51 protein-coding genes, 1 tRNA gene and 1 pseudogene are annotated in these 54550 nt (G+C 71.1%); 32 read left to right on the top strand and 21 right to left on the bottom strand.

Annotated elements, in window-relative coordinates; translation table 11 throughout:
* The 12 genes and pseudogenes from C6N31_RS36650 to C6N31_RS36595 form a co-directional block, all read left to right on the top strand.
* A pseudogene (locus tag C6N31_RS36650) lies at positions 1 to 101 on the top strand (ABC transporter ATP-binding protein); the annotation flags it as partial.
* Between the two features lie 395 nt (positions 102 to 496).
* Positions 497 to 1384 carry a squalene synthase HpnC gene (gene hpnC / locus C6N31_RS36645; RefSeq protein WP_138358808.1) on the top strand — a complete coding sequence of 296 codons (888 nt, stop codon included), beginning with the start codon at positions 497 to 499 and terminating at the stop codon, positions 1382 to 1384.
* Positions 1381 to 2331 (top strand): presqualene diphosphate synthase HpnD, encoded by a 951-nt coding sequence (gene hpnD, locus C6N31_RS36640; protein WP_187145072.1) that lies wholly within the window; start codon positions 1381 to 1383, stop codon positions 2329 to 2331. The genes hpnC and hpnD overlap by 4 nt, the downstream gene beginning before the upstream one ends.
* A 91-nt stretch (positions 2332 to 2422) precedes the next feature.
* The gene (hpnE, locus tag C6N31_RS36635; RefSeq protein WP_138358812.1) at positions 2423 to 3829 is read left to right on the top strand and encodes a hydroxysqualene dehydroxylase HpnE; all 1407 of its coding nucleotides are present in this window, start codon (positions 2423 to 2425) and stop codon (positions 3827 to 3829) included.
* Entirely contained in the window at positions 3826 to 4896 is a 1071-nt protein-coding gene (locus C6N31_RS36630; protein WP_138358814.1) for a polyprenyl synthetase family protein, read from the top strand. Before hpnE ends, C6N31_RS36630 begins: the two co-directional genes overlap by 4 nt.
* A 97-nt stretch (positions 4897 to 4993) precedes the next feature.
* Positions 4994 to 7006, top strand: a complete 2013-nt coding sequence (shc, locus tag C6N31_RS36625) for a squalene--hopene cyclase (protein WP_138358816.1) — start codon at positions 4994 to 4996, stop codon at positions 7004 to 7006.
* Positions 7003 to 7596 carry a phosphorylase family protein gene (locus C6N31_RS36620; RefSeq protein ID WP_138358818.1) on the top strand — a complete coding sequence of 198 codons (594 nt, stop codon included), beginning with the start codon at positions 7003 to 7005 and terminating at the stop codon, positions 7594 to 7596. The genes shc and C6N31_RS36620 overlap by 4 nt, the downstream gene beginning before the upstream one ends.
* A 5-nt stretch (positions 7597 to 7601) precedes the next feature.
* Positions 7602 to 8627, top strand: a complete 1026-nt coding sequence (hpnH, locus tag C6N31_RS36615; protein WP_138358820.1) for an adenosyl-hopene transferase HpnH — start codon at positions 7602 to 7604, stop codon at positions 8625 to 8627.
* A gap of 17 nt (positions 8628 to 8644) precedes the next feature.
* On the top strand, positions 8645 to 9802 hold the full coding sequence (gene ispG, locus C6N31_RS36610) for a flavodoxin-dependent (E)-4-hydroxy-3-methylbut-2-enyl-diphosphate synthase (RefSeq protein WP_198359138.1): 1158 nt from the start codon (positions 8645 to 8647) through the stop codon (positions 9800 to 9802).
* A gap of 36 nt (positions 9803 to 9838) precedes the next feature.
* Positions 9839 to 11764, top strand: a complete 1926-nt coding sequence (dxs, locus tag C6N31_RS36605; protein WP_138358822.1) for a 1-deoxy-D-xylulose-5-phosphate synthase — start codon at positions 9839 to 9841, stop codon at positions 11762 to 11764.
* Positions 11751 to 13175, top strand: a complete 1425-nt coding sequence (locus C6N31_RS36600; protein ID WP_138358824.1) for an aspartate aminotransferase family protein — start codon at positions 11751 to 11753, stop codon at positions 13173 to 13175. Before dxs ends, C6N31_RS36600 begins: the two co-directional genes overlap by 14 nt.
* Before the next feature lie 17 nt (positions 13176 to 13192).
* Entirely contained in the window at positions 13193 to 14386 is a 1194-nt protein-coding gene (locus tag C6N31_RS36595) for a serpin family protein (protein ID WP_138358826.1), read from the top strand.
* Between the two features lie 15 nt (positions 14387 to 14401).
* Here C6N31_RS36595 and C6N31_RS36590 read toward each other — a convergent pair whose 3' ends face one another.
* Positions 14402 to 15256, bottom strand: a complete 855-nt coding sequence (locus C6N31_RS36590) for a tyrosine-protein phosphatase (RefSeq protein ID WP_381588975.1) — start codon at positions 15254 to 15256, stop codon at positions 14402 to 14404.
* A 163-nt stretch (positions 15257 to 15419) separates the two neighbouring features.
* Between C6N31_RS36590 and C6N31_RS36585 the strand changes: the two genes are divergently transcribed.
* Positions 15420 to 17519, top strand: a complete 2100-nt coding sequence (locus tag C6N31_RS36585) for an alpha-galactosidase (RefSeq protein ID WP_138358828.1) — start codon at positions 15420 to 15422, stop codon at positions 17517 to 17519.
* 79 nt (positions 17520 to 17598) lie between these two features.
* Positions 17599 to 18390: an SGNH/GDSL hydrolase family protein gene (locus tag C6N31_RS36580; RefSeq protein WP_138358830.1), complete on the top strand. Its 792-nt coding sequence runs from the start codon at positions 17599 to 17601 to the stop codon at positions 18388 to 18390.
* An 84-nt stretch (positions 18391 to 18474) separates the two neighbouring features.
* Here the strand turns inward: C6N31_RS36580 and C6N31_RS36575 are convergent, their stop codons facing one another.
* Positions 18475 to 18939 carry an ATP-binding protein gene (locus tag C6N31_RS36575; RefSeq protein WP_138358234.1) on the bottom strand — a complete coding sequence of 155 codons (465 nt, stop codon included), beginning with the start codon at positions 18937 to 18939 and terminating at the stop codon, positions 18475 to 18477.
* Between the two features lie 136 nt (positions 18940 to 19075).
* On the opposite strand from C6N31_RS36575, the gene C6N31_RS36570 reads away from it, so the two are divergent.
* The 3 genes from C6N31_RS36570 (at position 19076) to C6N31_RS36560 (ending at position 21056) form a co-directional block, all read left to right on the top strand.
* Complete coding sequence (locus C6N31_RS36570; RefSeq protein WP_138358236.1) at positions 19076 to 19942, top strand: Sco1979 family transcriptional regulator; 867 nt, start codon at positions 19076 to 19078, stop codon at positions 19940 to 19942.
* 3 nt (positions 19943 to 19945) lie between these two features.
* Positions 19946 to 20179: a DUF397 domain-containing protein gene (locus tag C6N31_RS36565; protein WP_138358238.1), complete on the top strand. Its 234-nt coding sequence runs from the start codon at positions 19946 to 19948 to the stop codon at positions 20177 to 20179.
* Positions 20180 to 20249: 70 nt separating this feature from the next.
* Positions 20250 to 21056, top strand: coding sequence for an SAM-dependent methyltransferase (locus C6N31_RS36560; protein WP_138358240.1), 807 nt, complete (start codon positions 20250 to 20252; stop codon positions 21054 to 21056).
* Here C6N31_RS36560 and C6N31_RS36555 read toward each other — a convergent pair.
* From C6N31_RS36555 to C6N31_RS36530, 6 genes are read right to left on the bottom strand one after another with little or no spacing between them, the layout of a single operon-like run.
* Positions 21029 to 21937, bottom strand: a complete 909-nt coding sequence (locus C6N31_RS36555; RefSeq protein WP_138358242.1) for an STM4011 family radical SAM protein — start codon at positions 21935 to 21937, stop codon at positions 21029 to 21031. The two genes, C6N31_RS36560 and C6N31_RS36555, sit on opposite strands and share 28 nt — an antisense overlap.
* 38 nt (positions 21938 to 21975) lie before the next feature.
* Positions 21976 to 23391, bottom strand: coding sequence for an STM4012 family radical SAM protein (locus tag C6N31_RS36550; RefSeq protein ID WP_138358244.1), 1416 nt, complete (start codon positions 23389 to 23391; stop codon positions 21976 to 21978).
* The gene (locus tag C6N31_RS36545) at positions 23388 to 24200 is read right to left on the bottom strand and encodes an STM4013/SEN3800 family hydrolase (RefSeq protein WP_198359137.1); all 813 of its coding nucleotides are present in this window, start codon (positions 24198 to 24200) and stop codon (positions 23388 to 23390) included. Before C6N31_RS36545 ends, C6N31_RS36550 begins: the two co-directional genes overlap by 4 nt.
* 1 nt (position 24201) lies before the next feature.
* Positions 24202 to 25341, bottom strand: coding sequence for an STM4014 family protein (locus C6N31_RS36540; protein WP_138358246.1), 1140 nt, complete (start codon positions 25339 to 25341; stop codon positions 24202 to 24204).
* On the bottom strand, positions 25322 to 26272 hold the full coding sequence (locus C6N31_RS36535; protein ID WP_138358248.1) for an STM4015 family protein: 951 nt from the start codon (positions 26270 to 26272) through the stop codon (positions 25322 to 25324). The genes C6N31_RS36540 and C6N31_RS36535 overlap by 20 nt, the downstream gene beginning before the upstream one ends.
* The gene (locus tag C6N31_RS36530; RefSeq protein WP_138358250.1) at positions 26269 to 27225 is read right to left on the bottom strand and encodes an STM4015 family protein; all 957 of its coding nucleotides are present in this window, start codon (positions 27223 to 27225) and stop codon (positions 26269 to 26271) included. Before C6N31_RS36530 ends, C6N31_RS36535 begins: the two co-directional genes overlap by 4 nt.
* A gap of 161 nt (positions 27226 to 27386) precedes the next feature.
* Here C6N31_RS36530 and C6N31_RS36525 point away from each other — a divergent pair, with 161 nt between their 5' ends.
* The 4 genes from C6N31_RS36525 to C6N31_RS36510 all read left to right on the top strand — a co-directional run bounded on the left by C6N31_RS36525 (position 27387) and on the right by C6N31_RS36510 (position 29773).
* On the top strand, positions 27387 to 27713 hold the full coding sequence (locus tag C6N31_RS36525) for a DUF8820 family protein (RefSeq protein WP_198359133.1): 327 nt from the start codon (positions 27387 to 27389) through the stop codon (positions 27711 to 27713).
* A gap of 84 nt (positions 27714 to 27797) precedes the next feature.
* Positions 27798 to 28808: a DUF6745 domain-containing protein gene (locus C6N31_RS36520; RefSeq protein WP_381588983.1), complete on the top strand. Its 1011-nt coding sequence runs from the start codon at positions 27798 to 27800 to the stop codon at positions 28806 to 28808.
* An 81-nt stretch (positions 28809 to 28889) separates the two neighbouring features.
* Positions 28890 to 29516, top strand: a complete 627-nt coding sequence (locus C6N31_RS36515) for a helix-turn-helix domain-containing protein (RefSeq protein ID WP_138358256.1) — start codon at positions 28890 to 28892, stop codon at positions 29514 to 29516.
* On the top strand, positions 29513 to 29773 hold the full coding sequence (locus C6N31_RS36510) for a DUF6126 family protein (protein WP_138358258.1): 261 nt from the start codon (positions 29513 to 29515) through the stop codon (positions 29771 to 29773). Before C6N31_RS36515 ends, C6N31_RS36510 begins: the two co-directional genes overlap by 4 nt.
* Before the next feature lie 9 nt (positions 29774 to 29782).
* Here C6N31_RS36510 and C6N31_RS36505 read toward each other — a convergent pair whose 3' ends face one another.
* Entirely contained in the window at positions 29783 to 30820 is a 1038-nt protein-coding gene (locus C6N31_RS36505) for a saccharopine dehydrogenase family protein (RefSeq protein ID WP_138358260.1), read from the bottom strand.
* A gap of 114 nt (positions 30821 to 30934) precedes the next feature.
* On the opposite strand from C6N31_RS36505, the gene C6N31_RS36500 reads away from it, so the two are divergent.
* On the top strand, positions 30935 to 31183 hold the full coding sequence (locus tag C6N31_RS36500; RefSeq protein ID WP_138358262.1) for a DUF5302 domain-containing protein: 249 nt from the start codon (positions 30935 to 30937) through the stop codon (positions 31181 to 31183).
* 155 nt (positions 31184 to 31338) lie between these two features.
* Positions 31339 to 33360 carry a M3 family metallopeptidase gene (locus tag C6N31_RS36495; RefSeq protein WP_198359132.1) on the top strand — a complete coding sequence of 674 codons (2022 nt, stop codon included), beginning with the start codon at positions 31339 to 31341 and terminating at the stop codon, positions 33358 to 33360.
* A gap of 15 nt (positions 33361 to 33375) precedes the next feature.
* Here the strand turns inward: C6N31_RS36495 and C6N31_RS45320 are convergent, their stop codons facing one another.
* Positions 33376 to 33975, bottom strand: coding sequence for a HEAT repeat domain-containing protein (locus C6N31_RS45320; protein WP_269287685.1), 600 nt, complete (start codon positions 33973 to 33975; stop codon positions 33376 to 33378).
* A gap of 283 nt (positions 33976 to 34258) precedes the next feature.
* On the opposite strand from C6N31_RS45320, the gene C6N31_RS36485 reads away from it, so the two are divergent.
* The 4 genes from C6N31_RS36485 (at position 34259) to C6N31_RS36470 (ending at position 37791) form a co-directional block, all read left to right on the top strand.
* A complete protein-coding gene (locus tag C6N31_RS36485) occupies positions 34259 to 35116 on the top strand; it encodes a GNAT family N-acetyltransferase (protein WP_138358268.1) in 858 nt (285 codons plus the stop codon).
* 25 nt (positions 35117 to 35141) lie between these two features.
* Positions 35142 to 35927 (top strand): helix-turn-helix transcriptional regulator, encoded by a 786-nt coding sequence (locus C6N31_RS36480; RefSeq protein WP_138358270.1) that lies wholly within the window; start codon positions 35142 to 35144, stop codon positions 35925 to 35927.
* Positions 35928 to 35994: 67 nt separating this feature from the next.
* Positions 35995 to 36489 (top strand): nuclear transport factor 2 family protein, encoded by a 495-nt coding sequence (locus C6N31_RS36475; RefSeq protein WP_138358272.1) that lies wholly within the window; start codon positions 35995 to 35997, stop codon positions 36487 to 36489.
* Between the two features lie 54 nt (positions 36490 to 36543).
* Complete coding sequence (locus C6N31_RS36470) at positions 36544 to 37791, top strand: MBL fold metallo-hydrolase (protein WP_138358274.1); 1248 nt, start codon at positions 36544 to 36546, stop codon at positions 37789 to 37791.
* Here the strand turns inward: C6N31_RS36470 and C6N31_RS36465 are convergent.
* From C6N31_RS36465 to C6N31_RS36455, 3 genes are all read right to left on the bottom strand, one after another.
* Positions 37767 to 38372, bottom strand: coding sequence for a GNAT family N-acetyltransferase (locus C6N31_RS36465; RefSeq protein WP_138358276.1), 606 nt, complete (start codon positions 38370 to 38372; stop codon positions 37767 to 37769). The genes C6N31_RS36470 and C6N31_RS36465 overlap by 25 nt on opposite strands.
* The gene (locus tag C6N31_RS36460) at positions 38369 to 41377 is read right to left on the bottom strand and encodes a glycoside hydrolase family 2 TIM barrel-domain containing protein (protein ID WP_138358278.1); all 3009 of its coding nucleotides are present in this window, start codon (positions 41375 to 41377) and stop codon (positions 38369 to 38371) included. Before C6N31_RS36460 ends, C6N31_RS36465 begins: the two co-directional genes overlap by 4 nt.
* Positions 41378 to 41643: 266 nt before the next feature.
* A complete protein-coding gene (locus C6N31_RS36455; RefSeq protein ID WP_138358280.1) occupies positions 41644 to 43635 on the bottom strand; it encodes a DUF2264 domain-containing protein in 1992 nt (663 codons plus the stop codon).
* Positions 43636 to 43821: 186 nt separating this feature from the next.
* Here C6N31_RS36455 and C6N31_RS36450 point away from each other — a divergent pair, with 186 nt between their 5' ends.
* Positions 43822 to 45207, top strand: a complete 1386-nt coding sequence (locus tag C6N31_RS36450; protein ID WP_232486098.1) for a Gfo/Idh/MocA family protein — start codon at positions 43822 to 43824, stop codon at positions 45205 to 45207.
* A 100-nt stretch (positions 45208 to 45307) separates the two neighbouring features.
* Positions 45308 to 45919, top strand: coding sequence for a hypothetical protein (locus C6N31_RS36445; RefSeq protein ID WP_138358282.1), 612 nt, complete (start codon positions 45308 to 45310; stop codon positions 45917 to 45919).
* A 272-nt stretch (positions 45920 to 46191) separates the two neighbouring features.
* Here the strand turns inward: C6N31_RS36445 and C6N31_RS36440 are convergent, their stop codons facing one another.
* The 3 genes from C6N31_RS36440 to C6N31_RS36430 all read right to left on the bottom strand — a co-directional run bounded on the left by C6N31_RS36440 (position 46192) and on the right by C6N31_RS36430 (position 48164).
* Positions 46192 to 46653 (bottom strand): hypothetical protein, encoded by a 462-nt coding sequence (locus C6N31_RS36440; protein WP_138358284.1) that lies wholly within the window; start codon positions 46651 to 46653, stop codon positions 46192 to 46194.
* 296 nt (positions 46654 to 46949) lie between these two features.
* Complete coding sequence (locus tag C6N31_RS36435) at positions 46950 to 47795, bottom strand: DUF1206 domain-containing protein (protein ID WP_187145073.1); 846 nt, start codon at positions 47793 to 47795, stop codon at positions 46950 to 46952.
* 78 nt (positions 47796 to 47873) lie between these two features.
* Positions 47874 to 48164 carry a YiaA/YiaB family inner membrane protein gene (locus C6N31_RS36430; RefSeq protein ID WP_138358286.1) on the bottom strand — a complete coding sequence of 97 codons (291 nt, stop codon included), beginning with the start codon at positions 48162 to 48164 and terminating at the stop codon, positions 47874 to 47876.
* A 181-nt stretch (positions 48165 to 48345) separates the two neighbouring features.
* Between C6N31_RS36430 and C6N31_RS36425 the strand changes: the two genes are divergently transcribed.
* Positions 48346 to 48419: transfer RNA gene (locus C6N31_RS36425), tRNA-Pro, on the top strand.
* Positions 48420 to 48537: 118 nt separating this feature from the next.
* Here C6N31_RS36425 and C6N31_RS36420 read toward each other — a convergent pair.
* Entirely contained in the window at positions 48538 to 49737 is a 1200-nt protein-coding gene (locus C6N31_RS36420; protein WP_198359131.1) for a tyrosine-type recombinase/integrase, read from the bottom strand.
* Positions 49738 to 49919: 182 nt separating this feature from the next.
* Positions 49920 to 50564 carry a helix-turn-helix domain-containing protein gene (locus C6N31_RS36415; protein ID WP_198359130.1) on the bottom strand — a complete coding sequence of 215 codons (645 nt, stop codon included), beginning with the start codon at positions 50562 to 50564 and terminating at the stop codon, positions 49920 to 49922.
* Between the two features lie 90 nt (positions 50565 to 50654).
* On the opposite strand from C6N31_RS36415, the gene C6N31_RS36410 reads away from it, so the two are divergent.
* Complete coding sequence (locus C6N31_RS36410) at positions 50655 to 50912, top strand: integrase (RefSeq protein ID WP_198359129.1); 258 nt, start codon at positions 50655 to 50657, stop codon at positions 50910 to 50912.
* 707 nt (positions 50913 to 51619) lie between these two features.
* Here C6N31_RS36410 and C6N31_RS36405 read toward each other — a convergent pair.
* Positions 51620 to 51868 (bottom strand): hypothetical protein, encoded by a 249-nt coding sequence (locus C6N31_RS36405; RefSeq protein WP_198359128.1) that lies wholly within the window; start codon positions 51866 to 51868, stop codon positions 51620 to 51622.
* 489 nt (positions 51869 to 52357) lie between these two features.
* On the opposite strand from C6N31_RS36405, the gene C6N31_RS36400 reads away from it, so the two are divergent.
* Complete coding sequence (locus C6N31_RS36400; RefSeq protein ID WP_198359127.1) at positions 52358 to 53281, top strand: hypothetical protein; 924 nt, start codon at positions 52358 to 52360, stop codon at positions 53279 to 53281.
* A gap of 339 nt (positions 53282 to 53620) precedes the next feature.
* On the opposite strand, the gene C6N31_RS36395 is transcribed toward C6N31_RS36400, so the two are convergent.
* Positions 53621 to 53980: a hypothetical protein gene (locus C6N31_RS36395; RefSeq protein WP_198359126.1), complete on the bottom strand. Its 360-nt coding sequence runs from the start codon at positions 53978 to 53980 to the stop codon at positions 53621 to 53623.
* A gap of 135 nt (positions 53981 to 54115) precedes the next feature.
* Positions 54116 to 54310 carry a hypothetical protein gene (locus tag C6N31_RS36390; protein ID WP_232486097.1) on the bottom strand — a complete coding sequence of 65 codons (195 nt, stop codon included), beginning with the start codon at positions 54308 to 54310 and terminating at the stop codon, positions 54116 to 54118.
* Positions 54311 to 54550: the final 240 nt, after the last annotated feature.

Genomic DNA, 54550 nt, shown 5'->3' with positions numbered 1-54550 from the left:
ACACCTGTGACCGGGTGCTGTGGCTGGAGAAGGGCGAGCTCCTCATGGACGGCCCGACGGACGACGTGCTGAAGGCCTACGAAGAGGCCAGCAACAAGTAGCCGGCGGACCGGAACAGCGGTCCACGCCGCCGCACCGACGATCGGGCCCCCGCCGGGCAGAACCGGCGGGGGCCCGTCCGGTTCCCGCGTGATCCGCCGCCAGGGCCCGGGCACATCCCGTGCGCCCCTCTCCGGGGACGCCAACCGGCGCTGCCGGGAGCCCGATTGCCGGCGGACGGGGGGAATCCGAACGGAATCCCGCCTGTCGCTCGCGCCCCCGGCGTACGCCGGTGACCTGCCCGACGTAAGCTGTAGCGGTGCTCCGGGGTGGGTGCGGCGTGTCCGAAATGGGAAGATTCTTCCCAGCGGTGTAGAACGGGGAGTGTGGCGGCCATGAAGATCGGGACCATCCAGCTCCACAGCGCGCCGGTCGCGCGTGGGACGGGAAGCCCGCGGTGACCGCCGACGCGCAGTCGCGCGCCGTCCTCGACAAGGCCGCCCGCGAGAACTTCCCCGTCGCACCGTTCTTCGTGCCGAAGGCGTGGCGTGGCGATCTGATGGCCGTCTACGGCTTCGCCCGGCTCGTCGACGACATCGGCGACGGCGATCTGGCCAACGGCGGCCGGGACGACGCCGCCCGGCTCGGCCTTCCGCAGGACGCGGCCGAGGACCGGATCGTCATGCTCGACGCGTTCGAGGCCGATCTGCGGAAGGTGTTCGACGGAACCCCCCGCCATCCGCTGCTCCTGGCACTGCAGCCCACCGTCCGCCGGCACGGGCTGACCCCCGGCCCCTTCGAGGGTCTGATCGAGGCCAACCGCCAGGACCAGCGGGTCCGGCGCTACGACACGTACGAGGATCTGCTCGCCTACTGCGAGCTGTCCGCCAACCCGGTGGGCCGGCTCGTTCTGGGGATCACAGGCACCTCGACACCCGAGCGGAACCGGCTCTCCGACGCCGTCTGCACCGCGCTGCAGATCGTCGAGCACTTGCAGGACGTGGCCGAGGACCTCGGTCGCGACCGTATCTACCTGCCGGCACAGGACATGAAACGCTTCGGAGTCACCGAAGCGGACCTCGCCGCCCCCACCGCTGGCGCACAGGTGCGCGCACTGGTGGCATTCGAAGCGGAACGCGCCCGGGACCTTTTGAATGAAGGCACCCCATTGGTGGGTAGCGTCCGTGGCAGGCTCAGGCTTCTGCTCGCCGGCTTCGTCGGCGGCGGGCGTGCCGCGCTGAAGGCGGTCGAGAGCGCGGGCTACGACGTGCTCCCGGGACCGCCGAAAGCCACCAGACCAAGCCTGCTGCGCGAAGTGGGGTCGACATTGCGAAGAAAGGGGTGAGGCGGACCGTGAACGGTTCTGCCCACACGTCCGGGCCGGTTCTCGCCGCCTACCGTTACTGCGAGAGCGTGACCGGGCACGAGGCCCGCAACTTCGCCTACGGCATCCGCCTGCTGCCCCTCCCCAAGCGGCAGGCCATGTCGGCCCTCTATGCCTTCTCCCGCCGCGTCGACGACATCGGCGACGGCGACCTCGACCCCGCGGTCAAGCAGATCCGGCTCGACGAGACCCGGGCCCTGCTGGCCCGGATCCGCGCGGGTGAGATCCGCGAGGACGACACCGATCCGGTCGCGGTGGCGCTCACCGACGCGTCACGCCGGTTTCCGCTGCCGCTCGGCGGACTCGACGAGCTGATCGACGGCGTGCTGATGGACGTGCACGGCGAGACGTACGAGACCTGGGACGACCTCGCGGCGTACTGCCGCTGCGTCGCGGGCGCCATCGGACGGCTCTCGCTGGGCGTCTTCGGCACGGTCGGCCCCGGCGGACGGGGCACCGGCGACATGGAGCGCGCCGCCGGATACGCCGACACCCTCGGCCTCGCCCTGCAACTCACCAACATCCTGCGGGACGTCCGGGAGGACGCCAGCAACGGCCGGACCTATCTGCCCGCCCAGGACCTCGCCAAGTTCGGCTGCTCGGAGGGGTTCCACACCGACACCCCGCCGCCCGGCTCGGACTTCGCCGGCCTGATCGAGTACGAAGTACGCCGGGCCCGCGCCCTGTTCGCGACCGGCTACCAATTGCTACCTATGCTCGACCGCCGCAGCGGCGCCTGTGTGGCCGCGATGGCGGGTATCTACCGCAGACTGCTGGACCGGATCGCCGCGGATCCCGAGGCGGTGCTGCGCGGCCGGGTATCGCTTCCGGGTCACCAGAAGGCGTACGTCGCCGTACGCGGTCTGGCCGGTCTCGACGCCCGCCGCTCGGCACGGGGGCGCGGGTGACGTTCCTAGCAACCAGTCAGGTCCCCAGCGCGTCAGTGCCGGTGACGGAGCGTCGCGTCGCGTCGGGCGCCAGCGGAAGGGGGGAGTGCCGATGACCGGGTCCGAGGTTTCCGGACGTCCTCCGGAGGCGGCCGCGGTGGTCGTGGGCGGCGGGCTGGCCGGCACCACGGCGGCACTGGCGCTCGCCGACGCCGGGCTCCGGGTGACCCTGATCGAATCACGTCCCCGGCTGGGCGGACTGGCGTTCTCGTTCCAGCGCGGTGAGCTGACCGTCGACAACGGACAGCATGTCTTCCTGCGCTGCTGCACCGCCTACCAGTGGTTCGTCGACCGGATCGCGGCCCGCGACCTGGTCACTCTCCAGGACCGGCTCGACGTGCCCGTCCTGGACGCGGCGAACATGCGGCTGGGCCGGCTGCGCCGTGCCGCGCTGCCCGTACCGCTGCACCTGGCGGCGAGCCTCGCGACGTATCCGCACCTGTCGCTCAGGGAGCGGGCCACGGTCGGCCGCGCCGCGCTGGCGCTGCGCGCCCTGGACCTGGCGGACCCGGCGCTCGACGACACCGACTTCGCCAGCTGGCTGCGGGACCGGGGCCAGTCCCCGCGCACCATCGAGGCGCTGTGGGACCTGGTGGGCGTCGCCACGCTCAACGCCACCGCGGCGAACGCCTCGCTGGGGCTGGCCGCCATGGTCTTCAAGACCGGGCTGCTGTCCGAGGCCGGCGCCGCCGACATCGGCTGGGCGGCCGCGCCGCTCGGCGAGCTGCACGACGACCGGGCCCGCAAGGCCCTGGACGCGGCGGGCGTACGGATCATGCTGCGGTCCCGGGTGACCGGCATCAAGCCGGCCGCCGGGGGCGGCTGGCTGGTCGACGCCGAGACCGGGCCGGGTCGCGGCGAGCAGCTCGACGCCGGCACCGTCGTCATGGCCCTGCCGCAGCGCGAGACCCACGGGCTGCTGCCCGAGGGCGCGCTGGACGACCCGGACGCACTGCTGGGGATCGGCACGGCGCCGATCCTGAACGTGCACGTCGTCTACGACCGCCAGGTGCTGCGACAGCCGTTCTTCGCCGCGCTCGGCAGTCCCGTCCAGTGGGTCTTCGACCGGACCGCGAGCTCGGGAATGACCGGTCCCGGCCAGTACCTGGCCGTCTCGCAGTCCGCCGTCGAGGACGAGATCGATCTGCCGGTCGCGGAACTGCGGGAGCGCTATCTGCCGGAGCTGGAACGCCTGCTGCCCGCGGCCAGGGGCGCCGGTGTGACGGACTTCTTCGTCACCCGGGAGCGCACGGCGACCTTCGCCCCGGCTCCCGGCGTCGGCCGGCTGCGGCCGGGAGCGGCCACCCGCGCCCCCGGTCTGTACCTGGCCGGCGCGTGGACCGACACCGGCTGGCCCGCGACCATGGAGAGCGCCGTGCGCAGCGGACTGCACGCCTCCCGAGAAGCTTTGACCGCACTAGGCCTTCCGTTCGAGAACGATGTTGTGAGGGCCGTATGAGCACAGCCAGTGCAACCAGAGGAGTAAACGTGACCGCTGCCGGCGTCCTTGAGCTGCTGGAGCGCGGCCGCACCCTGTCCACACCGGTGCTCCGCTCGGCCGTGGAACGGCTCGCGCCACCGATGGACACCGTCGCCGCCTACCACTTCGGGTGGATCGACGCGGCCGGCCGGCCGGCCGACGGCGACGGCGGCAAGGCCGTGCGCCCCGCGCTGGCCCTGCTGTCCGCCGAGGCGGCGGGAGTGCCGCCCGAGGTCGGCATCCCCGGCGCGGTCGCCGTCGAGCTGGTGCACAACTTCTCACTGCTGCACGACGACCTGATGGACGGCGACGAGCAGCGCCGGCACCGCGACACCGTATGGAAGGTGCACGGTCCCGCCCAGGCGATCCTGGTCGGTGACGCGCTGTTCGCGCTTGCCAACGAGGTGCTGCTGGAACAGTGCACCGTGGACGCGGGCCGCGCCACCCGGCGGCTCACCGTCGCGACCCGCAAGCTGATCGACGGCCAGGCCCAGGACATCTCCTTCGAGCACCGCGAGCGGGTCACCGTCGAGGAGTGCCTGGAGATGGAGGGCAACAAGACCGGCGCCCTGCTGGCCTGCGCCTCCTCCATCGGCGCGGTGCTCGGCGGCGCGTCGGACTCCGACGCCGACGCGCTGGAGGAGTACGGCTATCACCTCGGGCTGGCCTTCCAGGCGATCGACGATCTGCTCGGGATCTGGGGCGACCCGGCCGCGACCGGCAAGCAGACCTGGAGCGATCTGCGGCAGCGCAAGAAGTCACTGCCCGTGGTCGCCGCGCTGGCGGCGGGCGGCAGCGCCTCGGAACAACTCGGGGAACTGCTCGCGGCAGATGCCAAGAATCCTGAAACAGGTGCGTTCAGTGAGGAAGAGTTCGCCCTGCGGGCGGCGTTGATCGAAGAGGCGGGAGGCCGGGAGTGGACATCCCAGGAAGCCCGCCGGCAATACGCCACTGCAATCGCCGCGCTGGATAAAATGGACATGCCGGACGAAATTCAACGTAAGCTCGTAGGCCTGGCGGATTTTGTGGTGGTTCGCGAGAAATAACGATCTAACGTGGAGCGCAGCACGTCGCCGACCAAGCACGTGTAACGGTCGACGGCAGCCCCAACACCGCAGAAGTCTCAACTGCAAAGGGGAAGCCATGACAGCGACGACCGACGGCAGTCCGGGGGCCCCAGCCCCCCAGGCACCTTCGGCCAGCACCACCTCGGCACCGCACCCCGTACACGTCGGTGGTGCCGAGGCGGCGGCGGAGCGCGCCGCGCGGCGCGCCGCCGCCAACCTCCTGGCAGCCCAGCATCCCGACGGGTGGTGGAAGGGCGACCTCGAGACCAACGTGACGATGGACTCCGAGGATCTGCTGCTCCGTCAGTTCCTGGGTATCCAGGACGAGCGGACCACGCAGGCCGCCGCCCGCTGGATCCGCTCGCTGCAGCGTGACGACGGTTCCTGGCCCACCTTCCACAGCGGGCCGGGGGACCTGTCCGCGACGGTCGAGGCGTATGTCGCGCTGCGGCTGGCGGGCGACACGCCGGAGGCGCCGCACATGGCGAACGCCTCGGCGTGGGTGCGCGAGGCCGGTGGTGTCGTCGGGGCCCGGGTCTTCACCAGGATCTGGCTGGCCCTGTTCGGCTGGTGGCGGTGGGAGGACCTCCCCGAGCTGCCGCCGGAGATCATCTACCTTCCCAAGTGGTTCCCGCTCAACATCTACGCCTTCGGCTGCTGGGCCCGGCAGACCATCGTCCCGCTCACCGTCGTCGCCGCCCACCGGCCGGTCCGGCCGGCGCCCTTCGGGATCAGCGAACTGCACAAGGACCCCGCGCAGCCCAATCCGCCGCGCCCGCCCGCACCGCTCGCCAGCTGGGACGGCCTGTTCCAGCGGCTGGACCGGGCCCTGCACCTGTACCGCAAGGTCGGCGTCCGGCCGCTGCGCCGTACCGCGCTCAAGGCCTGCGCGCGCTGGATCATCGAGCGCCAGGAGGACGACGGCTGCTGGGGCGGGATCCAGCCGCCCGCCGTGTACTCGGTGATCGCCCTGCATCTGCTCGGCTATGAACTCGACCATCCGGTCGTGCGGGCCGGGCTCGACTCGCTGGATCGTTTCGCCGTGTGGCCGGACGAGGACACCCGCATGATCGAGGCCTGTCAGTCCCCGGTCTGGGACACCTGTCTCGCCACCATCGCGCTGGCCGACGCGGGGGTGGCGACCGACCACCCGGCGCTGGTCAAGGCGGTCGACTGGATGCTCGACGAGCAGATCACCAAGCCGGGCGACTGGGCGGTCCAGCGGCCGGGGCTGCAGCCGGGCGGCTGGGCGTTCGAGTTCCACAACGACAACTACCCGGACATCGACGACACCGCCGAGGTCGTGCTGGCCCTGCTGCGGGTCCAGCACCCCGATCCGGGACGGGTCGACGCCGCCGTGGAGAAGGCCGTCCGCTGGAACATCGGCATGCAGTCGAAGAACGGCGCGTGGGGTGCGTTCGACGCCGACAACACCAGCGCGTTCCCCAACCGGCTGCCGTTCTGCGACTTCGGTGAGGTCATCGACCCGCCGTCCGCCGATGTCACCGCGCACGTGGTGGAGATGCTCGCCTCACTCGGCCTGGAGGACGACACCCACACCCGGCGCGGCATCGACTGGCTGCTGGCCGAACAGGAGGACAGCGGGGCCTGGTTCGGCCGCTGGGGCGTCAACTACATCTACGGCACCGGCTCGGCGGTGCCCGCGCTGGTGGCCGCCGGTCTCCCGGTGAGCCACCCCGCCGTCCGGCGGGCCGTCGGCTGGCTGGAGAGCGTCCAGAACCAGGACGGCGGCTGGGGCGAGGACCTGCGCTCCTACTCCGACCAGGAGTGGATCGGCCGCGGTGTCTCGACCGCCTCGCAGACCGCCTGGGCGCTGCTCGCCCTGCTGTCGGCGGGCGAGCGCGACAGCGACGCGGTGGAGCGCGGGGTGCGCTGGCTCGTCGACACCCAGAAGGCCGACGGATCCTGGGACGAGCCGTACTTCACCGGGACCGGGTTCCCCCGGGACTTCTCGATCAACTACCACCTGTACCGGATGGTCTTCCCGCTCACGGCGCTCGGGCGCTATGCGCGGAGTGAACCGCTCGGAGTCATCGGCAACGTGACGAAGGGGAAGGCGGCCGGATGACGGCTCTGCTGGTCGTCTGCGCTCTCGGCGTCGAACGGTTCGCCCTGCGGGGCGGGGACCGGACCGGCGCCGCGGGGCCCGTCGCCCTGCTGCGTACCGGCATGGGACCGCAGGCCGCCGACCGGGCCGTCACCGAAGCACTGCGCGCCCCGGAGCTGCGGGACGCGGCGGTGCTCGCCACCGGATTCTGCGCCGGGCTCAGCCCCGGCATGCGCCCCGGCGACCTGGTGGTCTCGGACGAGACCCACGGGGCCGGACAACTGGCCGCCGCGCTCGAAGCGGCGGGGCACACCGTTCACACCGGACGCCTGGCCGGGTCCGACCATGTCGTACGGGGCGCGGAACGCTCCGTTCTGCGGTCGACAGGAGCGATCGCGGTCGATATGGAATCCACCGCAATACTCCACGCCGCCCTGGCGCGCGGACCGCGGCCTGTCGCCGCCGTCCGCGTTGTTGTCGACACTCCCGAGCATGAATTGCTCCGTGTCGGCACGCTGCGCACCGGAATTACCGCATTCCGCGTGCTAAGGGCTATTCTTCCTGCCTTTTTCGAATGGCACCGTACTACCGCTGTGCTCTCCTGGAGGTGAGCTAGATGGCTATGCCGCTCCGCCAGTCCATCCGGGTCGGAACGTACCTCATGGAACAGAAGCTCCGACGCCGTGACAAGTTCCCCTTGATCGTGGAACTGGAGCCGCTGTTCGCCTGCAACCTGGCCTGCGAGGGCTGTGGAAAGATCCAGCACCCGGCGGGAGTTCTCAAGCAGCGCATGCCGGTCGCCCAGGCGGTCGGCGCGGTGCTCGAATCCGGTGCCCCGATGGTGTCCATCGCCGGTGGTGAGCCCTTGATGCACCCTCAGATCCACGAGATCGTGCGTCAGTTGGTGGCCAAGCGGAAGTACGTCTTCCTCTGCACCAACGCGCTGCTGATGCGCAAGAAGATGGACAAGTTCACGCCGTCCCCGTACTTCGCCTTCACGGTCCACATCGACGGGCTGAAGGAGCGGCACGACGAGTCGGTCGCCAAGGAGGGTGTCTTCGAGGAAGCGGTCGAGGCGATCAAGGAGGCCAAGAAGCGCGGCTTCCGGGTCACCACCAACTCGACCTTCTTCAACACCGACACCCCGCAGAGCATCATCGAGGTCCTCGACTACCTCAATGACGATCTGAAGGTCGACGAGATGATGATCTCGCCCGCCTACGCCTACGAGAAGGCGCCCGACCAGGAGCACTTCCTCGGCGTCGAGCAGACCAGGGAGCTGTTCAAGAAGTCCTTCGCGAACGGCAACCGCAGGAAGTGGCGGCTCAACCACAGCCCGCTTTTCCTGGACTTCCTGGAAGGCAAGGTGGACTTCCCGTGCACCGCCTGGGGCATCCCCAACTACTCGCTCTTCGGCTGGCAGCGCCCCTGCTACCTGATGAGCGACGGGTATGTGCCGACGTACCGGGAGCTCGTCGAGGAGACCGACTGGGACAAGTACGGCCGCGGCAAGGACCCGCGCTGCTCCAACTGCATGGCGCACTGCGGCTACGAGCCGACCGCCGTACTCGCCACGATGGGCTCCCTCAAGGAGTCGCTCCGCGCCGCCCGTGAGACGGTGGCCGGAAACCGCGGGAAGTGACGAGCGCGATGTCGGGAATCGAGCCGGTAGCGCTCGGCCTGCCCGCCGTACCGTCCCGCCCGCTCTCGGTGCGCCGCCCCTCGCGGCGCATCGAGGTCGGGTCGGTCCCGGTGGGCGGGGACGCCCCGGTGTCGGTCCAGTCGATGACGACGACGGTGACCGCGGACGTGAACGCGACGCTGCAGCAGATCGCGGAGCTGACGGCCGCCGGCTGCCAGATCGTCCGGGTGGCCTGCCCTTCGCAGGACGACGCGGACGCGCTGGCGGCGATCGCGAGGAAGTCGCAGATCCCGGTGATCGCGGACATTCACTTCCAGCCGAAGTACGTCTTCGCGGCGCTCGACGCCGGCTGTGCGGCGGTGCGGGTGAATCCCGGGAACATCCGGCAGTTCGACGACAAGGTCAAGGAGATCGCGAAGGCGGCGGCTTCGGTCGGCACCCCGATCCGGATCGGTGTCAACGCGGGTTCGCTGGACCGCCGGCTGATGGAGAAGTACGGCAAGGCGACTCCTGAGGCGCTGGTGGAGTCGGCGCTGTGGGAGTGCTCGCTGTTCGAGGAGCACGGTTTCCGTGACATCAAGATCTCGGTGAAGCACAACGACCCGGTCGTGATGGTCAACGCCTACCGGCTGCTCGCCGGCAAGTGCGACTACCCCCTCCACCTCGGTGTCACCGAGGCCGGTCCCGCGTTCCAGGGCACCATCAAGTCCGCCGTCGCGTTCGGCGCGCTGCTGTCCGAGGGCATCGGCGACACCATCCGCGTCTCGCTCTCCGCCCCGCCGGTCGAGGAGGTGAAGGTCGGCATCCAGATCCTGGAGTCGCTGAATCTGCGGCAGCGGCGGCTGGAGATCGTGTCCTGTCCGTCGTGCGGGCGGGCGCAGGTCGACGTCTACACGCTCGCGAACCAGGTCTCGGCCGGTCTGGAGGGGATGGAGGTGCCGTTGCGCGTCGCCGTCATGGGGTGCGTCGTCAACGGTCCGGGGGAGGCCCGGGAAGCGGATCTCGGTGTCGCGTCCGGCAACGGCAAGGGCCAGATCTTCGTCAAGGGCGAGGTCATCAAGACCGTGCCGGAGTCGAAGATCGTGGAGACCCTGATCGAAGAGGCGATGAAGATCGCCGAGCAGATGGAATCCGACGGCGCGTTCTCCGGGGTACCGGAAGTCACTGTCGGCTGACCGCAGCAATCCCGGTAGGGGGGAACGAGGTCCATCGTGTCGATACTGGAGAACATCCGGGGCCCGCGCGACCTGAAGGCACTGCCCGAATCCCGACTCGACGAACTCGCCGCCGATATCCGCCACTTCCTCGTGCAGGCGGTGGCGAGAACCGGCGGCCATCTCGGACCCAACCTGGGCGTGGTCGAGCTGACCATCGCCCTGCACCGGGTCTTCGACTCGCCCGCCGACCGTGTCCTGTGGGACACCGGTCACCAGTCCTACGTCCACAAGCTGCTCACCGGGCGGCAGGACTTCTCGAAGCTGCGCGGCAAGGGCGGCCTGTCCGGCTATCCGTCGCGCGCCGAGTCCGAGCACGACGTCATCGAGAACAGCCATGCCTCGACGGTGCTGGGGTGGGCCGACGGCCTCGCCAAGGCCAACCAGGTGCTCGGCAAACAGGACCACGTGGTCGCGGTCATCGGTGACGGCGCGCTGACCGGCGGTATGGCCTGGGAGGCGCTGAACAACATCGCCGCGGCCAAGGACCGGCCGCTGATCATCGTCGTCAACGACAACGAGCGCTCCTACGGGCCGACGATCGGCGGCCTCGCCAACCACCTGGCGACGCTGCGCACCACCGACGGCTACGAGCGCTTCCTCGCCTGGGGCAAGGACCTCCTGCAGCGGACCCCGGTCGTGGGCCAGCCGCTGTACGAGTCCCTGCACGGCGCGAAGAAGGGCTTCAAGGACGCCTTCGCCCCGCAGGGCATGTTCGAGGACCTGGGGCTGAAGTACGTCGGACCGATCGACGGCCACAACATCGCGGCCGTCGAGTCCGCGCTGCGCCGCGCCGCGCGCTTCCACGGACCGGTGCTCGTGCACTGCCTGACCCAGAAGGGCCGCGGTTACGCGGCGGCGGAGCAGGACGAGGCCGACCGCTTCCACACCGTCGGCGCCATGGACCCGCTCACCTGCGAGCCGCTCGCGCCGTCCAACGGCCCCTCGTGGACGTCGGTCTTCGGCGCCGAGATGCTGCGGATCGGCGCGGAGCGCCCGGACGTCGTCGCCATCACCGCCGCCATGCTGCAACCCGTCGGGCTAGGCGCCTTCGCCGCCGCGTTCCCGGACCGGATCTACGACGTCGGTATCGCCGAGCAGCATGCCGCCGTCTCGGCGGCGGGCCTGGCCACCGGCGGGCTGCACCCGGTGGTCGCGGTGTACGCGACGTTCCTGAACCGCGCGTTCGACCAGGTGCTGATGGATGTGGCGCTGCACAAGTGCGGTGTGACGTTCGTGCTGGACCGGGCGGGCGTCACCGGTGTGGACGGCGCTTCGCACAACGGCATGTGGGACATGTCGATCCTCCAGGTCGTGCCCGGGCTGCGGATCGCCGCCCCGCGCGACGCCGACCAGCTGTGCGCCCAGCTGCGCGAGGCCGTCGAGGTCGACGACGCGCCCACCGTCGTCCGGTTCCCCAAGGAGACGGTCGGTGCGGCGGTGCCGTCCCTGGAGCGGATCGGCGGGCTCGACGTCCTGCGCCGCGACCTTCGCCAGGACGTGCTGCTGGTATCGGTCGGCGCCCTCGCCGGCACCTGCCTGGCGGTCGCGGACCTGCTGGACGAACGCGGCCTCGGCGTCACGGTCGTCGACCCCCGCTGGGTCAAACCGGTCGACGCCGCGCTGCCACCGCTCGCCGCCGGGTTCCGCATGGTGGCGGTCGTCGAGGACAACAGCCGTACCGGCGGCGTCGGTTCGGCCGTCGCGCAGGCACTGCGGGACGCGGACGTCGACGTACCGCTGCGCGACTTCGGCATCCCGCAGGACTTCCTGGCCCATGCCAAACGCGGCGAAGTGCTCGCCGACATCGGACTCACCCCGGCCGAGATCGCCGGCCGGATCAGTGCCACACTCGCCCGCCGCAACGGGGCCGGCGACGTGGGCGACGCAATCAAGGAGCTGGCACCCGATGACACCGTCTGAGTCGCAGCCCGTCGGACCACCATCCGTGGCCAAGGGCTTCGACCTCGCGACCCTCCTCGCCGAACGCGGCGGCGAGCGCTACGACCTGCACACCCGGCACCTCAACCACCAACTGCCGCGCATGCTGCACACCATCGGCTTCGACAAGGTCTACGAGCGGGCCGAGGGCGCGCACTTCTGGGACGCCGAGGGCCAGGACTATCTCGACATGCTCGCCGGCTTCGGGGTGATGGGCCTGGGCCGGCACCACCCCGTCGTCCGCAAGGCGCTGCACGACGTCCTGGACGCGGGTCTCGCCGACCTGACCCGCTTCGACTGCCAGCCGCTGCCCGGACTGCTCGCCGAGAAGCTGCTCACCTACAGCCCGCACCTGGACCGGGTGTTCTTCGGCAACAGCGGCACCGAGGCCGTCGAGACCGCGCTGAAGTTCGCCCGCTACGCCACCGGCAGGCCGCGGATCCTGTACTGCTCGCACGCCTTCCACGGGCTGACGACGGGGTCGCTGTCCGTCAACGGCGAGGACGGCTTCCGCGACGGCTTCGCCCCGCTGCTGCCCGACACCGCGATCCCGCTCGGCGATCTGGAGGCGCTGGAACGGGAGTTGAAGCGCGGTGACGTGGCCGCACTGATCGTGGAGCCCATCCAGGGCAAGGGCGTCCATGAGACCCCGCCCGGCTACCTCCGCGCCGCGCAGGAACTGCTGCACAAGCACAAGGCGCTGCTGATCGCCGACGAGGTGCAGACCGGCCTCGGACGGACCGGCGACTTCTACGCCTACCAGCACGAGGCCGGGGTCGAGCCCGATCTGTTGTGCGTTTCCAAGGCGCTGTCGGGCGGCTATGTGCCGGTCAGCGCCACGCTCGGCAAGGACTGGATCTTCAAGAAGGTCTACTCCTCGATGGACCGGGTCCTGGTGCACTCCGCCAGCTTCGGTTCCAACGCCCAGGCGATGGCGGCGGGGTTGGCCACCCTGTCCGTCATGGACGACGAGGGCGTCGTCGCCAACGCCCGGCACACCGGCGACCTGTTGCGCACCCGGCTGGCCGCCCTCGTCGACCGCTACGAGCTGCTGCGCGAGGTGCGCGGGCGCGGGCTGATGATCGGTATCGAGTTCGGCAAGCCGACCTCCCTGGGCCTGCGCAGCCGCTGGGCGATGCTCCAGGCCGCCCGCAAGGGCCTGTTCGCGCAGATGGTGGTGGTGCCGCTGCTGCAGCGGCACCGGATCCTCACTCAGGTCTCGGGCGATCACCTCGAAGTCATTAAGCTGATCCCTCCGCTGATCATCGACGAGTCGGACGTGGACCGCTTCGTCGAGGCGTTCACCGCCGTGATGGACGACGCGCACGGTGGCGGCGGGCTGATGTGGGACTTCGGGCGGACGCTGGTCAAGCAGGCGGTCGCCAATCGGTGAGAACGGGGTGGCGAGTGATGGACACGGCGACGGTGCGGGCGGTCAACGCGTTGACGGCGCGGTGGGCGGGGGTGGCGGTCACGCCGGGAAAGGGCACCGCGTTCAGCGCGGTCGGCGTCTGGCCGTTGCTGGCCTTCCTCGGCGGTGCGGCGGACGGCCCGGCCCGCGCTGAGCTCGAGCAGGCGCTCGGTGTGCCCGCGCACCGCGCCATCGAGCACGGCCGCGCGCTGCTGGAGGCGCTGGGCGCGGCCGACGGCATCGACACGGCACTGGGCGTCTGGACGAAGCGGGAGGTGCCGCTGCGCGAGGACTGGGTGGAGCGCCTTCCGCCCACCGTCGCCGGCCGGCTGACCGGCGACGCGGCCATGGACCGCAAGGAACTCGACGCCTGGGCCGCACGCAACACCGGCGGTTTGATCGAGGAGATGCCCGTCGAACTGGAAGCCTCCACGCTGATGGTGCTCGCGAGCGCGCTGTGCGTGCAGACCAGGTGGCAGCAGCCGTTCACGCCGACCACTCTGCAGCCAAAGCGCGGCCCCTGGGCGGAGCGCAAGGTCGCGGGGCTGTCCAGGTCCGGCTCCGACCTGGCTTTGCTGGGCCTCGCGGCGACCCCGGCCGGAGCGCTCACCGTCCTGGACGTCCAGGGTGCGAACGGCATCGACGTCCGGCTGCTGCTCGGCGAGGAGACTGCCGGGGCCGGTGACGTGCTCCGGGCGGGTACTGAGGTGCTGGCCGGGGCGCACGAGGTGGTACCCGGCGGGCGGCTGGCCGAGGGCATCCCGGGTCCCGGGATCGCGATCCAGAAGATCACCAGCTTCAGCTCCGACCCGCAGCTGTACACGACGACCGCGGCCTTCACCGTCAGCGACGACCACGACCTGCTGCAGCGAGCGGAGTTGTTCGGCCTCGACGCGGCCCGCGACACGAGCCGCGGTCACTTCCCGGGGGTCAGCGAGGTGCCGCTGGCGGTGGCCGGCGCCCGGCAGTCGATCACGGCCTCGTTCAGCGCGGAGGGATTCCAGGCCGCGGCCGTGACCGCCTTCGCCATGACCGCGGGCGCGGCACCGCAGAAGAAGGCGAAGTTCGTGGCCGTGACCTTCGACCGCCCCTTCGGCTTCCTCGCCGTGCACCGCGCCACCGGGCTGGTGCTGGCCGCGGGCTGGGTCACCGACCCGCACGACGCGGTCGTCGACGAGCGGTGGAGCTGGTGACCCGGCGGGCGTGTCTCAGGCGTCCGTGAGGAGCAGCTCGCGCAGTCGCGCGCGCCGCTCCTCCGTACAGCCCAGGCCCTCGGAGAGATAGCGGTCGACGGAGCCCCAGTGCTCGTCGATGGTGTCGAAGGCGGCGGTCAGGTATTCCAGCCGGGCCTCGAAGAGCGGGCTGAGGAGCTTCATGATCTCCGGGTCGATGGCGGAGCCGGTGGCGCCGTCACCGCGCTGGACCTTGTAGCGGCGGTGGGCCGCGTTGCTCTCCAGGTAGTCGGCCTCGATATCGGCGCGGTCCACGCCGAGGGCGAGCAGGATGATCGCCATCGACGTACCGGCCCGGTCCTTGCCCGCGGCGCAGTGCAGCAGGGCCGGGACGGCGGGCTCCTCGGCGAGCAGTTCCAGCATGCGGCTGTGCTGGGCGGTGCGGTCCAGGATGAGCTGCCGGTAGGCGGTGGTCATCCGCTCGGCGCCCTTGCCGTCGCCGAGGGCGTCGCGCAGCGCGTCCAGGTCGCCGTCGCGCACGGTGTGCCAGAAGTCGGCTCCGTGAGCCGGGTCGCTGAGCGGCATGTTGATGTTCTGGACGCCTGGCAGATCGACGTCGGGGCCTTCCATCCTGATGTCGTCGGCGTTGCGGAAGTCGAAGATCGTGTGCAGACCGAGGGTGGCCAGGAAGGCCGCGTCCTCGTCGGTGGTGTGCGCGAGGTGACCGCTGCGGAACAGCTTCCCCGGCCGGACCCGGCGACCGTCGGCGGCGCGGAGACCGCCCACGTCACGGAAGTTTCGGACACCGGTCAGTACCGGCTCGGCACAGGTCGCGGTGCCGGTCCCTGCTTCGGTGTCGGTGGCGGGGGTCTGCGGCAGCTGCTGGGTCACCGGCGCTCCTTCGGGTCACGGCTCAGAGCTCGGGGCTGAACCTCAGCCGACGATACGACACCGGCTCCACCGACGTACCGGCCGGTATGTGTCCGCCGCGCCATTGCCTTCGGGTTCCGCCCGCGTAACGATGTTCGGACGTGATCGGAAAAGGGGAGTTCTGATGATCGAGACGGGCGGAACCGGGCGGCTGTGGCTGCTCTCGGGTCCCGGCAGCAGCTACGCCGTGCATCTGACCGAGCGCGACGAGCTGCTTCATCTGCACTGGGGCGCCCGCATCCAGCTCGCCGACGCCGAGGCGCTGGCCGCGGAACCGCTCCCTGACGGGAGCTCCTTCGAGTCGGCGCTCGACGGCCACGAGGAGTACCCCGTCGAAGGCGGCCCGCGCTTCGTCCGGCCCGCGCTCTCGGTCCGTGACGCCACGGCGCGCGGTACCGAATGGTGCTTCGAGGAGGCCGAGACCGAGGACGACGAGCTGCGGCTGCACTTCCACGACTCCGTCCACCATCTCGACCTGACGCTGCACTACCGGGTCCGCGCGGGATCCGACGTCGTCGAGCGCTGGACCACCGCCACCCATGTGGCCAACGGACACACCGGCGCCGTCGAGTTGCTGCGCGCCGATTCCGCCGCCTGGACCCTGCCGGAACGCGACGGCTGGCGGCTGTCGCACCTGCACGGCCGCTGGGCGGCCGAGACCCGGCTGGCGAGGACCGCACTCACCGCCGGTGAGAAGGTGATCGGCAGCCGGCGCGGCCACACCGGCCACCACCACCTGCCGTGGATCGGCCTCGACGCGGGCGACGCGGGCGAGGAGCAGGGCGAGGTGTGGACCGCCGCGCTGGCCTGGTCCGGCTCCTGGCGCATCGCCGTGCAGCAGCTGCCCGACGGCCGGGTGCAGGCCACCGGTGGCGCCGGGCACGACGACGCGGGACTGGTGCTGCTCGAGCCGGGGGAGTCCTTCACCACCCCGGTCTTCGCCGGGCTCCACACGGACGGCGGCTTCGGCGCCGCCAGCCGCGCCTGGCACGCCTACCAGCTGGCCCATGTGATCCCGGACGCCGGGCAGCCGCGGCCGGTGCTCTACAACTCGTGGGAGGCGACCCGCTTCGACGTCGGCGAGGAGCAGCAGCGCGAACTCGCCCGCCGGGCCGCGGCGATGGGCGTCGAGCTCTTCGTCGTCGACGACGGCTGGTTCGGTGCCAGGACCAGCGACCGCGCCGGACTGGGCGACTGGACCGCCAACCCCGACCGGTTCCCGAACGGGCTCAAGCCGCTCGCCGACGATGTGCACGCCCTCGGCATGCGGTTCGGCATCTGGGTGGAACCGGAGATGGTCAACCCCGACAGCGACCTGTACCGAGCGCATCCGGACTGGGTGCAGCACCACACCGGACGACGGCGCACCGAGTTCCGCAACCAGCTGATCCTCAACCTCGCCCGCGAGGACGTGCGCGAGTACCTGTGGGAGCAGTTGGACGCGCTGCTGCACAGCGCCCCCGTCGACTACGTGAAGTGGGACTTCAACCGGTGCTTCACCGACGCCGGCTGGCCCGGTGAGCCGTACCCGCAGCGGCTGTGGGTCGACCATGTGCAGGGGCTGTACGGGCTGCTCGACCGGCTGCGGGCCGCACACCCCGGCGTCGCCTTCGAATCCTGCTCGGGCGGCGGCGGCCGGGTGGACCTCGGGATCCTGTCCCGTACCGACCAGGTGTGGACCTCGGACAACACCGACCCGCTGGACCGGCTGCCGATCCAGCACGGATTCAGTCAGCTGCACCCCGCCCGGGTGATGGCCGCCTGGGTCACCGACAGCCCCAACAGCATGCTCAACCACCGTGCCAGCAGCCTGCGCTTCCGCTTCGTGAGCGCCATGGCCGGGGTGCTCGGCGTCGGCGGCGACCTGACGGCGTGGAGCGAGGAGGAACTGGCCGAGGCCAAGGACTGGGTCGAGCTCTACAAGGCGATCCGGCCCGTCGTGCAGTACGGCGACCTGTACCGGCTGCGCGCGCCCGGAGACGGCGGGCTCAGCGCCGTGCAGTACGTGCGCGGCGACGAGATCGTCGTCCTCGCCTGGCTGCACTCCCAGTCCTTCGGCGAACCCCAGCCGCCGCTGCGGCTGCGCGGCCTCGACCCGGCGTCCGCCTACCGGGATCCCGCCACCGGAACCGTGCACCGCGGCGCCGTGCTGGCCACCCGCGGACTGCGGACGGGGCTGGTCGGCGACCTGGACGCGGCCGTATTCCGGCTGCGCGGAATATGACCTCGTGTTCTAAATCACGCCACGTCAACCCCCGGTTACGATGGCGTAGGTCACTTCCGGAAGGGGAGTATGGGCTGCCGTGGCTGACGATTCGAAAACAAACAACAGTGGCGCGATCGGGTCGTACACCGCGGTGGGGGACAGCTTCACCGAGGGCGTCGGCGACCCGGGTCCTGACGGCGCTTTCGTCGGCTGGGCCGACCGCCTGGCCGTTCAACTCGCCGATCGGCGCCCCGAACACGACTTCCGCTATGCCAACCTCGCCGTGCGCGGCCGGCTGCTCGACCAGATCGTGGCCGAGCAGGTACCGCGCGCCAGGGAGCTCGCACCGGACCTGGTGACGTTCTGCGCGGGCGGCAACGACATCCTCCGGCCGGGCAGCGACCCGGACGACGTGGCCGAGCGGCTGGAGGCGGCGGTCGCCGACCTCACCTCCTCGGTCGGCACGGTGCTGATCTGCACCGGCTTCGACACCCGTGACGTCCCGGTGCTGCGCCATCTCCGCGGCAAGATCGCGACGTACACGGCGCACGTCCGGTCGATCGCGGACCGCCAGGACTGCCCGGTGCTCGACCTGTGGTCGCTGCGCTCGGTGCAGGACCGGCGGGCGTGGAGCGGCGACCGGCTGCATCTGTCCCCGGAAGGCCACACCCTGGTCGCGCTGCGCGCGGCGCAGGTGCTCGGCCTTCCCGTGTGCGCCGACCCCGAGCAGGCCTGGGAGCCGGAGCCGGTACGGGCTCCGGGCGAGGTACGGCGCGACAACATCCACTGGGCCCGCGAGCACCTGGTGCCGTGGATCGGCCGCCGGTTGCGCGGCGAATCCTCCGGCGACCACGTCGAGCCCAAGCGGCCCGACCTGCTGCCGCTGTAGGCAGCGGGCGGGAGTTGCGGGCCCTCGGCCTCGGCCTGCGGGCCGTCGTCCGTAGGCCGGCCGGCGGCGGCGGTGCGGGGACGGTCAGGGGTGGCGGAGGGCGGGCAAGCAGGGCAGCTCGGCCCAGACCACGCGCCCCTCGCCGTCCTCGGCCGGGCCCACTCCCCAGGACTGCGCCAGGACGCTGACGAGCAGCAGTCCGCGACCGCACTCCTCGTCGACATCGGCGGTGCGGGTGCGCGGCTCGGTCCGCCCGTGCCCCTGGTCGGTGACCTCGACGCGTAGCACCCGGCCCAGCGCCAGCAGTGAACAGGTGATCTTCTCGCTGTCCGTGTGGCGGACGGCGTTGGTGAACAGCTCCGTCACCACCAGTCCCGCGTCGTCGGTGACTTCGAGATCCACACCCCAGTCCCGCAGACGCGCGCGGACGCGGCCGCGCGCATCCGCCACGGAGGCGTTCTGCGCGGGAAGCCGGAAGACGTCATAGCGGCCGGGATGGGTCGGGCCGTCATGACGCGCTACCCGGAGAGCGTCTTGGGAAGCAGCCACTCCGCAACTATGAGGGTCGCGCCGAACACATGGCAAGGTCCGATCTGTAAATTACACAATCGTCTGTACGGTCTGTTCGGTCCACTGACGGCATGGCACACTGCCTACCACCGAGGGAAGTTGGAGGAGGAGGCTCGTGGCGGAAGCACGGCCGGGAGGCGCCCCGACCGTACTGCGGGTGGTGCTCGGCAAACGACTCCAGGACCTGCGGGAGAAGGCGGGCCTCTCCTACGAGCAGGCCGGCCTGGCTCTCGATGTCACTCATGCCACGATCCGCAGGATGGAGAAGGCCGAGGTCGGCCTCAAACTGCCCTACGTCGAGAAGCTGCTGCAGACCTACGGAGTCACGTCTCCCACCGAGGTCAGCGGCTTTCTCGCGCTCACCCGCGAGGCGAACCGGCCCGGCTGGTGGCACCGCTTCCGTGACGTCCTGCCGGAGTGGTTCAGCGCCTTCGTCAGCCTGGAGGGCGAGGCCAGCATCATCCGCGCCTACGAGCCGCACTACGTGCCCGGGCTGCTGCAGACCGAGGAGTACACGCGTGCGGTGCTGTGGGCCGGCCTGCCGCACGCCTCCGTCGACGAGATCGACCGCCTGGTGGCACTGCGCCTGGAGCGCCAGGCGCTGCTCACGCGGGAGAAGGCACCCCTGCTGTGGGTCGTGATGGACGAGACGGTGCTGCGCCGTCCCATCGGCGGCGTGGACGTCATGCGCGCCCAGATCGCGCACCTGGCCGACCTCACCGAGCTCCCCAACGTCCGGCTGCAGGTCATGCCGTTCACGGCCGGCCCGCACTCCGCGATGTACGGGCCCTTCCACATCTTCCGGTTCGAGATCCAGGAACTCCCGGACATCGCCTACACCGAGAGCCTGATCGGCGGCGCGTACTTCGACGAACGCGACGACGTGTCGGCCTTCCTGGAGGCGCTGGACCGGATGTGCGCGCAGGCCGCGCCGGCACAGAGCACCAAGGCCATCCTCGGTGGCATTCGCAAGGAGATCTGACCCATGGGTCGCATATACAACGGCATGCCCGCGAAGGACCTCGGTCACGAGGGCTGGCGGAAGCCGTGGAGCGGCGGCAACGGCGGCAGCTGCGTCGAGGCCAAGAAACTGAACGACGGCCGGGTGGCGCTGCGCCAGTCCACCGACCCCGACGGCCCGGCGCTGATCTACACCGATCTTGAGATCTCCACATTCATCCGGGGCGCGAAGGCCGGCGAAGCGGACTTCCTGCTGTGACTGCCCCGACCGTGCCGAGTAACGCCGCCGTTGTCGCGGCCGAGCGAACAGAACCGAACCGGAGGACGGCGTGACCGATCAGGGATTCCCCGCCGAGAAGATAGACACGGGCCGGCCCCACCCCGCCCGCATGTACGACTTCTACCTCGGGGGCTGGGACAACTACGAGGTCGACCGGGAGGCCGCGCAGCGCGTCATCGACGCCGTCCCCGACATCATCCCCAGCGCCCGCGCGAACCGGGACTTCCTCCGGCGGGCCGTCGGCTTCCTGGTGGACAACGGCATCCGCCAGATCATCGACATCGGCACCGGCATCCCCACCTCGCCGAACACCCATGAGGTCGCGCAGGGTCTCTCCTCCGACGTGCGGGTCGCCTACGTCGACAACGACCCCATCGTCGCGACCCACGCCGGAGCCCGGCTGACCGGTTCGGGGAACACCGGCTTCTTCCTGGGCGACGTGCGCCGGCCGCGCAGCATCCTGGACCACCCGACCATCAGTGAGCTGATCGACTTCGACCAGCCGGTCGCCGTGCTCCTCGTCGCCGTACTGCACTTCATCACCGACGCGGAGGACCCGGCCGCCATCGTCGCCACCCTGCGCGACGCGCTGCCGGACGGCAGCTACCTGGTGCTGTCGCACGCCACGGCCGACTTCCACGGCGGCAGCTTCCCCGAGGTCAGCAAGATCTACAACAAGGCCACCGCGACCATGAACGTGCGGCCGCACAAGGAGATCGAGCCGTTCTTCGACGGCTTCACGCTCCTGGAACCGGGCCTGGTGCAGGTGCCCTTGTGGCGCCCGGACACCCCGCTCCCGGAACCGGCGGAGCTGAGCCGGATCGGCTTCTACGGCGGGGTCGGCCGCAAGGGCTGAGCAGGTACGAGGGTCAGGGCGGGCCGGACACGTGGGGCCGGGTCGGCCGGGATCCGCTCCAGAACGCCGCCCGCGAACGTGTCGTACAGCGGCAGCGACTCCAGATGGACGTAGCCGATGTGGCACTCGCAGACGGCGAGCGGGCACGCCCGCGGCCGCAGCGCCCTGCGGTACGAGCCGTCGTAGAGACTGCCGAGCTCGGCGGGGACGAAGTGACAGCGGCGGACGGTGCCTTCGCCGTCCACCGAGATCACCGACTCGCCGGTGCGGCAGGGCAGCCCCGCGCTGCGGTGCGGATGGCGGCTGTAGGGGAAGAGCGGGTCGATGGCCGTCCACTCGTCCGCCTCGGCGTCGGTGTACGTGTGACCCTCGGCCGCGTTGATCCACAGGTAGACATGCGCGGGGAGATCGGCGCGCAGCCGCCGGGCCTCGACGAGGTGCTCGGGGAGGCCGACGACGCCCACGCTGTGCCGGACCGAGCGGTCCGCCAGATCCCGGCACTTGCCGAGGAACCGGTCGTACGGCGTCTGGCCGGGGTGGTACGTGCACCACAGGGCGAGGGTGCCGGGGTCGGCGTCCTCCAGCCAGTCGGTGCGGCAGCTGAGGTTGGTCTGGATCGCCACCCGCCGGATGTGCGGCAGGTGGCTCAGCTCCGCGAGGGTGCGCCGGTACCAGGAGCGCACCAGGCCCTCGCCCCAGGGCGTGAAGAGCAGCGACAGCCGGTCACCCGTCTGTGCCGTGGCCCAGCCGGCGAAGCGCTCCAGGGCGGCGCGGTCGGCGCGCAACTGCTCGCGGCTGTCGCGGCGCTTGGCGAACGGGCAGTAGGGGCAGTCGTAGTCGCAGCTCGCGAGCGGGCCGCGGTAGAGGATCGACAGATCCATCGGGGTCTGCGAGACATCTGGGTTGTCCGGTTGGGGCTTCATTTCGCGTCGTACTCGGCCATGAGGGCGCGGACGGGGTCCGAGAACAGCGCGGGGCCGACCGCGTCGGAGTGCGCCAGCCCTTCCGCGGACAGCCGCAGCCGCTCGGGGGCGGCCGCACCGTCGAGCCAGCCCGCGGCGGCGAACCGGCCGAGTTCGACGGGGAAGTCCTGCTCGGGGCCGGTGCCGAAACGTGCCCGGTAGTCGTCCACCGGCATGCCCTCGGCCTGGAGCAGCGACTGCAGCAGATGGCGGCGGCGGGGCTCGTCCCCGTTCATCCGCCGGCCGAACTCGGCGACGGCGAACTGCTGGGCGGAACGGGTGGTGTAGTCGTCGATGATCGACCGGATCTCACTCATGCCGACCGCGTAGTCGAACGAGTAGTGCAGTGCGGAGGTGTACGAGCGGGCGCCGCAGCCGAGGCCGATCATGCCGTCGGTCTGGCACGCGTAGTCCTCTCCGCCGGTGGCGGGCGCGCCCCGGCGGCGGAACATCCGCATCGACACCTGCTCGTAGCCCCGGTCGAGGAGGTGGTCACGGCCGAACCGGTACAGGCGCAGCCGCTGCTCGTCCCAGGCCGTCTCCGCGTCGGCCGTTCCCGCGCCGGTGCCGGTGTCCGTGCTGCCGCCGAGGCGGCCGAGGCCGGTCAGCGGGCGTACGTAGAGCGGATAGAGGTACAGCTCCTCGGGCTGCCAGGCGAGCGCGGCGTCCAGGGACCGTTGCCAACTGCGCTCGGTCTGACCGTCGATGCCGTAGATCAGGTCGATGTTGAGGACGGGGATGCGGGCGTCGCGGATCCGGGACAGCGCCGCCTCGACGTCGGCGCGCCGCTGCGGGCGGACCGCCGCGCGCGCCTCGGTGTCATCGAAGCTCTGCACTCCGAGGCTCAGGCGGGTCGTGCCGCGGTCGGCGAGGACCGCCAGCCGGTCGGCGGTCGCCGTGGCCGGCGACGCCTCGACCGACAACGGGATCGCCCGCAGGTCGGCGCCCATGCGCAGTTCGGCGATGTCGCAGAGCCGCTGCAGCTCGCCGGCGTCCAGGAACGTCGGTGTCCCGCCGCCGAAGGCCGCCGCCGCGAAGCGCGGTTCGCCGCCGGCCGCGTCGAGCGCCTCACGGACCGCGCCCGCCTGGCGCTCCAGGGCGTCGAGATAGCGGGTGGTCAACCCCTCGGGGGCGCCGATCCGGGTGAAGAGGTTGCAGAAACCGCACCGCACCTCGCAGAACGGTATGTGGGCGTACAGGGAGAGCGTGCCCACCGGTTCGCCCGCCCACAGGTCACGCAGTGGTGGGCGGTCCTCCAGCTTCCGGTACGCGGTCTTGTGCGGGTAGGCATAGACGTAGCTCTCGTACGGCCGGGTGCCTGTGCCTGTGCCTGTGTCGATGGAGGTCGCGGGGTCGATCGTCGTGGTGCTCATCGCTGTGCCTCGGCCTCAAGGAAGAAGTGGGCGTAGGGGACGGTCCAGACGGCCTCATGGCCGAGCCGGTGGCCGGTGAAGCCGTCGTCGCCGTACGTGGTGCCATGGTCGGAGCAGACGATCGCGAAGCAGCGGCGGCGGCTGCTCGCCGCCGTGAACAGCCGGCCGATGTGCCGGTCCACGTACTCCAGCGCGGCGGCGTGCGTCGCGCGGGAGTCGCCCGCCTCGCGGGTGGCGCCGGGCAGATGGAACCAGTTGGGCTGGTGCAGTGCCGAGACGTTCACGAAGAGGAAGAGCCGCTGCTCGTCGGGCAGCCCGGCGACGACCTCCTCGGCGCGGGCGATCTGCGCCTCGAAGGAGGTGGGGGAGGGCACGCCGAACTCCGGCTCCCAGTGGCTCTCCTGGAACATCCCGGGCAGCACGGAACCCAGTGGCGCCTGTTTGTTGAAGAAGCCGACGCCGCCGATGCACACCGTCCGGTACCCGGCCGCCGCCAGACCCGACACCAGGTCCGGTGTGTCGAACACATAGGTGCCGTCCGCTGTCGTCTCACTGCCGGCGAAGCGGGCCGCGAAGAGCCGCGGATGCGGTCCCGGGGTGGCCGGAGTCGGCAGGAAACCGGCGAAGATGGCCTGGTGGGAGGCGTAGGTGAAGCTACCCGGCGCATGCCGCCGCTCCCAGCCGCCGGTGGGCAGATGGGCGGCGAGATGCGGGATCCGGCCCGCGGCCGCCAGCTCCTGGGCCACGTCGTAGCGCAGCGTGTCCAGGGTGACGAGCAGCAGGTCGCGACTGCCCACGATCTCGTTCATCTCAAGCGGCGGCTGTGGCACGGTGGCGCTCCCTGCGTAGAACGGCGGCCACCTGGGCGGCGTAGGTGTCCTGCTCCTCGGCACCGCTGCCGGGCAGGCCCGTCAGACGCGGCAGCAGGTCGCCGAAGGCGTTGACCTCGCCGACGGCGAAGCGCCGCCAGCCGGTGCCGGGCAGTACGTCGACCCCGACGCAGAGTGTCCCGGGGAAGCAGGCCGCGGCCTGTTCGGCGATGCCCGTCACCGTTTCCCAGCCGAGTCCGGCCGCTTCGGTGGCGGCGCGCGCCGCCGCGAGGTCCCCGCGGGCGCCGCCGAGATGGAGATTGGTCATCGGGGAGCGGCTGGTGCGCACCACCGCGTGGGTCGCCCTGCCGTCCACCACGACGACCCGCAGATCGGCGGCCCTGCCGTGCTGCGCGGCCTTGGGCAGCCAGCGCTCCACCTGCAGACCGTCCCCGGCCAGCGTGTCCACCATGGGGGCGACCTCGCGCTCGTCCTCGTAGCGACGTACGCGCAGCGAGTTGAAGAGCCGTCCGTCGGTGGTCCGCTCCACCGACGTCGTCGCCCTGAGCCGGCCGGGCCCGCCGAACTCGAGGGCGATCACGCCCGACGCGGACGAGCCGTGCGCGGGCTTGACGAAGGCGCGCGGCATGCGCGCCGCGCGCAACTGCTCCCTGAGGTCGTCCCAGCCGTGCACGGGCGCGGTGAGCGCCGGCGGTACCGGAACGCAGGCCGCCAGCAGCCGGGCGTGGCAGCGCCGCTTGTCGAACAGCACGGCGACGTCCTGCGGATCGTCGAGCAGGGTGGCGCCCGCCTCCACCGCGGCCCGCGCCACCTCCCGTACCGCGTCGGTGAACCGCCGGTACCAGACGGCACTGCCCTCGACTCGGGTCGGATCGCCGCCGCCGCGCAGTGCTCGGTCGACCTCGGGGTCCTCGCCGGGGGAGTCCACCCGCACGACCTCGCCCGGCGTGAACCCGTACGCCCCGCGCAGCACATCGCGCCAGGCCACGATCCGGGGCGCGGGGAGCCCAGCGGCCCGCACGGCGTCGGCGAACATCGTCACCCGGCGGTTGCCGGGATTCCCGACGACGGCGAAACGGACTTCGGAGCGGACAGCGGAGCTACTCGGAGACGGCGACATAGCGCCACTCCTCGTCATCGCCCTCATCCTCCGGGCTCTCCTGCTCGGAGAGGTCCACCGTCACCCCGGCGGCGCCCAGTTCACTGCTGACGCGCTCCATGACCGCGTCGCTCAGGTAGTGGTGACTCAGGTCGAGACGGGTCAGATGGGTGAGCGGCTGACCGCCGAGCAGGGCGGCAGCACCTTCGTCGCTGAGCACACCCATCGAGAGATCGAGCGAGGTGAGCTGGGCGACGACCGGGGCGGCGGCCACGGCCGCGGCGATCTCGTCCTGCAGTTCGCTGTTCTGCAGCCCGAGATGGCGCAGGGCCGGGAAGCGGCCGCCGGCCAGCAACGGGGCGAGGTCCGCGACCGTGGAGTCCCCGCCGTACTCCTCGACGCCCAGCCACAACTCCAGGTGTTCCAGGGCGGGGAGCTCGCTCGCGGCCACCGCGCGCACGACGTTTCCCGGCAGCCCGCCGGACTCGAACCGCAGCACGCGCAGCGCGGTGTGCCGCACGGGGGCCAGGACCAGGGCGTCGTCCCCGGTGTTGCCGCCACGCACGCCCAGCTCCTCCAGGAGCGGGAAGGCCTCCAGCACGGGCGTGATGTCGGCCATCAGCAGCCAGGAGATCTCGCAGGACTCGCCCTCCACATCGGCGAGGAACAGCGCGCGCAGACCGGGCAGCCGGGCCGCGTCGGCGACGATCAGCTCCACCACCGGGCCCAGACTCGTGTAGTCGCCGTCCCACCATGATCCGATCACCAGGGCGGTGACCCGCTCGGTGTCCACCGTGTCCAGGAAGCCGCGCCACAGTTCGGGGAACGCCGCGTCGGCGCCGTAGCCGCATTCCAGCCCCCAGGCGACGCTGTCCGCGGCCGGGAGGCCGGATGCGGCGCCGACCGGATGCGTCAGCGTGTGAACCGGCAGGCCGGCGAAGGTGTCCCTCATTCCGCCACCGCCGTGAAGCGGTGCACGACACCGTCGTTGTTCCAGCTGCGGCCCGGTTCCGACAGGTCGACCTCGACGCCGGCGGGCACCAGCGTGTCGCGCAGGCGTGCGGCGATCGGGTCGCTGAGGAAGTGGTGGTGCAGGTCGAGCCACTGCAGATGGGTGAGCGGCTGGCCTTCCAGCAGCGCGGTCGCACCCTCGTCGGTGAGAACGCCCAGGGACAGGTCGAGGGAGCTGAGCCGGGCCACCACCGGAGCGGCGGCGACCGCGGCGGCGATCTCGTCCTGGATCTCGCTGTTGCGCAGGCCCAGATGGTGCAGCGCGGGGAAGCCGCCGCCGGCCAGGATCGGGGCGAGATCGGCGAGGGTGGCGGTGCCGCTGTACTCCTCGACGCCGAGCCACAGTTCCAGATATTCCAGCGCGGGCAGCTCGCTCGCCGCGATGCCTCGGACGACCTCGGCGGGCAGACCGCCGGCCTCGAACGTCAGGGTGCGCAGGTGCTCGTGCCGCACCGCCGGGAACAGCAGGCCGGTGCCGCCACGGGCGCCGAACTCCCGCAGCTCCGGATAGGCCGCCAGGACGGGAGTGACGTCGGACTGCTCGATCCAGGAGATCTCGGCCTGCTCCTGCTCCAGGTCGCCGATGAACACGGCCTCCAGTGCGGTCAGCTGGTCCTTGGCGTCGACGAGGTCCTCGACGATCCCGGTGGAGTCGTCCTCGTAGGCCTCGCCCCACTGGCCGATGATGATCGCCCGCACCCGGGAAGGATCCACCGTGTCCAGGAACCGGTCCCAGACATCCCCGAACTCCTCGTCGGAGTCGTCGTCGTAGGGATCCGCGGCGAGCCGCCAGGCGACGGTCTCCGGCGCGGGCAGTTCGTCCTTGCTGTCGGGCCCGGGGAAGTCGAAGGCAGGAAGGCCGTGCAACTCCTGCAGATGCTCTACGGCTGACATGACGCTGGTCTCCTGACACGGGCGGGACTGGCCTGACGACTGATCTGGGCAAAGTTCTACCAAGCCGCACTGACAACGCGGACGGCGGGCGTTGTCAGACCGGCCACGTAGCTTCTGGACATCGGCGGCCGCAGGGTGCGGACGGCGGAGGGGAGCGTGCTGTGTACCGGCAGGGGGACGTGTTGATCATGCCGTTGGAGGCGGGGGAACCGCCGCGCGGAGTCGAGGCGTTGGCGCGCCAGCCACGGGACGGACGGGGACGGCTGGTGCTCGCGCTGGGCGAGGTGACCGGTCACGCGCACGCGGTCGTCGGGCCCGGCACCCTGGTCCGCGAGCCCGGTCCGTTCGGTGACGCGTTCCTCCATCTCCCGGACGGCGGGCGGGTGGTGCACGAGGAGCACGCGGCCATACCGCTGCCCAAGGGCTGGTTCCGGGTGGTGCGGCAGCGCGAGTACGCGCCCGGCGCCGTGCGCGTCGTGGCGGACTGAGGTGCGCGGCGGTGCCGCGCGACCGGCGGGGGGAGTTCAAGTGACCGAGGACGAGGGGCGGGGACGGACGGAATGACGACGGCACTGGAGACGGCGGCGCGGTGGCGGGCGATCGCGGCGGAGACCGGGGCGGCGGACCGCGCCGCGGCGGAGGCGGGGATACAGCTCGCGTACTGGCAGGCCGGACTCCCGGCACCGGAGCGCGTGGTGTGGACCGGCTCGCCGCTGGAGGCCGCCGCGACCGCGATGCGGCTGGTGGCTGAGGACGGAACGGGGCGCTGCGTGCGGGACGCGGTGCGCACCCGCCCATGGGCGGCGGAGCGGCAGCGCCGGCATGCGGCGCTCGGACCCGCGGGCTGGGCCGAGCGGTGGGCACTGACGGGCGGCCAGCTGTGGGACTCGACGGCTTCGCTCGCCGACCGGATCCGCGTGGGTGTGGTGGAGGCGCTCAGCGAGGAGCCCGCGGACGCGGCCGCCGTCCGCCTGGTGCTGCTGGACGCGGTGCTCGGCCAGCAGGACGCGGCGTGGCTGGCCGCCTTCGACGAGGAGGCCGGGACGCTCGAAGGCGTCTCGGCGGTGGCCCGCGCCGCCGGCTGGTGGTGGCCGTACGAGCGGGTCGTGGTGATAGCGGAGCGGCCGGTGGAACTGCACCGGGACGAGGCGGGCCGGCTGGACCGGGGCGACGGGCCCGCGCTCGCCTTCCCCGACGGCTTCGCCCTGCACGCCTGGCGCGGTATGCCGGTGCCTGCCGCGTTCCTCGCCGGCCTCGCGGACCTCACCCCGGCCCGGATACGGACCGAGGAGAACGCGGAGCTGCGCCGCGTGATGCTGGAGTACTACGGCTACGACCGCTACCTCGCGGAGTCAGGTGCCAAGCCGGTGGCCCGGGACGAGACCGGGATCCTGTGGCGCATCGAGCTGGACGACGACGAGGCGGTGGTGATGGTCGAGGTGGTCAATTCCACCCCGGAGCCGGACGGCACCCACCGGACGTACTGGCTGCGCGTCCCGCCGCGGACCAGGACCGCCCGGGAGGGCGTCGCCTGGACCTTCGGGCTGGACGCGGACAGCTATCTGCCCGAGCGGCAGACCTGAGCGGGTGAGGAGAGGCCGGGTGATTTGCCTCTCAGACAAAACATTTGCCCGAGAGGCAAGGGATGCTGTTCCATCAAGGGCATGGACACCGATATCGCGTCCGCGGAGACGCTGGTCCTCGCCCCCCGGCTGAAGGAACAGCGCCGCCGTACCGGCCTCACCCTGGAGGCCGCCGCCCGGCGGCTCGAACTCTCCGCCGCGCATCTGTCGCGGATGGAATCCGGGCTCCGGCAGCCGTCGCTTCCCGTACTGCTCGGGCTGGCCCGGCTGTACGGCACGACCGTCTCGGACCTGCTGGGGGAGACGACCGCCGAACCGTTCCCCATCGTACGCGGCGACAGCATGGCACCGGTGCCCGCCGGAGGCTGGACGTACTGGCGGGCCGGCGGCACCGGCCGGGCCATGCAGGCGCTGCGGGTCCATGTACCGCCCGAGGCGCAGGACCGGCTGGTCCGCGTGCACCCCGGTGAGGAGTGGCTCTACGTCACCGGCGGCCGGCTGCGGCTCACCCTCGGGGAGAACACCCATCTGCTGGACACCGGCGACGCGGCGCACTTCGACTCGCTGGTGCCGCACCGCCTCGCCGCCGCCTCCCCCGAAGGGGTCGACCTGCTCTTCCTGCACACCCTCATGCAGAGCGAGGCGGCCGGCCTGTGCGTCACCCCGCAGGACACGCAGGACCCGAAGAGAGCGGATACCCCGAAATGAACGACACCGCCCCCACCGAAGCCACCCCCAGCGGCACTGACGGCACCGGCACCACCCCGGTCCGTGCCGCCGTCACCAACACCGCCACCGGCCGCCCGCGCCACGAACCGCTCGCCCCGGAGCTGCGTACCAGCGAGGGCAGCGAGCGGCGCAAGGAACGGGCCGTGGTCCTGCGCGTTCTGGTCTACGTCGTCGTCGCCCACCTGCTGGCCGGATTCGTCTGGCTGCTGTTCGTACTCGGCGCGCACGGCAACTGAGCCGCACCGTCACCAGCCGCGCTTGGCTCCCGACTCCGTGAGCGTGACGCCGCTGAACTCGGTGATGAAACCGGCGCCGAGGGCCCGGGACGGCGTCTGCGACCCGTGCGGCAGACCGGCGAGCCGGGGCATGATCCGCAGCACCGACTCGACGGTCAGCTCGTAGCTGTTCGGCATCGTCACCGTCGCCTGCGCGCTGCGCCCCTCCGGGTCGCTCGCCCGCGCCCACGCCTCGGAACGCGTTCCGGCCAGCGCTTTCGCGCTGGGTCCGCGCACCAGCGCGCCGACGGCGGCGTGGGCCAGGATCCGCGCCGGTCGCAGCCGCATCACCTTGCTGAAGGCCGCGGCACCGGGCGGCAGCGGCATGTAGGTGGTGATGTTGGGGATGGCCGTCGAGTGGAAGGCGGTACTGACGTCACCCCAGGGGATGGAGGTGACCATCCGCGGTCCCGAGGGGAACGCCGCCCTGGTCCGGCGCCAGCCCATCGGCACCGCGCTGATCGTGCCGTCGATACGGGCCCGCCCACCGTCGGGCAGCCCCTCGATCGCGGTCCTGGCGGTGCCCGGGCTGGCGGTCCCGCCGACCAGGATCGCCAGGTCGAGACGGTTCGCGGCGGGCAGGGCCGCGGCGACGGTGGCGGCCAGGCAGTCGGTCGGCACGACGTCGAAGCCGGCGCCCGGCAGCAGGACGACCTGGGCGGCGCGGGCCTGCCCGTCAAGGGCGTGCAGCTGCTCGAAGACATCGATCTCGCCGGTGATGTCCAGATAGTGCGTGCCGGTCTCGATGCAGGCGAGCGCCATCGGCAGCGCCGTCGCCGAGAACGGCCCCGCGCAGTGGGCGACCGACTCGACGCCCTCCAGCGCCCGCCGCAGCGCGACCGGATCGGAAAGGCCGAAAATGCGGTGCTCGAGACCGAGTTCCGCCGCCAGCGGCGCTACCTTGGCGATGCTGCGGCCGGCCAGTACCACCCGTTCACCACGGGCCGCGGCCCGCCGGGCGATCAGGCGTCCGGTATATCCGGTGGCGCCGTACAGCATCCAGGTCATGGAACACGTCCTTCCTGAGAGCGGTCCGGCGTCCCGCCGCCGGTATTGCAGTGTGTCGTACGTGGCCGGGCATGCGAGGCTTGGCCCGTAACCGAACGAAACCAGGAGGCCCCCATGACTGCCGAGGCATCAGACCAAGAGGCGACCGAGGCGACCGAGGTGCCCGGCGCTGCGGACGCGTCCGCCGCGGCCGAGCCGGCCGAGGACGAGGTCAAGCGCAAGTTCCGTGAAGCCCTGGAGCGGAAGCGCGGAGGCAACCAGAGCGCCGCTGCCGCCGGCGGCGGACCGGACAGCTCGAAGATCCACGGTGCCCACGGGCGAGCCGGCGGACAGCGCGAGTTCCGCCGCAAGAGCGGTGGCTGATCCGTACGACCCGTACCCCTCCTTGCCCACGGCCGCAGGGCGGGCTCGGCTTCCCGAGCCTGCCCCGCGGCCGTCGGGGATGTGCCTGACAGGGATGTCCGGACGATCCCCCTCGTCCTCCGGGGGAAGCAGGCGGGCGGCGTAGGGTCGGGCGGGTGACGACGAATCCATTCTTCAGCCCGAGCCCGCTTCCGTACGAGCTGCCGCCGTTCGCCGAGATCCGCGACGAGCACTATCTCCCGGCGTTCGAGCGAGGTCTCGCGGAGCAGCTGGAAGAGGTCGCGGCGGTGGCGGGCAGCCAGGAGCCGCCCACCTTCGAGAACACCATCGTGGCGCTGGAGCGATCCGGGGCCCTGCTGCGGCGCGTCAGAAACGTGTTCTTCAACCAGTCCTCGGCCGACACCAACCCGGCCGTGCAGGAACTGGAAGCGCAGCTCAACCCGCGGCTCGCCGCGCACAGCGATGCGATCCACCTGGACGCCGGACTGTTCGCCCGCGTCGCGTCGCTCCACGACGACCGCGCCGAACTCGGTCTGGACGCGGAGTCGTTGCGGCTGCTGGAGCGGTATCACACCACCTTCCTGCGGGCCGGCGCCCAGCTCTCCCCCGAGGACCAGCAGCGGCTGCGTGAGCTGAACGCCGAACTCGCCACCGCCGCCACCTCCTTCCAGCAGAACGTCTTCGACGACACCCGCGACGCGGCCCTGGTGCTGGACGGCCCGGAGGAGCTCGCCGGGCTGTCGGAGGACGCCATCTCGACCGCCGCCGAGAACGGCCGGGCCCGCGGGCACGACGGCAAGTACGTCATCAGCCTGAAGAACTTCTCCAACCAGACGGAGCTCGCCTCCCTCGACAACCGCGAGGTCCGCGAGCGGCTCCTGGAGCGCTCGCTGGGCCGCGGCGCCAAGGGCAACGGCAAGCTCGCCGTCCGCATGGCGACGCTCCGCGCCGAACGGGCCGCGCTGCTCGGGTACGACAGCCACGCCGCGTACGTCGTCGCCGACCAGACGGCGCTGACCACCGACGCCGTCACCGGCATGTTGCACCGGCTCGTCCCGCCGGCCGTCGCCATGGCCGAGCGGGAGGCCGCCGCACTGGCCGCGGTGAGCGACACCGGCCCCATCCAGGCCTGGGACTGGGCTTACCGCTCACAGCAGGTGCGCAAGGAGCGGTACGCCTTCGACGCCGCCGTCATGCGCCCCTACTTCGAGGCCGACCGGGTCCTGCACGACGGGGTGTTCTTCGCCGCCTCGCAGGTCTACGGGCTGCGATTCACCGAGCGCACCGACCTCGTCGGCTACCACCCCGACGTCCGGGTCTTCGAGGTGTCCGAGGAGGACGGGACGCCGCTGGGCCTCTACCTCGCCGACCTCTTCGCGCGCGGTTCCAAGCGCGGCGGGGCCTGGATGAACGCGCTGGTCGGCCAGTCGGGACTGTTCGGCACCCGCCCGGTCGTGGTGAACAACCTCAACATCGCCAAGCCCGCCCCCGGTGAGCCGGCGCTCCTGACCTTCGCCGAGGTCAACACGCTCTTCCACGAGTTCGGGCACGCGCTGCACGGGCTGTTCTCCGACGTCCAGTACCCGTTCTTCGCCGGGACCGCGGTCCCCAGGGACTTCGTCGAGTACCCGTCCCAGGTCAACGAGATGTGGGCGCTGCGGCCCGAGGTGCTCGCCAACTACGCCAAGCACCACGAGACCGGCGAGCCGCTGCCGGCCGAGCTCATCGAGCGGATGGCGGAGGCCGACGCGTTCGGCCAGGGCTTCAGGACCGTCGAGTACCTGGGCGCCGCGCTGCTCGACTGGGCCTGGCACACGATCGCGGCCGGCAGCGACCCGGGCGACGCCCAGGCGTTCGAGGCCGAGGCGCTCAAGGCGGCCGGGATCGCCGTCCCCGCGATCCCGCCGCGCTACCGGTCGACGTACTTCTCCCACGTCTTCTCGAACGGCTACAGCGCGGGCTACTACTCCTACATCTGGAGCGAGGTCCTGGACGCGGACACCGTCGACTGGTTCGAGGAGAACGGCGGCATGCGCCGGGCGAACGGTGACGCCTTCCGGCGGGAACTGCTCTCCAAGGGCGGCAGCGTGGACTCCCTCACCACCTACCGCAACTTCCGCGGCCGCGACCCGAAGATCGAGCCGCTGCTGGTGCGCCGGGGGCTGCTGCCCGCCTAGGGCCCGCGGTCGCCGTCAGACGGCCGCTCCCGTCGCCCGCCGGGCGTAGGCGCGTACGTCGGCGTCGGTGTCGTCCGCGGCGGCGGCCAGGGCCGCAAGGACAGGTCCCGGGCCGCCGCCGTGCGGGAGCAGCGCCAGGACGACGGCCTTGCGGACGTCGGCGTGCGGGTCGCGGACGGCGGCCAGCAGGGCGGGCAGCGCGAGCGCGGGATCCGCGGCGCCCAGCGCGGCGGCGGCGCCCCGGCGGACCTGCCAGGCCGGGTCATCGAGGGCGGCCGCCGCCGCCGAGTCCAGCGGCGGCGGGCAGCACGCCCCCGCCAGCGCCTCCAGGGCGGCGGCCCGTACCAGCGGATCCCCGTCCTGGATCAGCCCCTTCAGCGTGGGCAGCGGCCCGTCGGCCGTCCCCGGGCCCTTGGCCACCGCGACCCGCACCTCGCGGGAGGGATCGGCGGCGGCGCGCGCCAGGACGTCGACGGCGTCGACCGACAGCAGGGCGCGGACGGTCTCGATCCGCACCTCGATGTCCGGGTCGTCCAGCGTGCCGCCGAACAGCGCAACGTTGGTCCGCCCGTAGCCGGCGGCGGCGCGCGGCGGCCACCGGTGCGGTGTGCTCACGGGTGCGCTCGGCGGGCATCGGGCTCTCCGGTCTGAGGTTTGCGGGCTGGTCCGGTTTGCGGTCTGGGGTCTGCGGTTCGGTGGCCGTGGCGTCGGTGCGCCGCGTTCCCAGGGACCATACCGAGGGTCGGGTCGAAGTGGTGCTGCCGTTGTGTTGCGCCACCAATCGGCCGGTGTGAACGCCCTTGACCTGCACGTTTGATAGTCGTGGCGGAAGATCTGCCACCGCGCGGCGCAATGAAAACGGGGTGCGGGGGAGGTGGCACGCGGGGCAGGATGCGGCATGAGCTGGCACACGACACACGATCTCGACGCGTTCCTGACGGCCGCGAGCGGCTTCCTGCGGGCACGCGCGGTCGAGAACACCGTACTGATCACCGTCGCCGAAGGGCTGCGGCACCGCGGCCTCGACGCGTACGGGGAGACCCCGCCGCTGTTCGGCTGGTGGCAGGACGCCGGCGGGACCGTCGCCGCCGCCTTCCTGCAGACCTCGCCGATGCCGCCGCTCCTGACCGAGGCGCCGCCGCAGGCCCTCGCGGAACTGGCGGGCGTGTGGGACGGGATGGGGCGCGCGCTGACCGGCATCCGGGGGGAACGGGACACGGCCGTGGCCTTCGCCGATGCCTGGCGGTCCCGTACCGGAGCGGCGGCCGAACTCGACAAGAACCTGCGGCTGTTCCGGCTCGGAGAGCTGGCACCGCCGGAACCCGCCCCGGCCGGCCGCGCCAGAACCGCGGGTACGGGCGACCGGGAGCTGTTGGCGGAGTGGTACGAGGCCTTCGCCGCCGAGATCGAGGAGCAGGGCCTGAACGCCGACACGTTCGTCGACGACCGCCTCAGCCATGGCGGCGTCACGGTGTGGGAGGTCGACGGCGCTCCCGTGGCGATGGCCGGAATCACCCGTCCGCTCGCGGGGATGGTCCGCGTCGTCGCCGTCTACACCCCGCCGGGGCACCGGGGCCGCGGCTACGCGGCCGGGGTGACCGCCGCGGTCAGCGGGGCAGCTCGCGACGCGGGAGTGGACGAGGTGCTGCTCTTCACCGACCTCGCCAACCCCACCAGCAACGCGCTCTACCGGCGGCTCGGCTACCTGCCGGTGCAGGACCATGTCGCGCTGACCTACGGTCCGGTGGTGGAATGACACCTCCGAGCCGAGGCGGCACGCTGTGAACCGGACCGACCGGCTGTACGCCCTGGTCGAGGAGTTGCGCGCGGTCGCACCCCGCCCGCGCAGCGCCCGGTGGCTCGCGGAGCGCTTCGAGGTGAGCAGCCGCACCATCGAACGCGACCTGAGCGCGCTGCAGCAGTCCGGCGTGCCGATCTACGCGGAACCGGGCCGCACCGGCGGATACGTCCTGGACAAGGAGCAGACGCTCCCGCCGCTGACCATCACCCCGGCGGAGGCGACCGCCCTCGCGGTGGGTCTGCACGCGCTGGACGGCACGCCCTTCGCCGGAGCCGCGCGCAGCGCGCTGCAGAAGGTGCTGGCCGTCATGCCCGCCCGGGAGCGCGCCGCGACCGGCGAGTTCGCCGACCGCGTGCACGTACTGGCCCGGGACGAACGGCGCGCCACCGTTCCGCGCGTCCTGCAGGACGCGCTCGCCAGCCGCCGCGTGCTGCGGCTCGCGTACGAGGACCGGGAGGGCGTGGCCAGCGAGCGGCTGGTGGAGCCGCTCGGGTTCCTCGGCGGCGAGCAGTGGTACCTCATCGCCTGGTGCCGGCTGCGTGAGGCGGTGCGCGGGTTCCGGATGGACCGGATCCAGGCGGTGCGGGCGCTGGACGAGACGGCGCCGCCGCGCCGGATCGACCGCACCGAGCTGGATGCGCTGGGCTGGGAGCTGATCGGTCTCGAGGGCTTCGCGGACCTGGTCGACGCTCTTCCCGGCAAGTCCAGTCCGGCGGCACTTCGTCAGCGCAACCTCGTCAACGCACGTCGTAGACGCACGTCGTAAACACCGACAGGATGGTGTCGCCGGCCCCTTCGAAGATGGTGATCACACCGAGAAGGAAGGCACGGACATGACCGTCGACCTGCACACCAGCACCACTGAGACCGCCGGCACCAATGGAACCATCGACACCACCGGCACCGATTTCCGTCAGCTCGGCACCGGACTCTTCGAGGACTGGACGGACGTGTGGAACGGCGACCTCGCCATCGCCGACCGCATCCTCACCCCCGGTTTCCGTATCCACTTCGGCAACGCCATTCCGCAGGCGGACACCGACGCCCTGCGCGGCCCCGGAGGACTCGTCCCGTTCGTCGTCGCCCACCGCGAGGCCAAGCCAGGCTTGGTCTACCGCATGCACGGCGTTCCGCTCGTGGACCTCACCGCCACGGCCGGCGGCGGTCCGGCGGGCCAGGTCTGCTGCCGCTGGAGCGCCACCCGTCCCGATCCGGACGGCGCGGGTGAGATCACGGTGAGCGGCATCGACACTCTGGCCGTTTCCGACGGCCTGATCACCGATGTGTGGTCGGTGAGCGGGAGCCGCCGCTTCGGGACGGACGCCTGACAAGGCAGAATTGGCAGGGTGACATCGACTGACCGCCCACCTGCTGGAGGTGCCGTGACCGGTTCCCGCCTCACCGCACTGCGACCTGCTGCTTTCGGCGCCGATCCGGTCGGCGCGCGACTGGAGCGGATCCTCGCGTCACCCAACTACGCCGACGGCGTCTTCCAGAACCCGGTGGGTGCCCGCTCCACGCCCAGCGGGGGTCTGCTCAAGGCGCTGCCCGGCAACATGCGCAAGGAGGCGCGGGCGCTGCGCAGGCCCGCCGCCCCCGTGCCGGTCCATCCGACGACGCTCGCCGACCTTGCGGCGCCGCCGGCGTCGGGGCTGCGGCTGACCTGGATGGGCCACTCGACGGTGCTGGCGGAGATCGACGGCCGCCGTGTGCTCTTCGACCCGGTGTGGGGTGACCGCTGCTCGCCGTTCGCCTTCGCCGGGCCCAAGCGGGTGCACCCGGTGCCGGTCCCGTTGAAGTCGCTCGGCACGGTGGACGTGGTGGTCATCTCGCACGACCACTACGACCACCTCGACATGCCCACCATCCAGGCGCTGGTCGGCACGGACACCGTCTTCGCCGTTCCGCTCGGCGTCGGCGCCCACCTGGAGCACTGGGGCATCGACCCCAAGCGGCTGCACGAACTGGACTGGAACGAGTCGACCGAGGTGGACGGTCTGACCCTGACCGCGACCCCGGCCCGGCACTTCTGCGGCCGCGGCCTGCGCGGCCGCCAGCAGACCCTGTGGGCGTCCTGGGTGGTGGCGAGCGGTGACCACCGGATCTATCACAGCGGCGACACGGGGTACTTCCCCGGCTTCGCCGAGATCGGCGCGCAGCACGGCCCGTTCGACGCGACGATGATCCAGATCGGCGCCTACAGCGAGTTCTGGCCCGACATCCACATGACGCCCGCGGAAGGCATGCAGGCGCACGTGGACCTGTCCGGCGGCACGCCCCACGGAGCGATGCTGCCCATCCACTGGGGCACGTTCAACCTCGCCCCGCACCCGTGGGCCGACCCCGCCGAGGGCACGCTCGCGGCGGCCAGGGAGCTGGGTGCGAAGATCGCCACCCCGCGTCCCGGCGCGCCGTTCGAGCCCTCGGCCGACCTCCCGGACGACTGGTGGTGGCGCTCGGTCGCCGTACCGCCGGCGGGCGGCTGGCCGCAGTACGCGACTCCGGCCGCCGACGCGGCACCGGACGCCTCGGATGCCGTATCCGAGGCCTCGGACACCGCGACCAATGGTGCTGACGACACGGGCGGTGCCGACGGTGCCGAGGACTACGAGGTGGCGCGTCCCAGGTAGGTGAGCGGCCCCGGGTCCGGTACCGCGATCTCATGGAAGCCCATGCGGTCGTAGAAGTACCGGGCCCGGACGTTCGCCGTGGCCATCCCCAGATGGACCGACCCGACGCCCGCCGCGGCCAGCGCTCCGAGGAACGTCTCCATCAGCGCCCGCCCGTGGCCCGCCCCCTGGTGGCCGGGGAGCAGATCGATGTGCAGATGTGCCGGATACGGCGCCAGCTCCGGCACGAGCATCCGCTCCGGCCGGTGCAGCAGGTCGACCATCGTTCCGTGCGGGGTGGCCGGCACCGGACCGGTGAGCTCCGGGTAGCGGTCCGCCACCTCCGGCAGCCATTCGCTGCGGAACCGTTTCACGAAGGCGGCGGTGTCGGCCGTCCCCAGGATGTAGCCGACCGCGCTGCCCTGCCCGTCGTCGACCACGAAGGTCAGCTCCGGCTCCAGCCGCGCGTACGGGGCCGCGAAGATCGTCCCCAGCAGATCGTGGTCGGGATAGTACGGCCGGGCGTCCTCGCCCTCCTGGCCGGTGCGTACGCAGATGTCGTAGAGCGCGGGCAGGTCCGTGGGGCGGTAGGGCCGGATCATGTGGTCTCCAGGGCGCCGAACGTGAAGGAGAAGGTCACCGGGGCAGCGGTGAGCCAGTACTGCGGCAGGGCCCCGGGCCCGCAGGACCCGCTGCCGATGCCTTGCTGCCCATGGTCCAGATTGAGCCAGATCGTCTCGGACGGCGTGAGGTCGTAGGTGTGCTCGGCCGTGTCGAGCTGCTCCCCGGTCCAGCGCCGCGCGGTGAACCAGAAGTCCGGGTCGCCGGTGATCAGCAGCCCCTGCCCGTCCTCGCGGCGCAGCCGCGCCCAGCGGACATCGGCCCGCGCGCCGTTCTCCTGCGGCCTGACGTAGGGCGTCTGCAGCGCGTCGACGGTGCTCGTGTACCGCCCGATCCGGGACGCGGCCCGGGTGTCGGGATACGCCTCGCCGGGACCGCCGCCGAACCATTCGACGCCGTTGAGGCTGCCGCAGACGCCCAGGCGCAGCCCGATCCGCGGCAGCGGGACGGTCCACTCGCCCTCCGGGGTGACGTCCACGGTGAGCCGCAGCCGATCGTCTGTCGCGGTCCAGGTGAAGACGGTGCGCAGGCCCAGGTCCCCGGCCGCCGGTGCGACCCGGGTGGTGACGGTCAGTGCGTCGGCGCCGATGGTGACCCCGTCGAGCCGGTGTCGCATCCGGTGCAGGCCCGCCTCCCGCCACCGCCGGTCCAGCTGGATGTCGGGGTGCCGGCCGGAACCCGCGTCGTTGTCGGTCGGTGCACGCCACACGTCCAGCCGCGGCGCTCCGGCGATCTGGAAGTGCTCCAGGTACTTGAGCGCGCCGGTGACGGCGTCGAACGTGCCGGGCCCGAGCAGCACGACGCCGCCCTCGGCACGGCGCGGCGCCTTGATGCGTGCGGCTTCTCTATGGGCGGCTTCGGCCGGGGCCGCTGAGGTCGGGGCCTCGGTGGTCGGGACCTCGGTGGTCGGGGTTGTGGGGGCCGCGGGTGCCGCTGCGGCGAACTGGCCCCAGGCCACCTCGTGCCCGGCCGGTGCCCAGCCGGTGTCGTCGGCCAGCGCCGCCCGCACCGTCCACCAGGCTTCACCTTCACCTGCCGGTGAGCCGGACCCGCCGCCGGGTGCCCGGGGCAGCTTCAGCTCCGCAGTCGCGCCGGGTGCGAGCACCGGGACCTCCAGATCACCGGAGTCGACTGCCTCGCCCTCCACCTCGTACGTCCACCGGAAGGACAGCGACGACAGATCGGCGAAGTCGTACCCGTTGGTGATCCGGACGATGCCGGCCGCGCCGTCCCCGTCGATCCTGACCGGCTCGATGACCTTCTTGTACTCGATCAGACCGGGAGAGGGAGTGCGGTCGGGGAACACCAGCCCGTCGCAGACGAAGTTGCCGTCGTGCAGTTCCTCGCCGAAGTCGCCGCCGTAGGCGAAGAACTCCACACCGGAGCGGGTGCGCTGCCGCAGCCCGTGGTCGATCCACTCCCAGACGAATCCGCCCTGGCAGCGCTCGTGCGCCTCGAAGAGCCGCTGGTACTCGCTCAGCCCGCCGGGACCGTTGCCCATGGCGTGCGCGTACTCGCACAGAAGGAACGGCAGGGCGCGGCGCTTCGCATCCAACTGGGCATCAGGAAGGGGGAGTTCGGTGCGGCGCCCGATGAGTTCGACTTCGGCGTGGTCGGCGTACATCCGTGAGTACACATCGGTGTCCGCGCAGGACGGATCGCCCTCGTAGTGGATCGGACGGTCCGGATCGCGGTCGCGGATCCACGACGCCATCGCCGACAGACCGCGACCGGTCCCGCACTCGTTGCCCAGCGACCACATCACGACGGACGGATGGTTCTTGTCGCGCTCGACCATGCGCGCGGCCCGGTCCAGCAGCGCGGGCGTCCAGCGCTCGTCGTCGACCGGATTGCCGCGCCAGCCGATCACTTCGAAGCCGTGGGTCTCCAGATCGCACTCGTCGACGATCCACATCCCCAACTCGTCGCAGAGGTCCAGAAAAGCCGGATGCGGCGGGTAGTGGCTGGTGCGGACGGCGTTGATGTTGTGCCGCTTCATCAGCACCAGGTCCTGCCGCATCGTCTCCAGATCCAGCACCCGGCCGTGGTCGGGGTGGAACTCGTGCCGGTTGACGCCCCGCAGGAGGATCCGGCGGCCGTTGACCTTGAACACCCCGTCCTCGACGGCCACCGTCCGGAAGCCGATCCTGAGCGGGATCCGCTCGCCCTCCGTGGCCAGTTCGGCGTCGTACAGGCGCGGTATCTCGGCGGACCACGGCTCGACGGGCACGGTCGCGTTCTCCCCGGTCGCCAGATCCAGGCCGAGCTCCGGGACGCTGACGCTGCCGCCGGGCTCGCAGTCGACGCGCAGCGTTCCGGTGCCGGTGGTGTGGTCGTAGTCGGCATGCACGAAGAAGTCCGCGACCGATCCCTCCGGCCGCTCGATCAGCGTCACCTCCCGGAAGATCCCCGGGAGCCACCACATGTCCTGGTCCTCCAGATAACTGCCGGACGACCACTGGTGGACGCGCACCGCCAGTACGTTCCCGCGCGGTCGCAGCAGCTCCCCGACCTCGAACTCCACCGGCAGCCGGCTGCCCTTGAACGTGCCCAGCTCCGCACCGTTGAGCCACACCCGCGCGCACGACTCCACACCGTCGAAGCGCAGCAGCGCCGCCCCGCCCGGCCAGTCGTCCGGCAGATCGAAGGAGCGTCGGTGGTCGCCCGTCGGGTTCTCGGTCGGAACCCGCGGCGGATCGACGGGGAACGGGTACACCACGTTCGTGTACGCGGGCGAACCCTGTCCCTGCAGCGGCCAGTGCGCGGGCACCGGCAGCAGATCCCAGCGGGTGGCGTCGAACTCCGGCCGGGCGAAGTCGTCACCGTGCGCGTCGGCGGTCCCCGACAGCCGGAACCGCCACGCCCCGTTCAGACTCACGTACCGCGCGTCCGACGTACTCCACCAGGCCCGCGGCGGCAACGCGCCGCTGCCGGGGGAGGGGTCCTCGTAGTAGGGGACAGCCGCGGGACGCAGCGCCTCGTGCATGGGAGTTGCTCCTCACCTGGACGACACCGGACTTCGACATTATCGACATCAATGACAACGGACATGCACGACCCGGGGCATGGACCCCCGCGCCGACCGGCATGGCCCCCGCCGACCGCCGACCGCCGACCGCCGACCGCCGACCGCCGACCGCCGACCGCCGAACCGAGGGCACAGGGCCAGCCTGCCCCCTCGGTCGGCGGCAGCGGAACCCGATGGTGAAATCGGCGGGCCGGGCGGCCGAGCCGGACGGGGTGGATGGCGGGTCAGACCGTGAGCGCCGTTCCGTCGGGGAACGAGACACGTACGCCGTCGCCGCCGTCACCCTCGAGGACGGTCACGGCGACCGCTTCGCGCAGCGCCCGCGGATGGACCGTGTCGCCCGACAGCGCGACGAGGGTGACGTGGACGCTGCTCCCGCCGGGGTGCGGTCGGGAGCTCAGGCACGGGGCGGCCGAGTGCGGGCCGAACGCGTTCGCCTCCACCTCACGGTGCACCGCGGCGGACCCGTCGCCGTCCTCGTCCCAGCCGTACAGACCGACCAGCGCGCTGGAGAGGCCGTCCGCGGTACGGGCACACGCCCACCCCCGGCCGCTCTCGCCCCGTGGCGGCTCGGTCCCCGCGACCGCGTAACCGCCCTCCCGGACCGTCACCCCGGCCGGGGCTTCGACGCGGTGCACGCGCACTTCCCACGGCCCGTGCAGAACGCTCGTCGTCTCGATCCGGTACTCCGCGGTACCCGGGTCCGTTCCGGGATCGTGGGCGGCAGAACCGGTTCCGGACCCGGTTCCGGACCCGCCGTCGGCCGGGGCGCCGTCGCCCGCCGGGAAAGTGACGGTGTGCCAGGAGGACGCGGTCCGGCCCGCCGCCGTCAGCGGGTGGATCCGTCCCCGGTGGGAGGGCGTGCCGTCGGGGGAGACCAGCGCGAGGTGGCTGTCGACACGGTGCCGCCAGGCGTGCGGGGCGGCGTTCGGCGCGGTGTGCGTGGTGTAGCCGAGCTGGGCGTAGTGCGGGTCGTCCGCGCCGCCGGACGGTTCGAAGCCGTAGTGGTCGCTGCCGTGGTTGACCAGCCGGACGATCCCGTCGTGCTTCGTGCCGTGCAGCAGCCAGCCGGGTGCGGGCAGCGCCGTGTACTGGTCGGCCTCCTCGACCGGGAGCGCGAGCTCCCGCTCGGTCCACACGGGGTGGTCGGCGGGCAGCAGCAGTCCTAGGAAGCCCTTGCTCGCCCAGTACGGGGACCCGGGGCCCGAGTACCCCTGCGTGCTGGGAAGGAACGGCTCGTGCCAGCCGAGCGACAGCAGCCCGCGCTCGTCGGGCACCCCGCGCTCCACGAAGTGCCGCAGCACCCCGGAGGCGAGCCGCCGCGTCACCCCCGGCTCCAGCGGGGTCGCGTCGGTGAGCGCCCCCATCCACACCGGGGCGACGGAGGCGAATCGGTACGTCAGCGAACGTCCCTGGTGGACCGGGGCGCCGTCGCCGCTGAAGAAGTGCGGGTAGGTCGCCAGGAACTGGGACAGCCGTTCCTTGTAGACCTTGGCGCGCCCGCCGTCCGGTTCACCCGCGATCCGCGCCCACAGCAGTGGGTACAGATGCATCGCCCAGCCGATGTAGTAGTCGAAGTTGCGGCCGTCCCCGTCGCTGTACCAGCCGTCGCCGACGTACCAGTCCTCGATACGGTCCAGCCCGCCGTCGATGTCGGACTGGCTGAACGGCGCGCCGACGGAAGCCAGGAACTGCTCGGACACCACCTGGAAGAGCCGCCAGTTGTTGTCGTGGGTGCGGCGCCCGACGAAACCGGAGAACCAGTCGACGACCCGCGCCTGGACCCGTTCGTCGAGCCGGTCCCATATCCACGGCCGCGTCTCGTGCAGCGCGATCGCCACCGACGCCGCCTCGACCATCTGCTGCGAGCAGTCGGTCAGCGCGGGCCAGGTCTCACCGCTGTCCGGATCGGTACCGGCCGTGAGCCCGGCGGCGTACCGCTCGATGAGCCGCGTATCCACCTCCCCGCCGGCCCCCGCGATCCGGAACGCGGCCAGCAGGAAGGAGCGCGCATAGCCCTCCAGCCCGTCGGACACCACCCCCGACCAGCTGTTGCGGCCGGGCAGCCGGTACTGCGCGAAGCCGGGGGAGGCGTACGGCACCAGCCCGTCGAGCATCCGGTCCGCCACCGCCTCCCAGTGCGCGCGGGTCCAGCCGGTGCGGGGTGAACGCACGCGGTCGGTGGGGGGCAGCGTGAGGAACGGGGGCAAGGTCACATCAGCTCCGAGGTGAGGTGTTGACCGAGATAGTAAGCGGTTACTAGGTTGAGGCCAACCCTATTCACCGACTGCGGATCGCGGTCGGAAAGTGGGTCTGTCCTTCGTCTGTCCTTCCGTTCTCGCTCCTCCCGTCGCTCCCGTTCCTGCCCGGCTCGCGCGGGGCGCCTTCCGAAGGGACCGCCCATGACCAGTTCCCAGCCGCCGGGCGGTCCGGCCTGCGGCGCGCATCCCGCGAACGCCCCGGCTCCCGCCATGCATCCTGCAAGCGCCCCGGGCGCCGGCGCCCCGCATCCCGCAAACGCTCCTACGCTGCCCCAGCGGCCGGACGACGACCTCCGCATCGGCGTCATCGGACTGGGCCTGCGCGGCAGCCTCGCCGAAACCGCGCACCGGCCCGGGGCGGGAGCGCGCGTCACCGCCGTCGCCGACCTCGACCCCGCCGTCCGCGCCGAGGCGGCAACCCGCTTCCCGGGCGCGGCCGTGACGGACGACCACCGTGCGATCCTCGGCTCCGCCGACATCGACGCGGTCCTCGTCCTCACGCCCGACCACACCCACGCCGACCTCGCCTGCGAGGCGCTGCGCGCCGGCAAGCCCGTCCTCGTCGAGAAGCCGCTGGACATCACCGTCGAGCGCTGCGACGCGATCCTGCGCGCGGCGTACGAGACCGGCACCCGCCTCTATGTCGGCCACAACATGCGGCACATGCCCGTCGTCCGGCTCATGCGCGACCTCATCACCCGCGGGGACATCGGCGAGGTCAAGACCGTCTGGGTACGGCACTTCGTCGGTCACGGCGGCGACTTCTACTTCAAGGACTGGCACGCCGAGCGCCGGTACACCACCGGTCTGCTGCTGCAGAAGGCCGCGCACGACCTCGACGTCCTGCACTGGCTCGCCGGCGGGTACACCCGCCAGGTCCAGGCGCTCGGCGACCTCATGGTCTACGGCGCGCCGGACGCCGACCGCCGCGCCCCTGGCGAGCCCAAGGCCGCCGGCTGGCTCGACGACGACAACTGGCCGCCGCGCTCCCAGCGGGATCTCAACCCCGTGATCGACGTCGAGGACGTCTCGCTCGTCAATCTGCGCCTCGACAACGGCGTCCTCGCCGCCTACCAGCAGTGCCACTTCACCCCCGACTACTGGCGCAACTACACCGTCATCGGCGATGCCGGCCGTCTGGAGAATTTCGGCGACGGGCCCGGAGCGGTGGTCAAGGTCTGGAACGCGCGCCGCTCCGGGCACCGCCCGGAGGCCGACGCCGTCCACCCCGTCCCGGATCTCCAGGACAACGCCTTCCACGGCGGCGCCGACCCGCTCCTCATCGACGAATTCCTGCGCTTCGCGCGCGACGGCGGACCCACCGACACCTCACCCGTCGCGGCTCGTATGGCGGTCGCCGCCGGAGCCCAGGCCACCGCCTCGCTCCGCGACGGCGGCACCCCGCGCACCGTCCCGCCGCTCGACGCCGACCTGGCCGCGTACTTCGCCGCGCACCAGTCCCGTCCATACCGGACCGGTCCAGACCAGCCCCCGAGAACCAACTCCCTTGCGGTGCTTGACGATTGATGTCGGCCGCTGGGATCATCCCCCACCGGGAACCAGGGGTACTGGATCGGTCACGGTGGGTATAGGGGCAACGGGTATGCGGATGAACGGACTTACGGGCGTGGGATTTGTTGCCGCCGAACCGATTCCGGGCCTCAAGGGGCCATGGGCCTTCGTTCTCATCGCGGTGGTCGTCATCATCATCGCCGTGATCGCGGTGCTGCCCCTGATCATCGACGTCCGCCGGGCCACCGCGTGGCGCCAGCAGCTCACCGACGAGCTGATCGGCCAGGCGGCCACGAGCAGCGACGTCCGTGAACTGCTGCGCGACCTGCGCGAACCGCGCGGGGTGCGCGGTCTGACCCGCAGCATCATCGCCGTACTGATCCTCGCCCTCGTCAGCTTCGCCCTGGCGGTCGCGATGCTCTCCTCGGGCGGCGACTCCGGCGACCTGCGCAAGACCATCGTCACGTCGCTGATGACGGTGCTCGCCACCGTCGCAGGCTTCTACTTCGGCTCGCTCGGCGCCCAGAACAGCGCCGACGACGCCGTCCGCCGCGCGAACCGCACGCGAGCCCGGCCCGCGGACCCGGCCGGCCCGCAGACCGGCGACGACGTCCGCCCGCCCGCCCCGGAGCCGCCGGTCGCGCCCGCTCCGCCTGGCGCACCCGATCCGAAGGTGCTGACGGAGCCGGGAGGTACGCCGGTCCCGGCCCCACGGGAAACACCCTGAGCAGGTGTCTCCGCCACCGTCATCGTCACCGCCGCCGCCCCCGCATCCACGGTGGGAGGGCCGGGCAGGTGTTGGTGCAGGTGATGGTGCCGGGCATCAGTAGTCCGCCGTCGTCCTCGTCATTGCTGCCACCGGCGAAGTCCAGCTCACCCGACCCACGGCCAGTGCGCGTCTCGTCGGGAACGCCTCGGGTGTTGCAGCCGTCCCGGCAGCGGCCGCATGGCCCGGAACATACCGACGCAAACAGAAAGTCTCCGCCCTATACGGTCTGATTACGGCGCGTCGGTGCCCGCCTGGTTCGCCTTCACCCAATCGGCGTGGTCCTGCCAGGCATACAGATCGGTGCCCTTGAGCACCACGTTGTAGGCCCCGCACGCCGCGGTCCCCTCCTTGTCCGTGCCCTTCGGGAACCAGTCGGCCCTGAGGTGCGCCCGCCCGCTGCCCGCGCCTTGCTTGCAGCCCGCCGGCAGCTTCCCGTCGGCGAGCGTCGCCTTCAGCAGCCGGTCGCCGCCCGTGGTCGACATCCGGTACTTCACGGCCGTCGCCTCGTCCGGCAGCCAGCGCGGAACCGAGTCCCGGGACTTCTTGGCCTCGCTGCCCGAGGAGTACTCGGCCTCCGCCAGGTGGCGCCCCTGGTACCAGTCCACAACCTGCGGCATGGTGAGCGCCGCCGCCACGAGGAGGCCGAGGCCGCCGACGGCGAGTCCGAGGACGACGGGCTTCTTGGTGGCCATGCGGCGGGGTCCTTCCCTGGGTGACGCCCTGGGTATCGGGCTCTTCCTGCCCATCCTGGCGGCCGCGAACCGCCAACGGATCGCCCGCGAGAAGGGTTGGAACCCCCCTCTTGAGACTGACGGTCGTCAGCCACGAGAGGTACACCTTGGTCAGGCGGCGAACGCAGAAGCGACCCGGTGCGGAAGCCCGCACCGGGTCGCAGCCAGGGGCCGAATACAGATCACAGCAGTTCAGAGACCTGCGAAGGCCGATCGGAGATCGGCCGGACGCCTGTCCGATATCTCTAGGACATTCGTCAGAGCTTGCGCCACCGCGCCATGGCGAACGAGAACGCGCCGAAGAGGGCGAGCCCCACCGCGATGGCCACCAGGAGCCAGGGCCCGGCCGGCGTCTCCCGGAAGGACCGCAGCGTGTCGTCGAGCCCCTTGGCCTGGTCCGGGTCGTACTTCACGGCCGCCGCCACGGCGAACCCGCCGGCCGTCGCGAAGACGACGCCCCGGCAGACCCCGCCGGCGACCCCCAGGAACTCGACCACCTGACGCGTCCGCCGGGACATCTCGCCGACCTTCAGATGCTTACGGAACTTCCGCTGCCAGGCCCGGACCACGATCCACAGACCGGCCGCGGCGAGCGCCACCCCGGCGATGCCCACCAGCCACTGGCCCAGGGGCAGGTCCAGCACCTTCGCCGTCCAGTCCTTCGACTGCCGGTCGCTCGATCCGCCCTGGCTTGCGCCCTCGGAGGCGGTCCTCGCCAGCGCGAAAGCGATCACCGAATACGCGGCCAGCCCGTAGAACACGAAGCGCCCGCCCGAGGCGAGCCGCTTCGACGTCTTGTGCCCGTCGGGCCCGGCGGCCCCGAAGAGCGCCTCGGACAGCCGCCACAGCGCCATGCCCACCAGCCCGAGCCCGACCACCCACACCATGACCTTGCCGAACGGCTGCCCGGCGATCTGCTCGACGGCGCCGCCGCGGTCGGCCTGCTTCCCGTTCCCACCCAAGGCGACCTGGATCGCCAGCGCGCCGATCAGTACGTAGATCACGCCGCGCGTGGCGATCCCCCACCGTGCCGCCCACTCGACCGCACTACCGCCTGCCGCGGCCCGGCCCGCAGTCCTGGCCCGCCGTATCGAAGCATCCACGCCCGACCTCCCTCGTCGGACGGGCGTCTGCCCCGGCCCCCACCCCGGAAACGCCCGCCCGCCCGCGGCGGCCCGGCCTCAGACACCGTCCACCCGGAACGGATCATGCTCCGCGAGCAGCTTGTCCAGCCGCGCCTGATCCACCCGGCTGACCACCTGCCCCACCTCCTGCCGGTCCCGCACACACTTGGCCAGCGTGAACGCCGAGGTCACCAAATACATCAGCCCCACCCCCAGAAACGCCCGCACCCAAGCCCCGACCGGCAGGTACGCCACCCCCAGCCCCATGCTCCCCAGCGCGATCCCGAACGAAATGGCCGCCTGCGCGAAGTACGCCGCCGTCGTCTGCTGCTGAATCGGATTCGTCATGCCCCCAGCCTGAACAACTGTGGCCCACGCCACATGAGTACACCTACTCAAACTTCCCCCCACCCCCCTCCCCACCAAGATCGCCCCACCGACCCAAAGGCGTGAGCAGACACCGCCCCAAGTGCGGTATTGTTCTCATGCGCGGTCAGCCCGGGGAAACAACCCCAGAACGACCGAGCACCGGGACGTGGCGCAGCTTGGTAGCGCACTTGACTGGGGGTCAAGGGGTCGCAGGTTCAAATCCTGTCGTCCCGACGGTGCATGCGGGCTTCAAGCCCAGGTCAGGGCCCTGTTTCACTTCGGTGAGACGGGGCCCTTGATCGTTTTCAAGGGCGTGCGTCTCACAACTTCTCACATCCGTTTTCCGCCGGCATCAGCCCAGCAGTTCGACCAGCTTTTCCGAACCTGCCTTGAGGCTCTGCGGATCGGGATGCACGTAGAACCTCTTCGTGAACGACAGGTCGCTGTGCCCGGCCCAGGCCGAGACCACCGTGTCGGGCACGCCGTTGTTCGCCATCCACGACAGACACGCGTGCCGCGCGTCGTACAGCCGGACCTTGCGCACGCCCGCCTGCTTCATCAACCGGTACGCCTCCCGCCGGAGCTTGTCCGTCTTCCACGGGCGCCCCAACTCGTCCACGAGGACGTAGCCGCTGTCCTCGTAAGTGGCGCCGGCCGCAGCCTTCTCCTTGGCCTGCAGATCACGGAACGCCTTGAGGGCTTTCAGGACGGGCGCCGGCAACGGAAGCGTCCGCTTGCCCGCCTCCGTCTTGGTGGATTTCTCCACCACCTTGTTGCGCTCGCCCTTCGCCAGGCTCCGGTCGTAGACGATGGTCCGGGTGTTGCCGACGGAGATGGTCTCGGCGTCATCGAGATCGACGTCCTCGGCCCAACGCGCTCCGCACACCTCCGCGGGGCGCTCGGCGATCAGTGCCAGCATCATGGCGGCGAACAGCCGATCGTCCTTGATCGCCTCCAGGAACGCCTTGACCTCCACTTCGTTCCACGGGGGACAGGACACCTTGAGGGCGGTCGCCTTGAGCCTCGCCTCACGCGAGACGGTGACGTGCTCGGCGACATTTCGCACGACCAGCCCGCGCCGCACGGCGAGGGTCAGCGCCGCCCGCAGCCTTCCCAACGTCAGACGCACGGCCCGGATCCCGAGACCGCTGCCCGGTTTCCCGCCACGCCGCCGTCCGCTGGTGACCATCCAGTCGATGAAGCCCTCGATGTCCTCCTCCCTCAGCTCCTGGAGCGCCTTGTGTCCCAAGTGGACGCGGGCGGGAAGGATGGCGTTGGCGTAGTTGGAGGCTGTTCCCTCCTCGACATCACGTGTCGCAGATTTGAGCCAAATGTCGAGAAGGTCGCCGAGCGTCATCTTGCTCGGTGCGACGTAGGTGCCGGCGTCGCGCTGATGCCGGATGCGGGAGAGTTCGGTGACGGCATCCTTCTTGGTATCGAAGGTCCGGGTCAGCTGCTGCCGCTTTCCCTCGGCGTCGTGGCCGATGTCCACGACAAGCCGATAGCGACTGCGCCCGTCCTTGTGGGTGATCTTGCGTATGGGTTCCTTCATGTCTCTTCCCTGGTGCTGAGATGTACGGCCACGGCAGCCGCGCCAGGTGGGGCACGGCTGTGGTGTGGTCGCCGCTCGCGTGAAGGGGTGGACGTGTTGAAGCGTGGGTTCATATGTGCGGCGGCCAGCTCATGCCCGTGACCGTGTAACCGCTCGTGTACGGGCGGGGCCCGGGCAGCGGTTCACTTGGCCTTCCCGGAGTCGATGTCGTCGATGAAGGCAAGCGCGGCAGGCAAGGCCGGCGGCATGAGGCCACGCTCGCGCATCGTCGAGCGGAACTGGTGCAGCTCGCGACAGTCGTCGAAGGCGAGCTGCTCGTAGCCGGCGGCCGTTTCCAGAAGGGTCTCGCGCCGGGCGGGATCAAGGGTGACGTTCGCCTTCTGCCGCCTGTCCTTCGCGAGATTCGTCGACACGCGTGCGGCGGCGACAGCATCGCTGTGAGACCGGAAGGTGTCGAGAAGGTCGCGTGGCGTGCCCTGGGCAGCGGCCGTGGCGATGGGCTCCTCGCCGGTGAACCACGCTGCCGCATCCCACGTCGATACCTCCTCGCCCGGCATCACCTCCACGGTGCCCGCCGTGCCGAGGGGGTACAGCAGGATGATCGGCGGGATGCCCAACACCCTTGCGAGGACGAGGAATTCGGCCAGATCCACCGAGTGGCGCCGGCCGTTCTCCAAGTTGGTGATCGTGGTGCCCGCCACGGGCAGACCAAGAGCCGCACAGCCCTCTGCCAGCTCCGCAACAGTGAGCTTCGCGGCCTTGCGGGCGCCGCGGATCGCCGTGGCGACCCGGGCGGTGAGCTGTGCTGACCAATCCAAGGGCTTCATGGAGACAATTTATGCTGCCAGAATGTGTAGCTGCAACTCCATGGTACAAATTCCTCCCCACGAGGCGGGCCGATCGAAGCGGAGAACATCATGAGCACACAGGTCACGCTCCAAGGCCCCGCCACCCGGGATGAGCTTCTGAGGCTCCCCGCGGCAATCGACCTGGACACCGCCAACCGCGCCTTCGCCCTGGGACGCTCCGCCGGCTACGTCCTCGCGAAGCGAGGGACCTACCCATGCCGGGTGCTGAAGCTCGGCAACGCCTACCGCGTGGTCACGGCAGACATGCTCCGGGTCCTTGGCATCGCTCACTCGGCGGAGGAGTCCACCCTCAACCGGGCCGAATAGGTGCTCGCCTCGCGCAGCGTCGTTTTCGCGTCTGTCGCACTGTGCCCCGACCACGGTCACCGTGGGGACGGATGGCTCCGACAACCTCGCCCCTGCGAATTTCTGAGGAAGGCGGTATCGGGTATCCGACTCTAGAGCAGGTGAGCCATCGGAACCCCACTTGGCCTGACAATTACTGGGACCTTGGCGTAGCCGAGGGTCTCAAACTCTGCCCAAGGTCCCACGAGGGTGGTTGGTTGATCCGCGATGCATCCCGTCGCGCAGTTCATCGGTCGGCACGCAGCCCGTGTATGCGGCGCTGCCTTGCTGACGATCCTTCGGGCTGCGGGGCAGCGAGCGGTTGAAGAGCTCGGTGCTCGTTGGTCCACTGAGTGTTCATAGAACTTTGCCGAGTGTCTCCTTGAGTGCGAGAGCCAGGGTGCTACAGATTGCCGGCCCATGAAGGGACGGGGCCAGGTGTGAACGTCGCCGAGAGAGAGCCGCAGGGGGCCGAGCAGCCGCTGGGCGAGCTCGGGGGAGAGGTCTTCGACGGCCAGGGCGGCGGCTGCGAAGGCTGTGGTCTTCTGCTCGTTAGAGAAGGCCTTCGTCTTCTTTCCGTGGGAGCGTGCGGCTCGGTCGAGGGCGTCTTCGGCGTGTCCGATCAGCGCGGAGATCAGCGCGGATCTCGGCGTGGTGTGGCTGGCCAACGTTGCGAGGTCCCTGGCTTCTTACCAGGCGCGATCCTGATAGCCGGACGGCCACGCCTGGTTATATGAACGACGCATGGCGAGGATCTCCTGCCATGCGGCCCGCTCAATGCGGGCTATGAGGGCGGCTGCCGTGCGGCCCTGCGGGCCCAGCGCCCACCAGGCCGGTACCTGGCGCCAGATCTTCTGGTGCCAGTTCGATCCCTTGCTGTCTTCGTCGCCGGCGGGAACGAGGGTGACGATCCACAGCCCGAAGGGGAACTCGGACACGAACGGTAGGTAGGACGAGCCTGTGGAGTGGGGCGCGGCTCGGTGCCACGGCTGTTTACGGCGGCGCAGTAGGACCCTCTGCCCCCCTCGACGGGGACTGTGAACCCATCGCGCAGTGCGGCGGCGTAGTCGACGCCGTCGCCACCCAGGCCACGGCCGGACGGCCGGGTCAGTTCCACCCCCAGCCGTCGGGTAGGTCCGCGGGGGAGATACCTGCAGAAGCCCATTGTTCCCATCCCAGACCCGCCATCTGCCCCCCTTGACCGTCCGGCTCATCATCGCGGACGTCCGGCAGGAGCGCTGCCAAGCGATCGCCGCGGTTCGGCGGGCTCGTGGCTTGCACTCGGGGGTGTGGAGGGGCGCGGGATCCGGCTGTGGGGCGTGAGCCCCGGAACCGGCCCTGGGCTGCGCCGCGTCCGCCCGCCACAGCTGGTACTTCAAGCCGAATTAGCATGCGGATGAACGGCGATGACCCCTACCGTTAGTCGGGTGACCAACATCTGGACTCCACTCTCTACACGCCAGGGCGCGGACCAGCCGCTGCGGGACGATGTGCCCGCCGCCCTGGAGACGGCTCTGCGCGGGTGGATCGAGGAGACGGTCCGCGACAGCTCGGTGTCCGAGCAGCGCCTGCTGCTCCGCTGCGACCTGGTCCGTGACCCCAACCCCGCCTTCGAGCCCTCCAATGACATCGACGACATCGAATTCCTCGCCTGGTTCACGCCCACCGAGAAGCTGCTCGACGTCGTCGACGCGACCCTCAACCTGCTGCCCACGGGCTCCATTCCGACGGTGCGGACGTTGCCGAGAGCGTCGAAACCCACCGCATTCGAAACGATGGCTGACGTCATGGGCCAGATGACGTTCACCAAGTATCGCTCCCCCCTGCAGCAGCTGCTCGACGACGGCCGGTCGGCCTACACCATCCGTACCGATGGCCGCGCTCTGATGCGCAGGGTCGACAGGACGGTGGCCGCGCTGGTGGGCGCCGCTATCCACGCCGCCGAGCAGCCCAACCGTGGTTCCGCCGGTGTCCAGCTCCGCCGCGCGTACCACGCGGCTTATGCCCTGCGCTCGGATCCTGTGCGCGCGTACAGCGACGCGATCAAGGCTGTCGAGTCCGCAGCTCAGGCGACTTTGGAGCCGAATAACCACAAGGCCACCCTGGGCACGATGCTCGGCGCGCTGCTGCAGATCGGTCCCCAGCTGGAGGTCGCGGTGCCGGGAAGGACCGACGTCGAAGGGCTGGAAACCGTCCGGTCGATGATGTCGATGCTGTGGGACGGCCAAGTCAGCCGCCACGGGAGCCAGCAGGCCATCCCGGAAGAGACTCTCGAGCAGGCCCGCATGGCCGTGGACATCGCCACAGTGTTGGTGCGCTGGTTCTCTGCTGGTGCCATCCGCCGACGCTGATACCAGCCAGGCTTCTCACGTTGGGTGGCACGTTCTCATTCTGGTCGCATCTACCGGTACACCCGCAGCGACCGGTTCCCGCCCCTGCACCTGCTGCAGCGGCGCCTGGAGGCGCCCGCCGACGTCGACGGCATCGCGGTCTCGATGTTCGCCACGACGCTGCCCCGCCTGCAGAGCGGCGAGCCGTCGTGGGTCCGCTTGGCACCGACGAACGAGCCGCGGACGGGAGCGGTACCCGGAGCCGGTGACGTGGCCAGGCTCGGGTCGTTGAACCAATGTTCACGTGCACAGCGAAGCCCCGGGTCCTCATGGTCCCGGGGCTTCGCGTGCCGTGTGGGGTCAGGAAGCCTTCGGCTCGGGCCCGGAGGGCCTGAACGTCTTCCAGACCCAGTCCCCTTCTTCGAGCTGGGCCATCAGGACGCGGTCCTCCTCATCCGGGTCGTCGGTCGCGTCACGCGCGTCCCGTCGCGCCGAACTGATCGCGAACAGCAGGTCGACGTTGAAGCCTTCCGGCAGCAGCGGGGCGTTGGGGCCGCCGTCGCTGACGTCGGCCAGTAGCGTGATGTTGTCCGAGCCGAGTTCAGTGGTGCGGACCTGGTGCTCGTTGGCGCTCAGGTAGGTGATGGCGTCCGCCCGGACCAGGACGCTCCTTTCGCCCGTGGTGTCCTTGTTCTTCCGCATGATCCAGACGGTCGTCACGCTTCCCCTCCCGGAGGTTACTGATCGTCTCGCAGCACGGAGATGCCCTGCTCGCCGAGGTTGGACGGGTCGGACGCGTTGAGTACACCGGAGGTCCCCCCATCGGAAGGGGCTCCGCCGGTCCGCTCAGGGCCGTCAGCCGATGATCGAGTGCCCGAAGGCGACTGTGACGCCGAAGGCGGCGCCGCCGGCCAGTACAGCAGTGGCCAGTGGGCTGTGGGCGGCATAGGTGAGGAACCCCGCGGCCACGGCGGTCTGCAGACTGATCAAGAACACCACCGCGGCGCGCAGGCTCAGCAGCGGTTCCGGAGCCCGGACGTTCCTCTCCATCAGTTCGCCTTCGGAATCTGAGACTTGGTTCGCACCACGATCTCCTCGCCGAGTCGATGGAGCTTTCGTCGGACCCGTTCGCCCATGGCAGGATCCACTCCGGCCAGCGGAGACGCCTGGCGCCAGTTGATTGGAGCGTTCTCGGCCCAGATACGTGCGACTTCTTGTTCGGAGGCCCGGAGTCGGCTAGTGCGTTGTCCAGGAACGTTGGCCGGGTGTGATTAGGCGGCTTTGGGTCGT

This window comes from Streptomyces fildesensis (genome assembly GCF_016107395.1).
Taxonomy (GTDB): Bacteria; Actinomycetota; Actinomycetes; order Streptomycetales; family Streptomycetaceae; genus Actinacidiphila; species Actinacidiphila fildesensis.
The sequence above is the reverse complement of the archived record's forward strand: the minus strand, read 5'-3'. Positions and strand labels throughout refer to the sequence as shown.

Excerpts from the sequence above, each read along its gene's own strand:
- C6N31_RS36465 (WP_138358276.1), bottom strand. The coding sequence starts at position 38,372 with ATGATCCGGCCCTACCGCCCCACGGACCTGCCCGCGCTCTACGACATC.
- hpnH (WP_138358820.1), top strand. The coding sequence starts at position 7,602 with ATGGCTATGCCGCTCCGCCAGTCCATCCGGGTCGGAACGTACCTCATG.
- C6N31_RS36420 (WP_198359131.1), bottom strand. The coding sequence starts at position 49,737 with ATGAAGGAACCCATACGCAAGATCACCCACAAGGACGGGCGCAGTCGC.
- C6N31_RS36510 (WP_138358258.1), top strand. The coding sequence starts at position 29,513 with ATGAACGACACCGCCCCCACCGAAGCCACCCCCAGCGGCACTGACGGC.
- C6N31_RS36475 (WP_138358272.1), top strand. The coding sequence starts at position 35,995 with ATGACCGTCGACCTGCACACCAGCACCACTGAGACCGCCGGCACCAAT.
- C6N31_RS36430 (WP_138358286.1), bottom strand. The coding sequence starts at position 48,164 with ATGACGAATCCGATTCAGCAGCAGACGACGGCGGCGTACTTCGCGCAG.
- C6N31_RS36535 (WP_138358248.1), bottom strand. The coding sequence starts at position 26,272 with ATGAGGGACACCTTCGCCGGCCTGCCGGTTCACACGCTGACGCATCCG.
- C6N31_RS36460 (WP_138358278.1), bottom strand. The coding sequence starts at position 41,377 with ATGCACGAGGCGCTGCGTCCCGCGGCTGTCCCCTACTACGAGGACCCC.
- C6N31_RS36545 (WP_198359137.1), bottom strand. The coding sequence starts at position 24,200 with ATGAACGAGATCGTGGGCAGTCGCGACCTGCTGCTCGTCACCCTGGAC.
- C6N31_RS36600 (WP_138358824.1), top strand. The coding sequence starts at position 11,751 with ATGACACCGTCTGAGTCGCAGCCCGTCGGACCACCATCCGTGGCCAAG.
- C6N31_RS36440 (WP_138358284.1), bottom strand. The coding sequence starts at position 46,653 with ATGGCCACCAAGAAGCCCGTCGTCCTCGGACTCGCCGTCGGCGGCCTC.
- C6N31_RS36620 (WP_138358818.1), top strand. The coding sequence starts at position 7,003 with ATGACGGCTCTGCTGGTCGTCTGCGCTCTCGGCGTCGAACGGTTCGCC.
- C6N31_RS36450 (WP_232486098.1), top strand. The coding sequence starts at position 43,822 with ATGACCAGTTCCCAGCCGCCGGGCGGTCCGGCCTGCGGCGCGCATCCC.
- shc (WP_138358816.1), top strand. The coding sequence starts at position 4,994 with ATGACAGCGACGACCGACGGCAGTCCGGGGGCCCCAGCCCCCCAGGCA.
- hpnE (WP_138358812.1), top strand. The coding sequence starts at position 2,423 with ATGACCGGGTCCGAGGTTTCCGGACGTCCTCCGGAGGCGGCCGCGGTG.
- C6N31_RS36390 (WP_232486097.1), bottom strand. The coding sequence starts at position 54,310 with ATGGAGAGGAACGTCCGGGCTCCGGAACCGCTGCTGAGCCTGCGCGCC.
- C6N31_RS36550 (WP_138358244.1), bottom strand. The coding sequence starts at position 23,391 with ATGAGCACCACGACGATCGACCCCGCGACCTCCATCGACACAGGCACA.
- C6N31_RS36630 (WP_138358814.1), top strand. The coding sequence starts at position 3,826 with ATGAGCACAGCCAGTGCAACCAGAGGAGTAAACGTGACCGCTGCCGGC.
- C6N31_RS36515 (WP_138358256.1), top strand. The coding sequence starts at position 28,890 with ATGGACACCGATATCGCGTCCGCGGAGACGCTGGTCCTCGCCCCCCGG.
- C6N31_RS36555 (WP_138358242.1), bottom strand. The coding sequence starts at position 21,937 with ATGGATCTGTCGATCCTCTACCGCGGCCCGCTCGCGAGCTGCGACTAC.
- C6N31_RS36410 (WP_198359129.1), top strand. The coding sequence starts at position 50,655 with ATGAGCACACAGGTCACGCTCCAAGGCCCCGCCACCCGGGATGAGCTT.
- C6N31_RS36565 (WP_138358238.1), top strand. The coding sequence starts at position 19,946 with ATGGGTCGCATATACAACGGCATGCCCGCGAAGGACCTCGGTCACGAG.
- C6N31_RS36540 (WP_138358246.1), bottom strand. The coding sequence starts at position 25,341 with ATGTCGCCGTCTCCGAGTAGCTCCGCTGTCCGCTCCGAAGTCCGTTTC.
- C6N31_RS36485 (WP_138358268.1), top strand. The coding sequence starts at position 34,259 with ATGAGCTGGCACACGACACACGATCTCGACGCGTTCCTGACGGCCGCG.
- C6N31_RS36500 (WP_138358262.1), top strand. The coding sequence starts at position 30,935 with ATGACTGCCGAGGCATCAGACCAAGAGGCGACCGAGGCGACCGAGGTG.
- C6N31_RS36585 (WP_138358828.1), top strand. The coding sequence starts at position 15,420 with ATGATCGAGACGGGCGGAACCGGGCGGCTGTGGCTGCTCTCGGGTCCC.
- C6N31_RS36530 (WP_138358250.1), bottom strand. The coding sequence starts at position 27,225 with ATGTCAGCCGTAGAGCATCTGCAGGAGTTGCACGGCCTTCCTGCCTTC.
- C6N31_RS36595 (WP_138358826.1), top strand. The coding sequence starts at position 13,193 with ATGGACACGGCGACGGTGCGGGCGGTCAACGCGTTGACGGCGCGGTGG.
- C6N31_RS36505 (WP_138358260.1), bottom strand. The coding sequence starts at position 30,820 with ATGACCTGGATGCTGTACGGCGCCACCGGATATACCGGACGCCTGATC.
- C6N31_RS36415 (WP_198359130.1), bottom strand. The coding sequence starts at position 50,564 with ATGAAGCCCTTGGATTGGTCAGCACAGCTCACCGCCCGGGTCGCCACG.